Below are 56015 nucleotides of genomic sequence, written 5' to 3'. Positions count from 1 at the left end.
AATAACAGCGGCGTTAGTTTCGCAATCGGCGATAAGGTCGAGCACAAGAAGTTTGGTGAAGGCATCATTTCTGCAATCAAGGGAGAAGGGGACAGCCAGGAACTTGATATCATTTTCAATAAGGTCGGTATTAAACGGCTTCTGGCCAACTTTGCACCAATCGAAAAGAAGGAGTAGTCAACCAATGGAAGAGAAAATCAAATCACTGCAGGATCGGTTGAATCGGTACAACTATGAGTACCATGTACTGGATGCACCGACTATTCCGGATAGTGAGTATGATAAACTACTGCATGAGCTTATTGCTCTTGAAGAGCAGTATCCAGAATATCGGACAGATTCCTCACCGACCGTAAGAGTTGGTGGCGCTGTACTCAGCCGCTTTGAAAAAGTGGCACATGATACGCCGATGCTTAGTCTTGGCAATGCCTTCAACGAAGAAGATCTCCGGGCTTTTGATAAAAGAATTAGGGAGTCTGTTGGGGAAGTGGAGTACATGTGTGAACTGAAGATAGACGGTCTGGCTGTTTCTTTGAAGTATGAAGCAGGGCAGCTTGTACAAGGGGCAACACGCGGGGACGGCACAGTTGGAGAGAATATCACTTCCAACTTGAGGACGATTGGCGCGATTCCACTATCACTCGACCGCTCACTGTCATTTGAAGTCAGAGGAGAGGCATATATGCCGAAGTCGTCATTCGAAAAGCTCAATACCGAGCGAGAGAAGAATGGCGAAGCCCTTTTCCAAAATCCGAGGAACGCTGCAGCCGGGTCCTTACGCCAGCTCGATCCGAAGCTTGCAGCCAAAAGAAACTTGTCCATCTTCCTCTATAGCGTGAACGATCTGACTGAACTTGAGGCGGATACGCAAAGTGGCGCGCTTGATGAGCTCGACCAAGCGGGTTTTAAGACCAATAGGGAAAGAAAACTGGTCACAGATATCGAAGGTGTCCTCGAGTATATCGCATATTGGGAGAAGCACCGAAATGATCTTGAATACGATATCGATGGCATCGTCATCAAGGTGAACGCCTTCAATAGCCAAGAGGATCTCGGCTTCACTGCAAAATCTCCAAGGTGGGCAATTGCTTACAAATTCCCGGCCGAGGAAGTGGTGACGGATCTGCTCGACATCGAACTGACGGTTGGACGTACAGGTGCGATTACACCGACTGCGATTCTCGCACCTGTCAAAGTTGCAGGTACCACTGTCGCACGCGCATCGCTCCATAACCATGAACTGATCGAGGAGAAGGATATCCGCGTCAACGACAAGGTGATCATCCGTAAAGCCGGCGATATTATTCCGGAAGTCGTGCGACCCATCCTTGAGGAGCGGACCAGCCAGGAAGTGTACAAAGCACCGACAAATTGCCCGGGCTGTGGCCATGAAACAGTCAAGCTGGAGGATGAAGTCGCCATACGCTGCATCAACCCAGGGTGTCCGGCACAGCTTGTCGAAGGGATGATCCACTTCGTTTCCAGAGGGGCAATGAATATTGACGGGCTAGGTGAGAAAGTGGTGCGTCAGCTTTTCGATGCGGGCCTTATAAAGGATGTGGGCGATCTCTACGCGCTTACCCACGACGATCTCATTCCACTCGAGCGGATGGGCGAAAAGAAAGTCGAGAACCTGCTCTCAGCCATTGAAGCTTCGAAAAAAAATCCTTTAAGAAAACTCCTTTTCGGACTGGGTATGCGATTTGTCGGTACGAAAGCATCGGAACTGATTGCACTTGAGTTCGGATCGATGGATGAGATCATGCGGCAGCCACGTGAGAGGTTCATTGAAATTCCGGAAATTGGTGAAAAAATTGCAGCTTCAATCGTGACTTACACGGAACATCCCGATTTCATAAAGCTGGTTGAGAAACTGAAGTCATTCGACGTCAATATGACTGAAGCAATCAAGGAAGCGGCGAGTGGACAGTTTGACGGCATGGTGTTTGTGTTGACTGGGAAACTCACAGAACTCACGCGAGGAGAAGCCAAGGAGCAGATTGAAAATGCCGGTGGCAAGGTGACGGGCAGTGTGTCTAGCAAAACCGACGTCGTTGTGGCAGGGGAAGATGCTGGAAGCAAGCTTGAGAAAGCGGAATCCCTTGGCATAACGGTCTGGAATGAAAAAGAATTCATTTTGAATATGGGGCAGTAATCATGAATAAGTATATAATAACCTTTCTGTTTTTGGTGATCTCGCTTGTAGCATGCAGTCCTGAGCAGCCGCCACAGCAAGATGAGGTGACAAATGAAGGGGAAGTAAGCACGCTGCCCGCAGAAGAGCGGGAAGAGACAGCAACTGTAAATAGTGGCGGTGAATACTACCGCACTGTCATCCCTTACGAACTTTCTCCTTCAAGGGGGCTGACAAGCTCCAACATGGTCTCAAGCTATAATATTGAAGCATTCGAAAAGGGTCTATTCGACTTGAGCCGGGACTCCTTCAGTACTGAAGAATACGTGTTCAGAGAAGGACAGGTATTTACTCAGGAGATGATTCGCGGATATCTCGGTCGTGCTTATACGGTCGAAGAGGTCGAGGCGATGTCAGAAGAGGAGATGGCAAGTAACAATGCATTCAGCAACCTTGGGTTGAATCCATCGGTCGAAGGTGAAACCGATCCCGAGGAGATCGCGGTACAATCGCCACTCTATCTCTCGCACATTCTTGAGCAGAACTACATGGTTGAGAATGAGGGTACCTTCGAGTTTTCAGGAATGACCATCGGTCTCGCCATGAACAGTGAATACCAGTATCAAAAGGAGCAGTATGGATCGACATTTACTAGAGAACTTGATGTCGAGACAGTCAGACAGGAAGGCGAGCAGATGGCTCAGGAGATTCTTGAGCGCATACGTGCCAATGAAGACTACGAAGACATCACGATTCGGTTCGGCATCTTCATCCAGTCCACTGACACGGCCATCGTGCCAGGAAACTTCGTGTCCACTGCAGAAGTTGCACCGGGGGTGGATCAGATCGATCGCTTTGAACCTGTCAATGCTGCGTACGTGCTGATGCCTTCTTCTGAAGCTGGAGCAATCAGCGAAGAGGCGAATAACGAATACATCAGTTTCAACAGAAATCTTGAATCATATTTTGATAGTTTCACAACTTCCATTGGACAAGGATATTTTGTCGATGGCACACTTGAGCGACTCACAATAGAAATCCCGCTTGATTACAGCAGCAGGGGGGAAGTGATCGGGCTGACCCAATATGTTAGAGGTCTGGTCGGCGAGCAGTTCAGTGGTACAGAAGTGGAAGTGTCGATAAAGGATAAAAACAAAGCTTATGCGCTCATATCAAAGACGGACGATGATGATATCAGCGTGCATATTTACGAATAGCAGACAGAAAAAGTCCCCATCGATAAATATCGATGGGGACTTAATTATGTTATTTTTTATTCTTTAGAATGTTCGTCGTTTCATCGAATTCTGCTTCCATTTCTTTAGAAATGCCCTTACCTTGTGTCGCCTTACTCACAATGATTGCTGCAAGCGTCGAGACGATGATGCCAGGTATGATTTCGTAAAGTTCTGTACCGAAAGTATCTGCTGCAATCCAGATGATAACTGTTGCAGCACCAGCGATGATCGAAGCGACAGCACCAGAACGTGTAAGGCCTCTCCAATGGAGTGAGAGCACGATAAGCGGGCCGAATGCCGCACCGAAACCTGCCCACGCATTGGCGACAATATCCAAGATGACAGACTCCTCATCCCATGCGATGACGATTGCCACGATGGCGACAAGGACGACAGAGAGGCGACCGAGTAGCACGAAATGTCGATCGAGCGCTTCTTTCGACCTCTGCTCTTTGGCCAATGCTTTACGTCTGATGATCTTGTAGAAGTCCTGCACGAGCGAACTAGATGTAACGAGCAGTTGCGAAGAAATGGTACTCATAATCGCAGCAAGGATTGCCGCAAGGAAGAACCCACCGATTAACGGGTGAAAGAGTACCTGGCTCATGAGTATCAAGATCGTTTCCGGGTCCGATACGTCGTTGGCTGTCGCATCCGTGAACGCAATACCAAGCAGTCCGGTAATACATGCACCAACGAGGGCAATTGCCATCCATAGGATGCCGATGCGGCGTGCACTCGGAATAAGTTTATGTGATTTGATAGACATGAAGCGCACAACGATGTGCGGCTGTCCGAAGTATCCGAGCCCCCAAGCCAAGTTGCTAAGTATGGTAATGATCGAAACGCCACTGATGAAAGATAAGTAGTTGACGTCGGCCATGGAACCGAGCTCTTCAATTCTGACGAAAGGTTCAACACCTTGTCCTGTAAGGTTCAGCCATGCAACGATCGGGATTAGTACAATGGCGATGAACATGATTGTGCCTTGGAAAAAGTCCGTCAGGCTGACGGCAAGATAGCCCCCAAAGAACGTGTAGATGACGACAACGCCCGCAGTGACAAACAGTCCCCAGTGATAAGGCAGATCGAAGGCGCTCTGGAACAGTTTACCGCCGGATACCATTCCGCTGGCCGTGTATACCGCAAAAAATATTACGATCACAAGGCCTGAGACAATTTTAAGAATATGCTTATTATCTTTGAACCGGTTTTCAAAGAAATCCGGCAATGTTATTGAATCGTTGGACACTTCGGAATAGACTCTTAGTCTCGGTGCCACTACCCAGTAGTTTACGTATGCACCGATGGTCAGTCCGATGGCGATCCAAATGCTTGAAAGTCCAACGTTATACATGCTACCTGGCAGGCCCATGAGCATCCAGCCACTCATATCCGAGGCCCCAGCTGAGAGTGCTGTGACCCAAGGACCGATGTTACGGCCACCAAGCATATAACCACTCAAATCAGATGTGGATTGTTTGTAGGCATAAAAGCCGATGCCGATTAGTATGGCAAAGTAGAGTGCCATCATCAAGTACTCCTGCCATCCGGCTGTAAAAGTAAATTGTGCTGAATTCAGTACCATTTTATCTCCTCCCCCTAAACACAATACAAAACCTGTAGTACCAATGCAAATCGATCTCCTGTAATTATATGGTCCAAGACCCCCAACCTTCTTAAGTCTAGGTTGTCGGTGAGGTATAAAATTACACGGTTTAATTATACTATAGGCAACGTAATTTAAAAATAATTATTAGAAAATAAAGAAAATTATTTTACACTATTGGAGCCTTTTTACAGTATTGAAATGGCTGAGATAGATTTTTGGGGGAATGTCTGATAAAATTTATATGTTCTTTATTAGAAATGGAGGGAACAGGATGTCTGAGATCAATCTGGATACAGTAAAACACGTGGCCAATCTTGCACGTATAGAAATACAAGATGAAAAAGCGGCAGAAGCCTTCACAGAGGAACTGGCCAAAATTGTGGACTATGCCCATCTTCTTGATGAAGTGGACTTAAGCTCAACAACACCGATGTTCCATGCGGTGGATTTGAAAAATATTATGCGTGAAGACGACGCAGCAGCGCCTCTCTCCCAAGAAGATGCGCTCAGCAATGCCAAATCTGTGAAAGACGGCCAATTCAAAGTGCCGAAAATGCTATAAGGAGGGCTCGTGTGAACATTCATGAACTGACAGTGGAAGCACTGTATGACAAGATACAATCAAAGGAAATCAAACCTTCTGAAGTAGTGGGTGCGCTGTTCGATAGAATCGAAGCGTCTGATGAGACAATCGGTTCTTTTTTATTTTTGAATAAGGAAGAAGCGCTGAAGCAAGCACAGACCCTGGATCAGCTTCAAGAAGAAGATAAGATGGATGGCCCATTGTTCGGTATCCCGATGGGTATAAAAGACAATATCTGTACAAAAGATATACTGACAACATGCGCAAGCCGGATGCTTGAAGACTTCAAACCGGTCTATGATGCGACCGTCATGGAGAAGCTGAACGACTCAAACGCGATTCTGATGGGCAAACAGAATATGGATGAGTTCGCTATGGGTAGCTCGACTGAGAACTCCTACTTCAAAAATGTCCGCAATCCTTGGGATACTAACGCTGTACCTGGAGGCTCATCGGGTGGTTCAGCTGCAGCTGTAGCGGCTGGGTATGTCCCATTCTCCCTCGGTTCTGACACTGGTGGATCAGTGCGTCAGCCCGCCGCATTTTGTGGTGTGGTAGGAATGAAACCGACATACGGGCGTGTTTCCCGCTATGGTCTGGTTGCGTTCGCCTCCTCACTCGACCAAATTGGACCGATCACACGAAACGTCAGAGACAATGCGAAAATTTTGGAACTGATTTCAGGTACACATAACAAGGATGCAACGAGTGTACCGGATCTTGCTACTGATTTTCTTAAAAATATAGACAAAGATCTTACTGGTATGAAGATTGCGTTGCCGAAGGAATTTATTGGTGAGGGCATCAGCGAGGAAGTAGAAGCATCTGTGAAGAAAGCTGCTGAGACTTTCAGATCACTCGGTGCAACAGTGGAGGAAGTTTCCATTCCGCATACTAAGTATGTGGTTAGTGCTTACTATCTGATTGCTTCTAGTGAAGCAAGTTCCAACCTTGCACGCTTTGATGGCATTCGCTACGGCTATAAGGCTGAAGGTGCAGAAACACTTGAGGAACACTACAAGAAAACACGTGCCGAAGGCTTCGGGCCTGAAGTTAAACGTCGTATTTTGCTTGGTACGTTCGTGCTTAGTGCGGGACACTACGACCAGCACTACATCCGTGCGCAGAAGCTACGGGGCGTAATAGAGAAGGAAATGAAAGAACTGTTTAGCGAATATGATCTCATACTGGGGCCGACAGCCCCGACACCAGCGTTCAATATTGGAGAGAAGTCCGAGGATCAGCTGGAAATGTACAAGGACGATCTCCTGACCATTCCAGCAAACCTAACGGGGATGCCTGCTTTGTCCATTCCAAGTGGACTGAGCGCATCCGGACGTCCAATTGGTCTTCAGCTTATTGGTGATCACTTTGAGGAACAAAAGATATACAATGCGGCATTCAAATTTGAAGAGCAGTTCAATCTGCATGAAGAATTGAAACAGCTGAAACTGGAGGTGCGATAATGCATTTTGAAACCATCATCGGACTGGAAGTCCACGTTGAACTTAAAACAGATACGAAAATGTTTTCGGATGCACCTGCACACTTCGGTGCCGACCCGAATACGAATTTAAGCGTCGTCGATCTCGGTTATCCAGGCACGCTACCTGTACCGAACAAAGAGGCAGTCAACTTCGGTATGAAAGCAGCGATGGCCCTGAACATGGACATCGCAGACGTCACTAAATTCGACAGGAAAAACTACTTCTACCCCGATAACCCGAAAGCTTACCAAATTTCGCAATTTGATCAGCCCATCGGTGAAAATGGCTGGATAGAAATCGAAGTGGGTGGGGAGACGAAACGCATCGGTATCACACGTCTGCACCTAGAAGAAGACGCAGGAAAATCCACCCATAAGTCGGATCACTCACTGGTGGATCTCAACCGCCAGGGAACGCCGCTTGTCGAAATCGTTTCAGAGCCTGATATCAGAACACCAGAAGAGGCATATGCTTACCTTGAGAAGTTAAAAGCAATCATCCAGTATACTGGTGTTTCCGACTGTAAGATGGAAGAAGGGTCACTCAGATGTGATGCTAACATCTCCCTCCGTCCTTATGGCCAGATGCAGTTTGGTACGAAGGCAGAGCTCAAGAACCTCAACTCCTTCACATATGTCAAAAAAGGACTGGAATTCGAAGAAAAACGTCAGGAAAAGGTGCTAATGAAGGGCGGAGAAATCGCTCAGGAGACGCGCCGCTTTGACGAGAAAACTGGAGATACGATTTTGATGCGTGTTAAGGAAGGATCGGACGACTATAGATACTTCCCGGAACCAGACCTCGTAGAGATTCACATCGACCAGGCGTGGAAGGATAGAATCCGTGAGAGTATCCCGCTTTTACCGGATGCGCTAAAAGAGAAGTACATCAACGACTATGAACTCCCGGCCTATGATGCACACGTGCTGACACTAAAGAAGGAGACATCAGACTTCTTCAATGAAATGGTGGAAACACATCAGGCGGATGTCAAACAAGCGTCTAACTGGCTCATGGGTGGGGTGAACGAATACCTCAACAAACAGCAAGTTGAATTGAATGACACAAAACTTACGCCTGAAAATCTTTCTGAAATGATTGCCCTGATTGAAGATGGCACTATTTCAAGTAAACAGGCGAAGAAGGTCTTCACTAAGATTGTGGAGGACGGCGGTAGTGCCAGACAGGTCGTCAAGGACCTTGGCATGGAACAGATTTCCGATCCTGCTGTGCTTACTGAAATGGTGACAGAAGTGCTGGATGCCAATGCACAGTCCATTGAGGACTTTAAAAATGGTAAGGACCGCGCAATTGGTTTCCTAGTCGGTCAAATCATGAAGAAGTCAAAAGGACAGGCTAATCCGAAAATGGTCAACCAGATCTTACTTGAAGAGATCGGCAAAAGATGATTATAATGTCCATATAAAAACGCTTGGGTGATATTTCACCCAAGCGTTTTTATTCTATCATGAACGTGTATATGTTCTGGACAATCTCTATTTCAGATGCAGATGTCATTTCGTCCGTATCGTAGTCATAGGCGTCACCCTCCACGGACACGTTTTGATTATCTATGTAGTAGTAGTCGTTTGAAGTCAGATAATCATTTTCTTCTTCAAGCACATCAGCAAGGAAATCATCGTCATGGACATTCGGGTTACCGAGAATATACACGATTTTATCACTGTTATAAAGATTCATATAGGCGTTCATTAAGCGGTCTGCGTCACGTTCAGGCAGCACTTCCGCATTATAGTCGCTAATCTGTAATGCATCCAGTATGACTGCATCGCTGTTTGCGTTGACGGAAATCGTCTCAAGTCCGGGTGTTGTAGATTCTAAATCTACCCGATTGAAGGTGATCTGATCAGAGTCGAACCGTTCCGATAAAGCACTAATGAAGCTATCACTATAGTACGAAGGGATAACCACATCGATAATCAACGGTTCGTCATCATCGATGGCTGCAGTATAGGCTGTATCCAGTGCTTCCTGATTAAACGAAAGGACTTCCTCCATTTCCGGTTCTGCTGGTTCAGTAGTTGATTCTTCCGTTGTCTCCTCAGTTTCCTCTGGGGTATTGGATTCAGACGGAATGTTCGATTCTGCTGTTTCGCTGGATACAGATCCAGTATCTTCTGTACTTTTATTCATACCGAAATTTACGTAAACTCCGGCGGCAAAGGCCACGATAAGCAGAATGATAAGTATTTTCTTCATGATGCCCTCCTTTAATGTATCACACATACAATTCGTCAAATATGTTATAATGTTGAAAATAAATTTTTTTCAATCTAATTATACACAAAAATTTTAATGAATGACATAACTAGGATGATTAATGATGAACAAGGAGACAAATTACCAAAAGGCATTGCATTGTTATATCCAAGCTTCACTGAACATTTTGAACCACTTCAGAAGCAGTGTAAAGGAAATCCATCACATAGGATCTACAAGTATCGAGCACATGGATTTGCCCGGAGAAGTCGATGTATTGTTGCTGGTGAAGGATGAAGGTGACCTTAGCAAACTGGCGGATCATGTAAGGGGTGTCGGTTATGACGAGGTCGAAGATTTTTCTACCGGTTACATCGAGGAAGTCGTATTGCGTCATCGGTACGATGGATATGACGTGAATTTCATCATGATGCATCACAAATCAAAGCGGAAGGATGAAATTCTTTACTGCAGGAACCGTTTACAAGGGAGCGAGAAATATCTCGAACGGTTCAGGCAACTAAAGGCTGCTTATCAGAATGAGCATATCAATGGGGATGAATACCAAGTTAAAAAATCCGACCTATTCTCTTCTGTGATGAATATGCAGGGAGACGCAGATGTTGTATAGAACCCTCTTCATCCTCAACTGTATTCTAATCGGACTGATGATTTTCATTTCGACGACAAGCAGCATAACATTGCTTCGTATCTTACAGATTATCGTATTTGTACTGAGCGTCTATCTTTTCTATTCATACACTAAACAGAAAAATAGGAGAAGAAAATGAAAACTGCGAGAATTATATATAATCCGACGTCGGGCAGAGAAGTATTCAAAGAATCGCTCGCAGAAGTGCTAGAGCGGTTCGAGGTTAATGGCTATATTACGAGTACTCATGCAACAACGAAAGTAGGGGATGCAAGGGTTGCCGCTGAGAAAGCGTGTGAGGTCGGGTTTGACCTGATTGTGGCTGCCGGAGGGGACGGTACTGTCAATGAGGTCGTCAATGGTATGGCCATCTTTGATAGACGGCCTTCACTTGGGGTCATCCCAATAGGCACTGTCAATGACTTCGCGAAGGCGTTGCAGCTACCGACTGACATACTGGAAGCAACTGAAACCATCCTCCACGGTATGGCGACTCACATTGATATCGGACTGATGAACAGCAAGTATTTCATCAATATTGCTGGGGGTGGCAAGATTACAGAAGTATCTTATGAAGCGCCGAGCAAGCTGAAATCAATCATCGGTCCTTTGGCATACTATGTCAAAGGTATTGAAATGCTGCCGAAAATCAGGAGTACGGACGTAAGGATTGAATATGATAACAACGTCTTTGAAGGCAAAGTCATGCTTTTCCTTCTTGGTCTGACAAATTCCATCGGCGGATTTGACAAGCTGGTGCCGGACGCCAAGTTGAACGATGGGAAGTTCTCACTCATTATAGTCGAAGAAGCGAGCATTGCTGAAATCGGCCATCTGATGACACTGGCCACAAGAGGTGAGCACCTGAAACATCCAAAAGTTCATTTCTTCAAGGCGGAGGAAGTGAATATTTCTTCATTCGAAGAAGTACAACTCAACTTGGATGGGGAATTTGGTGGAGTGCTCCCGGCGCGATTTACAAATTTAAGACAACATCTGGAAATACGCGTACCAGAGACTTTTTACAATCAGCATGTAGCGACCATCGAAGAAGAAATATGATTTCTTTTTATATTCAAGGGTCGAAGAAGATGGATTTAAAGAAATAAGAGTGGGTATAAGTGAAGATCCGTATACATGCTTTACGGAACGAACGGCATATTTCGTGGAAAGAGGGACAGTTGTATGTTTGGTATTCCCGATCTTATATCGCTAATCATTTCTGCATTCATCATACTTCCTATTGTTATCATTCTAAGAGAAGTCGGATATATGATTGCAGGTATAATCTTTGGCGCAAAGAATAGTAGACTTACGCTCGGCTCGGGCCCCAGGCTCTTTAAGTTCGGGATGATCGACATCCGTAAGCACTATCATCTATACAGTTGGTTCTCGTATGATGAACTAAAAAACGATAACCGTTTTGCCTATATCATGATTTACGCCAGCCCAATCCTCATCAATGTGATATCTGGATTGACAATTAATGCCCTGCTCGCAAATGATTTCATGACCGAGCAAGCAACCTTCTGGAATCGATTCATCTTCTATACTTTCTATTATGTTCTATTCGATGTCGTGCCGATGAAGACGGTCAACGGCATGCCGAACAATGGTATGTTGATCTATGAAATGATCAGATATGGCAAACGTACGGATCACAATAAGGAGCCATTCATACCTGGTACGACAGAAGTGGAAAAAGAATATCAGGAAGAGATGAAGCAAATAGAAGACGAAGTGGAAGAAGAGAAGGAGCGTAGAAAAGAAGAAGAACAAAAGAAAGAACGAGCGAAAGAAAAGAAAGAGGCGGCAAAAGAAGAGAAGGAAGAAGCGAAGGAAGAAAAACAAGAAGCAGAAGAAGAAAAAGAAGAGGAAAAACAAAAGCGCAAACAAGAAGAAAAGAAAAACTGAGTGGCACAGCCACTCAGTTTTCTATTTGTAATATTCTATTCGTCATACTCAGGATTTTTATGAGAAGGGTAGAGGCTCAATCCACCATCGGCGACAATCGTCTGTCCAGTAATGTAGACAGATTCTTCGGAAGCCATGAATGCTGCGATACTTGAGATGTGCTCAGGTTCGCCGACATAACCCATAGGAACAAAATCATCTGCACCCGATTTTTCTTCCGGTGTAGAGAAGAAATCCTCGTTGATTGGTGTGTTGATGCTACCTGGTGCGATGTTGTTGATACGAATGCCGAGTCTTGAGTATTCGAGTGCCATTGACTGAGTGAGAAGTTTTACGCCGCCTTTACTTGCTGTATAGTGTGCGTAGTGCGGCCATGGTATGATTTCATGTACACTTGAGATATTGATAATGCTGCCTTTCTTGTCCGTATCCATATAGTGCTTTACAGCTTCTCGTGCACCAATGAATGTCCCACGCAGGTTCGTATCGATGACCTTGTCGAACTCATCTACAGATAGTTCATGACTACGTACATCATTTTGAATACCCGCATTATTGACCATGACGTCGAAGCCGCCGAATTGATCGATCGTCTGCTTAACGAGATCAATGATCTCCTGCTCTTCTGTTACATCACATTTCATCGTGACAACCGATGCATCGTCTTCATTCAGCTGCTCAACAATTTTGTTGGCGTCTTCGTCGCCACTATGGTATGTGAATACAACATTCATACCTTCCTTGTGGAACCTTTCGACGATTGCTTTACCGATACCACTTGATCCACCTGTAACTATTGCTGTTTTACCTTTTAATTCAGAGTACATATATTCACCACTTTCAATTGGATTCTTAGTTTGTATACCCTGAATATTTCAATTCAAGCCTAAAGAATATGCAATTTTGATATAATGAAAATAACTAAATGATCAGAGGTGTATTATGAAATTGACGATTTTCGCAACAACGGATGTTCACGGTGCAATCTATCCTTACGATTATTTCAATGCTTCTGAAAAGTCGACAAGCCTGCTTCATATGCAGTCCTATATCGAAGAATACAAGGCAGCCCACCCAGATGAGCTTGTACTGACTGTAGACAATGGCGATATGCTCCAGGGTGATGTATGGAGTGACTATGACTACAGGCACCAGGATGTGCCGCTGTTTGTGCCGCATGTCATGAATGGTATTTTCGATGTCATCGGTATCGGCAATCATGAATTCAACTTTGGATTGGACTATCTGCATAAGGTTTACAGCCAGCTGGACGGTGAAATCGTCAACTCCAACGTGGATTTTGTGGACCACCCGCTTAAAAGCGAAGTTAAACCGTATACTATCCTGGAAAAGGAGACGCCACAAGGTATTATCAAGATTGGCTTTCTCAGTGTGGTACCCACTCAGATACTAAAATGGGATGCAGCACACCTTGAAGGAAAAGTAATGGTCCACGACATGCGGGCGACGGTCGAAAGAGTAGCCCGGGAGATGAAAGCAGCAGGTGCGGATGTTACGATACTCCTCTCTCATTCGGGTATGAGCAAGAACCCCGACCATATCCAGAGCTATGGAGAGAATCAGACATTGCTCATGACTATGATCAGAGACATTGACGGCATCGTATTCGGCCATACACACGAATTCTTTCCGGATGCTGCTTTTGAAATGGAGATAGATAACATCAATTTCATGAAGGGATTGGTGAACGGCAAGCCGATGGTTCAGCCAGGCGTTTCCGCAAGCCACCTTGGACAGCTGACTTTTGAAATGGAATACGATGGTTCTTGGCATATTGCGGACGCTGCGGCACAACTCATCAAATCTGATAGTATACAAATCGATGAATCGTTAGAAACCAAATATGCAGGCCTTCACGAGCAGGTGAAAAAGTATTTATCCCATCCTATCGGTCGTATAGATGAATCGTGGTACACTTATTTCTCGAGAGTGCTGCCTTCAAAAGCCATCCAGGTAACATCAGAAGCGGGAAAGGCCTATGCGCGAGACTTGATGGAAAGAGGAAAAATTGAATCGTTGCCCATCATTGCATTTAATGCCGTCATCCGTGCCGGTCGAGATGGTCCCAACGACTATACGGTCATCGAAGCAGGGGACCTCACTTTATCTGCAGCCATTGATCTTTATAAGCATACAAATACAATGACCATCATAAAACTGGATGGTAGAACCTTGAAGGAGTGGCTCGAGTGGAGTGCTTCGCAGTTCAACCAGATTACTCCTGAGGTGGACGAACTTCTGGAACCGAACAGATCGAAGGATGGTTTCCCGAGTTACAATTTCGATACCTTCTTTGAACTCGATTATACTTTCGACATCACACAACCACCCAGATACAGCTTCAACGCTAAACAGATCAGTGATTCAGAACGTGTTGTTGAAATGAAGTATGCAGGCAAAACGGTACAGCCGGATGATATGTTCATTGTCCCGGCAAACAACTATCGGGTCTCCTATACGCCATTTTTGCGAGATGTGGAAGTGGTCCATGAATCCTACCGTCATGTCCGTGACATTGTCGTTGAGTACATGATGACGGAGCCTGAATTCGAGCACAGAAATCCGATGACCATTATTCCTGCAAGGAAGTATCGGATGATGTCTGCAACGAAAGCCAAGCACTTTATAGAAAACGACAGCAGAATCCAGTACATCGAACCGATTGATGACAACTTCAGCTGGTACGAGATTGATTTAAGCAAGGAGGAAGAGTATGGCTCAAATAGCCAAGAATGATTTTTATACCGGAAAAGTAGAGGACTATACACATGAAGGTATGGGTGTAGTGAAAATAGATAATTATCCGATCTTCATCGGCAATGTACTAAAAGGGGAAGAGATCGAATTTAAAGTCATCAAGACCAACCAGAAGTTCGGATTCGGCAAAAGTCTGAAAGTACTTGAACCATCCGAACATCGTATAGAGCCACCATGTCCATACTACTATGCATGCGGGGGATGCCAAATCCAGCCACTTAGCTATCACGAACAGCAGGCTTTCAAGAAAAAAGCCGTCGACAACAGCATGAACCGGATGGGCAGACTGGACAGTGAAACACAAGAAGTCATGGCGATGGACAATCCATTCAACTACCGCAACAAATCCCAGATTCCTGTCCAGTTCAAAAACGGCCAAGTGGAAATGGGCTTCTATCAGCCGAGAAGTCACGATATCGTCGATATCGAATTCTGCCTGATTCAAAAGGAGATCCACAACCAGCTGATGGCCTTCATAAAAGAACAGTTCAATAAGGCGCAGATATCCGTATACGACGAAGCCATGCACCACGGGCTAGTCAGGCATGTCATTATCCGATCAAACAACGATGATAGCGAAGTCCAAGTAGCATTTGTCACCAACGGCAAGAAAAACATCTTCAAAAATATCATCGAAGAAATAATTCAAGCTTTCCCAATGGTTACAAGTGTCGTTCAGAACATCAATGACAAGAAGACGAATGTCATCTTTGGTGATGAAACCATTACGCTTTATGGTAACGACTACATCACAGACACACTGCTCGGTAAGCAGTTTCACATCAAAGCGAAATCATTCTATCAGGTCAATCATGCCCAGACAGAAAAGCTCTATCAAAAAGCAATCGATCTTGCCGATCTTAAAGGCGATGAGACCATCATTGATACCTACTGTGGCATTGGCACAATTGGACTGTGTGCTTCCGATAAGGCTAAAAAGATTATCGGCATCGAAGTTGTACGTTCTGCAGTTGAGGATGCAAAGCAAAATGCAAAACTCAATGGCGTTAACAATGCAGAATATCATCTCGGTAAATCCGAGCAAGTCATGAAAAAGCTTGTAAAACAAGGTGTCACCCCTGATGTTGTTTTCGTCGATCCGCCAAGGAAAGGATGTCATCCGGAGTTTTTGGAGTCGCTTGTTGAAGTGGCTCCTGAAAAAATCGTCTACGTATCCTGCAATCCAAGTACCCTGCAGCGTGATTTGAAATACTTAAAGGCACAAGGCTATGACATTAGCCCGGTTACACCGGTCGACATGTTTCCGCAAACGAACCATATCGAGAGCTTGGTGATGTTGCAAAGAGCGATCGATTAATATCGGAAAAGGCTTTTAATATGTCCAATGCTTATCGTGCACATCGGGTATTCATATAAGTAAAACAAGGTGGGCCGCTCATTTAAATGAGCGGCCCACCTTGTTTTGATGATGCGGTGAAAAGTTTAGTGTAGAGCTTAGTGGTGTCCAGGGATATCTATCTCATCGTCATCCACTAGATCTTCTAAGAGCATGCTTTCGAACATGTCAATTTCACCGAGTGTGAAGTAATGCACTGGATGTGCATCGAGATTTGGGTGCGTAACATTTGTCTCAAGCAGATAGAGGCCATCTTCTGCGATATTGACATCGGCTGTGTAACGACCATCTTCGCTGTAAGTCAGATCTGTAGAAGAAGCGGTTTCGTCGGATTCTCGTATATTCCAAATCCTAATAGAAACATCGGCATCGGAAACAGGGACTTCGTCCAGATAGACGTATACATCAACGGGCAGATCGCTTTCTTTTTCCGTCAGACTGGTCATATCTACACTAACCGCGGCATCCGGTAGATTATTGTACATATCATGCGTCTGAACACCTACCAAATTGCAGGCGGAGAGTAGTGACGTTGAAAATATCAAAGCAAGTATTTTTTTCATTTTTACTTTTCCCTCCTACCCGTAGATGAATTTATTCAGTTTAGGTACCCGGCGGATGACGAAGCGATCAAGCAGAAAGACGAAGATCAATGAGAGTCCGACCAATGGGAAGATGATACCAAGTATGACCAGAATGATCAATGGTCCCTTAAAGTGAAAAATACTCTTTGATTTTGGTGCGCCCATATGATCTTTAGGCCGGCGTTTGATCCACATCCAAAATCCTGTAACCACCATACCAATGAGGCCAATGCAGATGATAACACCAAAAATTTGGTTCCAAATGCCAAACTGCAATCCCTTATGGATCGTGATGGCCAGAGCCATGAACTTTCCTAATGGACCGTAATGGTCATAGCGGTAATCTGCCAGGACATTGGTTGAGTATTGATCGATATGGATGGTTGCCTCTTCCTGTGCCTGGTGGGGGAAAGTACTGAGCGTAAAGACGCCTGTATCGCTACCCGGATAGAAAATATCATAGGAAGGATGGATTTTGGTCGATTCAGCGACAGCTACAATATCATTGATGGATGCCTGATTAACACCTGAGAACATTTCGGATTCTGCCACGGGCAGCTGCTCGGCAGCCCATGAAACGTCGGCGATCTCTTTGGTCACCGTATCAGATTCAGGTGCGGGGCCTGTCCATATTGAAGGAGGATATCCAAAACCGGATGCAGTGGTCAGCTGTTGTACACCGTTCCCCCAGAATCCGGTCCAAAGCATGCCGGATAAAATGAAGAATAGTATGCCCCCCGACAACCAGAATCCCGAGACAGTGTGCAGATCGCGCCATTTAACTCTGTTTCCTTTATTAAAGCGGAAGGTGAATACGCCTTTTAATTTTTCTTTGGATTTTGGAAACCATAAGTATAATCCGGATAAAATCATAATGATGGTCCAGGATGCTACCAGCTCAACAAGTCGATCACCAAGTGTGCCTGCCATCAATTCACTGTGCGCGTCGGCCAGAAGTTCCATTGGGCGTGTATCGTCGTTGATGACGCCGAGGACAGTTCTTGTGTAGGGGTTTAAAAAGACGGTCAATGAATCGCCATTATTATCCAGGATGCCAACTTCGACAGAACGGCTGTCATCTTCACCTGGACGGTACCGGGTTGCTTCTCCACCGCCTACGGTGTTGAGGGCCGTATTGACAAGGTCACTCGGGGGTAACCTGGTTTCAGCAGGTTCGACTTGGTAATAGTCTTTATATATGTAGTCTTCAATATCAAATTTAAACAGATATACGGCACCTGTTATGGAAAGGATGATGAGAAATGGTGCGATAATCAGTCCGGCATATAAATGCCATCTCCATATCAATGGAGTACTCAGTTTTTTCATTCTATGCCTCCTTAGTCACATACAATTAAAAGTATAGTATATATTATCCGGTAATAGAAAGTGGATTGTGACCAACGTGTTACAGGTTAAACGAGGTTGTCCTGAATAGACGGGTTCTGAGTCTGAGATTGATAAATGGGAGAAATTAAGACATTGGATTCTTAATTAAAGACTAATTTCTGTAGACAATGATACAAGATTCAATCGATAATGAGAGTTACAAATTTATTGAGAATTATAGACTAAAAAGGTTGATGTAGACGATGGAACATATTAATATAAAGTATTGCTGATGTATAACGTAACGAAAGGATTTGAATTTCGTATGAAAGATAATTTTTGGCGTGACCTGCCACGGCCATTTTTTGTGCTGGCCCCTATGGAGGATGTAACAGATGTGGTCTTCCGACATGTTGTGGCTGAAGCGGCCCGGCCGGATGTCTTCTTTACAGAGTTCACCAATTCGGACAGCTACTGTCACCCGGATGGGGTACAGAGTGTTCGTGGCAGGCTAACTTTTACCGAAGACGAGCAACCAATGGTGGCACACATATGGGGGGATAACCCTGAACATTTTCGCCAGATGAGCATCGGTATGGCAAAAGAGGGTTTCAAGGGCATCGATCTCAATATGGGCTGTCCTGTAGCTAATGTAGCTGGCAAAGGAAAGGGCAGTGGCCTCATCCGACGTCCTGAAGTTGCAGCGGAACTTATTCAAGCAGCCAAAGCAGGCGGGCTGCCTGTAAGTGTAAAAACACGTCTCGGTTACACGGAGCTTGAAGAAAGACACGAATGGCTAACGCACGTATTCCAGCAGAATATCGCCAATCTGTCCATCCATCTCAGGACACGCAAGGAAATGAGCAAGGTCGACGCGCACTGGGAACTGATTGCAGAAATCAAGAAGATGCGGGATGAAATTGCACCGGATACATTGCTGACGATTAACGGGGATATTCCAGATCGAGCAACAGGTATGGAGCTCGTTGAAAAGTACGGTGTGGATGGTGTAATGATCGGTCGGGGCATCTTCAAGAATCCGTTCGCATTTGAAGAAGAATCGAAAACACATAGTAGTAAAGAGTTACTCGACCTATTGAAGATCCATCTCGATCTTCACGACAAATATTCAGAGGTCGAACCGCGTAAATATGCGCCGCTGCATCGCTTCTTCAAGATATATGTCAAAGGATTCAAAGGGGCCGGGGAGCTCAGGAACCAATTGATGAATACCAAATCAACGAACGAAGCCCGTGTACTGATCAATGAAGCGGAAAAGCACATTTCTGAAGAGTTAGAAGTCCCTCACTCCGTATAGAAATAGGCGTGAGGGTCTTAGAGGACATCCATGAGAATGGATGTCTTTTTATTTTGGTACAATAGAGCTAACAGTTTAAGAGAAGTGATGCGCTAGAATAGACGGAACTTGGATTGGGGAACCCTTTGTTTCACTACTTTATATAATCAGTGTGAGCTGAGGTAATAAGGTCAATAAAAACAGTGTTCTTTTTTAAAAACATGAGTATTAGAAACGTTCCAGCTCATATCAAGGCACGCAATATTATTTTCTCGAGGGAGCACTTATCGCAATCTTCGTTTTCCATTACGATATGAACAGACGCTTACAAATTTTACAGTTCCGAATGTAAATATTATGCGTAAGTCTTATAAGCGTATGTAAGGTCACAACGCCAGTTCTTTATAAAAAAACTGCAATAGAGGGAGATGGACAGTATTTATATATACGGTACACAAGTACCTACTCTCGTTCCCAGATTGAAGTCCCTTTTGTTCGATTGGTTTTTCATTCTCATGTGCCTCATAATCGTTTTTGTTCTTAATACCATTTTTATATTGTTCATACTGGGGGAAATGCCACAGTACACTTCTGTTGAATCTCAGCTCATCGCAACATTCTTTTCTGTTGTACCAATTATTATCATATTCTCTGTTATGGAAGGGAGTCCACCCTATGCTTCTTTCGGCAAACGGAGAACTCGTCTTATGGTCGTTTATCGAGGGAACTCGCTCCGCGGAAGCCTGGTTAGAAACACCATGAAATTCCTACCTTGGCAGTTTGGTCATATGAGCACGATTAGTGGGATGTACCATGGTTTTGACACGGCATTCTATTTCTTTTTTTATGCACTATCCATGACACTTATGATCGTATATATACTTATGGTAATCATACGCAAGGATCATAGGCACCTTGGAGATATTTTGGCAGGCAGTACTGTTGTGAAAAGTAGAGAGTAGTTTTGAGTTTCTTTGGAGTATCCAATATACTGAAGGTAAGTCTGTAATATAGGAGATTGATTTATGGAAACTTGGGATATATACGACGCTGCGCGAAATAAAGTGAATCGGACTGTAGTGCGTGGCGATCAGTTGGCACCGGGTGAGTATCACATGGTTGTCCACGTTTGCATTTTCAATTCCGATAGGGAGATGCTTATCCAGCAAAGACAACCTTTCAAGGAAGGGTGGCCGAACATGTGGGATGTAACAGTGGGCGGCAGTGCCGTCAGTGGAGACACAAGTCAAAAAGCCGCCGAACGTGAAACGCTGGAAGAAATCGGACTGACGCTCAATCTTGAAAATGCGCGGCCCACAATGACGATGAACTTTGGCCGAGGGTTTGACGATATTTATCTTATAGAGAAAGATGTGGATATTGGAACGCTGTCCTTACAGTATGAAGAAGTGCAGAATGTAAAGTGGGCGACAAGAGAGGATATTCTAGAAATGATTGAAGAAGGTACATTTATCCCTTATGAAGAGAACTTGATCAGACTTTACTTCGATCTAGTCAACCGACAAGGGGCGATAAAGAAGTGATGAATCTGGGTACCGATCTACATATCAGGCAAATCAAAGAAATCGAAGAAACACCGATGGCACTACTCACCCTAGCGGACCCGTCAGAGCAGCAAGTACAGTCATATCTCGCGAAGTCAGATTGCTACGTTGCGGAAATTGAAGGGGAGACAGTAGGGGTCTATGTGGCTGGAGAGATTTCTAAAGACACAATCGAAATCTATAATATTGCTGTTAAAGAAACCTTTCAAGGGCAGGGTATAGGGAAATATCTACTGATGGACGGAGTGGATAGGTATCGTCGTGCAGGCTATAAGATGATTGAAATTGGGACTGGTAATTCAAGCATCGGCCAGTTAGCACTCTACCAAAAAGTAGGGTTCAGAATGGATCGTGTTATTCCGGATTTTTTTACAGACAACTATGAAACCCACATTTATGAAAATGGAATATGGTGCCGAGACATGATCCGGCTTAAGTGCCAGTTATGATCGATCGTTTTGACCTCTAATCTGAAATGTTATAGTATACTATACAAATAGGAATTAAAGAAATGAGGATGCATCTACATGAATAGGGTCGATAGTATTATAGATCTGATTGGTAATACACCGGTCGTGAAGTTAAATAAGGTAGTTCCTGAAGGGGCGGCGGATGTATACGTTAAACTTGAGATGTTCAATCCAAGTAAAAGTGTTAAAGACCGCGCAGCATACAACATGTTGAAGAAGGCCGAAACGGATGGCGTGATTAAACCAGGCGGTACAATCATTGAACCGACAAGTGGCAATACGGGTATCGGCCTGGCTATGAATGCGGCAGCTAAAGGATATGCAGCGATTTTTGTTCTGCCGGATAGTTCTACAAGCGAACGCATTAGCCTGCTTAAAGCATACGGGGCGAAAGTAGTACTGACACCAGCCGATGAGAAGATGCCAGGCTGTATCAAAAAGGCTAAGGAGCTACAAGCAGAGATTCCAAACAGTTTCATTCCGCAACAGTTTGAGAACTACGCCAACCCAGATATACACCGCACGACGACAGCGGTCGAAATTCTGGATGTTTTCGGTAATGATTTAGATGCATTTGTAGCGACCGCAGGGACAGGCGGCACGATTACAGGGACAGGCGAAGTGCTTAAAGAGCATATCCCAGGGCTCCATATCGCAGTGGTTGAGCCGAAAGGATCACCCGTGCTTTCAGGCGGCCAGCCGGGCAAGCATAAGCTTGTGGGCACAAGTCCTGGGTTTATTCCGAATATCCTAAATACAGACATCTATGATGAAATCATCCAAATTGAGGATGATGATGCAATCAATATGTTCAGACGCCTGGCCAAGGAGGAAGGTATCTTTGTCGGACCTTCAGCCGGAGCTTCGGTCCATGCAGCCATCAATGTAGCAAAGAAACTCGGACCGGGCAAGCGCGTACTCTCCATTTCACCGGATTCGGGAGAACGCTACTTGAGCATGGGACTGATTGAATAGAAGTGATTCAGGCGGTGGATTGGATTCCATCGTCTTTTTTATATATATTTACGCGTAACATATTAAGTACCAGAGGGGTGTCACATGGACAAAATCATCAGTTTGGACAATGTATTATGGAAGCGTGACGGGGAAGAGATTTTAAAAGGTATTAATTGGGAAGTGAATTCCGGGGAGCACTGGGCAATCCTCGGTCTAAATGGTTCTGGCAAGACATCGCTTTTGAATATCGTTACAGGGTACAATTATCCGACTTCTGGCAAGGTGAGTGTTCTGGGAACTGAGTTCGGAAAGGCGAGTTTGCCGGAAATGCGTAGAAAGATCGGTTTCGTCAGCAATGCACTCGGCAAGTTCCAGCAGACCATGAGCAGAGAAACTGCAAAAAATATCGTACTCAGTGGCAAATTCGCTTCTTTCGGCATCTACGAGGAAATTACTTCGGAAGATGAGAGACAGGCAGGAAATATACTGAAAGAACTAAGAATTGAATACATATCGGATAAACGCTATGCTGTGCTCTCACAAGGTGAACAGAGACGGGTGCTGCTTGGGCGGGCGCTGATGAGTACACCTGAGCTTCTGATTTTGGATGAACCCTGTGCTGGGCTGGATGTACTGGCACGAGAAGATGTTCTTTCTGTGACAGAGAGTGTAGCACAGGATAAACTGCCACTACTTTATGTTACGCATCACATCGAGGAAATTACAGACGTCATTACTCACGTCCTTTTGATTCGCGACGGTACAATCGTTGCGAAGGGTCGAAAGCAAACGGTCTTAACGTCCGAGATCCTGTCTAAAGCTTACAAAATCCCAGTGAAGTTGCACTGGGAATCGGGACGTCCGTGGATGTCAGTAGAGCGGACACATAAAGAAAGTAGGTGGATGAAATAATTTCAGGACATCATCATATTTCTATGTTTACAAAAGACCTTAAGGAGAATAATCATTTTTACACTGAGGTGCTCGGTCTGAGAAGAGTGAAGGTCTCCGTAAATCAGGGCGATCCGAAAATGTATCACGTCTTCTATGGTGATACTCTAGGAAGCCCGGGGAACGATCTGACGTTTTTTGAAATCGGTAATATCGGCAGTACGCATCCAGGCACTAATATGATCTCAGCTATCGGGCTGCTTGTACCCAGTGCTGATAGCCTGATCTACTGGCAACAACGTCTTGATGGCCTTGATGTGGCACATGACGGCATCATACATTACGGCAACCGGCAAGGACTCCGTTTCAAGGATCCGGATGGTCTTGTGATTGTGTTGATCAATCATGAACACCAACCTGTCCCTAAAGAGTGGCAACCGTGGGGTGCCACCAACATCAGTTCCTCCCATCACATTCTAGGAATGGGCACGGTGGAAATTACAGTGGAGAACATGGCTAGTCTATCTTCACTGCTCGAGGATACATTCAGTTATACAATTGTAGAACGAACCGACCACGAAATATTAATGGCTTCTGTTGAAAACGAAGTCTTCGGCGAAATTCTGATCAAAGAAAAATCAGGGCAGCGCGCACGTGCAGGTCGGGGGAGTGTCCATCACCTAGCGGTCCAGTCGAAAGCACGTGCGCTTGAAGACTGGGATGCACTCCTGAAGGCTCAGGGGTATGCAACCACCGGAGTCAAAGATCGATACTATTTTGAAAGCTTATACTTCACTGAGGAGAATGATATCACGTTTGAAATCGTCGGTCCCATAGCCCGTGGCTTTACTGCCGACCAGTCTGCCGAATCGCTTGGTAAGACGCTCGATCTGCCGCCATTTCTTGAAGATCGACGACAGGAGATCGAAGCGTATTTGAAGCCGATTGAAGAATGGACATAAATCAAGAGCGGCAGGGGTCCCTGCCGCTCTTGATCAATTGAACACATCTTCGTAGACTGATTTGTCTGCTTCGTCAAATACATTGAAGACGATTCGATCGAAATGGTGATCGTTTTGTTTAAGCCAATTGCCGACAGTTGTTACAGCAATCTCCGCTGCGCGCTTTTTTGGGAAACCGAATACGCCGGTTGATATGGCAGGGAAGACGATGGTTCTGATGTCTTCAAGTTCATGTGCCAGATCAAGGCAGGACTGATAAGTCGAAATTAACTCGGCAACGTGGACATCGTTGAGCGGTGTTTCATTGGTCACTGCGGGTCCGACAGTGTGGATCACATACTTGGCTGGTAAATGATACGCTCGTGTTACCTTTGCACTGCCGATTTCTTCATCCGATTTCTGCCGATGAATGATTTCAGCACAATCATCGCGAAGCATCGGTCCGGCAGCCGAATGGATGGCGTTGTCCACACATTCATGCAACGGCTGCATGCAACCGAGCAACTTTTCATTAGCAGCATTGACGATGACATCCGCTTCTATGTCCGTAATGTTGCCTTGCCATAGTGCCATGTATTCTGCCTCTTGGATTTCATTGGCAGGGAAGGCTGAAGCAGCATTCGGAATATCAGCAGCAGAAGTGGTGTGTTTCTCCTCTCTTTCAAGGTGCAGCAGCGTATCCAGCTTTCGCATCAGTTCTCTTTTCAATGGTAGGGGTTGTCTGATGTTAAGCAAGGCACGGACCAGTCGTCTTTTTGCGACCAGATCATCTGGCACATTAATATCTTGTGTACCTGTTTTTTCGTTGCGGAGCATTTCTAGTACCTCATTTGTCAAAGTTTCTTTGTCGCTCTCATCCGCGCGTACCGGTTCGAATGGTTCATACAGTTTGATGGCGTCCGCATATTTCTGCAATCCGATATTTGCCATTACAATCACCTCTTAACTTCATTTTGTCACGAAAATGTTTTGATTTCCACGCAAATGAATTACATATTCACGTCATTTATTGTTTATATTTCATCGTTAACAAGATTTTTCTGTGGGTATAGTATTTAAGAATGTCTATGGCACGGCAGAAAGAATGGAGTGTTGGGATGGCAGTTTTTCTGAAGCTCGTTCTCACCGGAATAGTCTCTGGGGTGGTCTTCACTGCGATATTGAAGTTCATCCGTCTAGTTACAGGCAATAAGGCAAATATGCTCTTCTATAATATAAACTATATTCCCATTCTCAAGCATTGGAGCCATAGTAGGCTGCTGGGCAGATTGTTCCACTACTCCTGCTGCATGGCGAGCGTAGTTATCATGTACCTTTTACTTGTTCCCTTCGGATATGAAACCGAAATACTAGCGTATGTCATCATATCCACGTTTGGCGGCAGTATACTCTACTTCCTGACACACTTGTCAAAAGCGCCTCCGGCATCCGATGACTACATGGCCTGGTTATACTGGACACTCGGTCACGCCATTTTTGGTGCATGTGTCGGATGCATGGTTCATCTGTTGATTTAGATGTGTGTCCGCTTGCACAATATAACAAATCATCTTAAAATATTTAAAGCAATTAAAACGAAAATGATGGATAATATATATTTAGATTAATAGATAAGGATAGGGGAGACTGTTTTGTCGAATCAGGAATACGAAACACATGTTGTACAAATAGATAAGCTGGATAAGAAGGGTTCGGGCATGGGTCATGTATGGCGCGATGCAGGCGGGAGCAATCCCAGAAAACTGAAACTCAATGTTCCCCAGACACTTATCGGTGAATCCGCCAGAGTCACCGTGCCAAATCCAGACCGGAAAGTTGCCCGGCTGCTACCGGATGAAATTGTTTCGGCCAGTCCAGAACGTGTGGTGCCGCCGTGTCCGCACTTCGAAAAATGTGGGGGCTGCGTATGGCAGCACTGGACCTATCAGGGGCAGCTGGCCTATAAGACGGATAAAGTGCGTGGGTTTCTCAAAAGTAACGGTTTCGATGCAAGCGTCGTAGCGGATACACTCGGCATGGAAACACCTTGGGAATACCGTAACAAGATGGAATTTACTTTTGGGCGTGATGGTTCGCTTGGTCTGCACGAACTGGGTAATTTCCGTAATATTATCGACCTCGATACTTGCCTGATCGCAGGAGATGAGATGGTCGAGGCAATGCTTGAGGTGTCGGAATGGGCGAGTGTCCATCAACTGAGTGGGTATGATAAGGACCGCCACACAGGTCTGCTCCGTAATCTGATGGTACGCCAATCGCAAATTACTGGCGAGCTGATGCTTGCGGTCTTTGCGACAGAAGGACCGTCGGAAATAGAATCAGCTATAGAAGATCTTGTTGCGAGGCTGACAAACAAGTTCAGCAGTCTGAAAAGTTTGATGTGGATGGAAAACACGGATTGGGCAGATATGACACAGTCTGAAAAGACACACATCCTGCACGGGCGTGATTACATCAATGACGAAATGTATGGGTACAAGTATAGAATTTGGTTCGACACATTCTTCCAAACTAACCCGAAGCAGGCGGAGAAACTTGTGGAGCTAGCAATTGAAATGGCAGAAGTCGGAGCAGATGAACGCATGATCGATCTGTTTTGTGGTGTCGGCACGTTCTCTCTGCCATTTGCCAAGCGGGTGAAGGAACTTGCCGGAATCGAAATCGTTGAGACATCCATCGAATCAGCTAAAAGAAATGCAGAAGATAATGGTATTGACAACACGTACTTCCTAGCTAAAGACGCTAGAAGGGGTATGGATGAAATACTCGAATCGTGGGGAAGCCCAGACCTTCTCATGCTTGACCCACCGCGTTCCGGTGCAGGTGGCAAGGTCATGCGCAGAATTGGCCGCCTAGGGACAGATCGTGTCGTCTATGTTTCTTGTAATCCAGAGTCTTTCGCTGAAGATGCGGCTTCTCTCAGTGAATTCGGTTATACGCTTGAGCGGGTGCAACCGGTGGATCTCTTCCCGCACACAGTACACGTCGAGCTCGTAGCACTTTTTAGAAAAACCGGTTCGTCCCTGTAGATGAAATTCTGATGGATGGGGATTACGATGAAGGAGGCAGTTATGAAGCAGTATCAATTCAAACTTTCTGTTGATTCCAATAAGAAAGTTTTGTCTATAGAAGATGATGATAACGAGACAGTTGGCCATGTGGAGAAAACCGTCCTTAAGAACTGTGAAGAACAAAACACCTATTCATATACAGCTACTGTGGGGACCATCGTGACACTCGGCTTGAAGCGGCGTAGATTCAAGGACATGAATATTTCGAAGTATATTACTGTTATAAATGGTACGCAGTACGTATTTAAAGAAAAACCAGGTAGAAATCTACTTAAGTTTAAAGTGGTCGGACAATTGGACGCACATCGTATGAAAGTCGAAGAAAATTCCGATGGTGATATGGAAGCCTATATAGATAAAAAACACATTGCGACAGTTAAAGAGAAAGGGCCAGGTGGGCAAACAATCATGACGACCGACTCCGAGCTGGATGGCATGCCTGGAGAATTTGGGATTATTGTTCTCATGTACTTCATGTATAAGCTGTATAAAAGAGAGACCTGGCATATCGCCAAACTGCTGGAATAAAGAAGTTTCATGAATCGTATTGAAAAATACCAGCCCGTCATCATATTGCTTGCTGTATGCATTGGCTTCTTGGTCGGCGGTGTGGATGTCGTGCAGGGTAACGCGGGTTACTTCATCATCCCATTTCTGATGCTTATGCTGTACGGTCTTTTTCTAATAATGCCGCTAAAACGCATACTCACTTCATTTAAAAATGTAAAGTTCGTCGTGGTCGCGCTCATCATCAATTTTCTATGGACACCTGTCATTGTCTATCTGATTGGGATGTTCTTTCTAGCGGAGCACCCACTTCTATGGGTCGGCTTCGTCATGCTTGCTATCACGCCATGCACCGACTGGTATTTGATTTTTACAAGTATCGCAAAAGGAGATACCATACTCTCCACTTCCATGTTGCCGGTAAATCTACTGCTTCAGCTACTGCTTCTGCCTGTCTACTTTCATTTGTTCTTTGGGGTGGACCAGAGTATCAGTTTACCGCTTTATACAATCACCGAGAGCATACTCCTTATAATTGGCATACCGCTGATTCTCGCGATAGCAACAAGAAGGGTAACAAAGCAAGGGGGAAGAGCGGAGCGATTTTTCGGACAGGCCAATGTCCTGTTCCTTAGCCTGGCAATTGTCGCTATGTTTGCATCAGAAAGATCGGCACTGGTCGAAAACCCGAGTGTCGTCTTGCTGCTTTTGCCTCCTCTTATAATATTCTTCATCATCAACTTCCTAGCTAGTAATGCAGTCGGTAAATTTTGTCGTTTCGGCAGGCAAGAGCGCACTAGTCTCATCATCATGACATTAGCACGCAACTCTCCCATTGCACTTGCGATAGCGATTGCTGCCTTTCCGGACGAGCCATTGATCGCTCTATCTCTCGTGATCGGCCCAATCATTGAACTGCCTGTCCTTGGGTTAGTATCAAGACTACTCATTATATATAAATAAAAAACATCCAGTCTATTGACTGGATGTTTGCGTTTTACTGGTTGATGGTCTGTACTGGGATCGAACCAGTGACCCCTTCGATGTCAACGAAGTGCTCTCCCGCTGAGCTAACAGACCACACTTTAAAAACTACATATTCAAATTTACAATGATATCTTATAATTGTCAACAAAGAAATTTTGCTCGTTACCCTGTTTTTAGCTTTTGCAGTTTCTAAGAATTAGGTTAGCGATCATATTAAATCATTATGTTTGATTGTCTCCACTCTTTTCGTACTCCAATATGTCTCCGGGTTGGCACTCAAGTGCAATACATAAGGCTTCAAGTGTAGAAAACCGAATTGCTTTGGCCTTGCCGTTTTTCAAAATGGACAGATTGGCCATCGTTATGCCTACTTTATTAGATAGTTCAGTGACGCTCATCTTACGCTTTGCCAGCATTACATCAAGATTTATTCTAATTGTCATATTGCCACCTCAGACGGTCAATTCATTTTCAATTTTGATACGAATGGCTTCATCCAGTAGCTTTTCGAGTATGGTCGCAAAGAAAGCAATAACTAGTGCGGCGAATACAGGTACCACGCCGACAATAATCAACCCAGGAGCATCATCAATTTCGGCTGTGATGTAGACGAACGGTAGAATTGCCACATAGAGACCGCTGATGGGTGAAAGATGAAAGTTTGATCTTCCGTAGTGCACGAACTGACAAGTTAGAGAAAGCAGCTTTTCGATCGATATAGCTAAGCAATTTGAAACCTTGGACAAGAGCAAAAATGTAAGGCGGTACAGTCGGCAGTACACCGATTACAATTGGGTATAGAATCATAGCATATTTGGGATTGAACGGATTTCTAAACAAGAAGTATATGAGATATACACAAGCTATAAGCACAGGAATGGCCATGAGTATGACGGCAGTTTTGAGAAATAGGGAAGAGCCATGTTTCATCTTCTACACCTCATGTTGTAATTTTTGTAATCATAATATATTATTTATCGATAATCAATAAATATATATTGATTAAGAGTGAAAATTAGTTTTTGAGAGCATAATGATACTGTAAGATTGTAGCGTATCGAGGGGATAAGGGGAGATACTATGGATTTGATTTTTCTGATTCTATCATTTTTGGCTGCTCTGTCGGCAGTTGTTACTTTCGGGTTAGGTCTTATTGAATACATTATGCGTAGGAATCACGCAAAGTATTGGCAATGGGCCATCATGATGGTAACAAGTGCTGCAGTGCTTGCTTTTATGGCAGCACTGATGGCTTCAGATATGACACTTCGTACAGGTTTCATTGTAGTGGGTATCTATCTCATTCTTGCTGTGATTGGTATCATCACTGTCCATATTATTAAGCAGTCGAGAGGCGAGGAAACAAAAGGATATCTGAAACTGATCGGTATTCTCCTCACGACCGCCTCAGCAACATTTGCGATTGCTTTCCTTGTGGTTGATTCGAGTGAGAGTCCGATCCGTGAAATTAATGAAACTTTCGGGGCTGAGGAAGGTGATTCTCGCTCTGGGGAGCGGATACCGGTTACTATAGCCTCATTCGTAGACGGAGATACAACACGTTTCAACTACAATGGAGAAGATGCCTCATTCAGGTATCTGCTCATCGATACTCCCGAAACAAACCACCCACGACTCGGTATGCAACCTTTTGGCAGCGAAGCTTCCACGAGAACAAAGGCGCTTCTTTCAGAAGCCTCCACAATCGAAGTTGAATTTGATGATGGACCAAAGCAAGACCATTACGGCAGATATCTAGCATACATCTATGCAGACGGAGAAATGATAAATGAAGTACTTGTCAGAGAAGGGCTGGCACAGGTCAGATACATCAATCCACCGAATACAAAGTATCTGAAGCAACTCGAGTCGGCACAGGCGGAAGCTGAAGCAGCTGGGCTCGGCATTTGGTCTCTTGATCATCCTTATAATTCCGATGCATATCAAAGTGGAAGTTCGGATGATCCAGGCGAGGAAGTCGAGGATTTTGCAAACTGCACCGAACTGAGGGCGGTATATCCAAGAGGTGTAGAAGCAGCCCATCCTGCATATCAGCTGAAGATGGATGGTAATAGGAACGGCCACGCATGTGAGTGAGCGGGCAGTTTATTTGATAGTCGTAGCAGAGTTCCATACAATAGAGATATACTAATAAAGGAGTTGAGCTTTTAATGAAACCATTGTACGAAGTCAAGATGATCAATACTGGCGGTAGAGAAGGAGAAGTACACAGCGAAGATAATTCATTTTCAATGAACGTGAAGCAACCGAAACAGATGTCCGGTGAGGACACGAAAGAAACTAACCCGGAACAGCTTTTCGCCGCAGCGTACAGCGCATGCTTCAACAGCGCCCTGGACGGTGTATTGAAGAAAGATAGAGCTGGCGATGTACAACGTGTTGTTATGGCGACAGCAAGACTCTTGAAGGATGAATCTGACGGTGGATTTAAACTCTCTGCAGAAATCGAAGTTGAATTTGAAGGCATCGATCAAGACAAAGCCGAAGAATATGTGGAGAAGGCTCACAAAGTCTGCCCATACTCCAAAATGGCTCATAATGGCATTGATGTAGAAATCAAAGCAACAGCAAAGTAAGAGATAAAAAACGGGAAGCCCTTCTGGGCTTCCCGTTTTTTATATGAGAAGTGCAATCATTGCCATTATGATACCGATCGCTGCCATGCGCAGTGAAAATCCTATGTTCAATTTAGTGATACTGTAGGGATTGATACCCATGCTTTGAGAAGTCATAGTAGCGTTAATCCCATAAGGTGCAGCAGCGGAAATACCCATGCCACAGACAACCATGACGATACCGATACTGAGCGCGTTGTGAGATGTGATGATGGGAGCGAGCACTTCTGCCAGTATGGCAAGCGTAGCGACTGGATGGACACCAAACATCGCCAGGCCATATATGACCAGCATGATCAGCAGAAGAATCAGGATAAGGAAGGAATCGAAATAACCAAAGACCTGCTGCATTACGCCGGGGACTGCACTGCTGTTGAATCCACCTGAGAAAACACCGAGTGAGAGGAACAGTACGGAAAAGTTCTGCATGTGGTTATTATGGTTCTTCCAAGCTTTCCACCCTGTTCTGAGGAAAATCGGGAACCGTTTCATGACAAAAGCGGCAACAAAGCTGAAAGGGATGATAATCAATGCCACTGTCATGATGAAGCCGAGTGTAGAGTAGGCATTCAACATCATCACAAGTGACAGGAAGGACAACAGCAGAATGGCCATCTTCACAATCGACCGTATCATTGCACTGTTGTCAATGTCATAAAGTGGTGCATCAATGGTCAGCCCTCTGAACTGCCGCTTTGAGATCTGTACTTCCGTCAACCCGACAATGATCGAAGCCGCAAACAGCCAGGGCAGTAATGTGAAATAAGAGATACCAGTAGAGTCCACAGTCAACCCAACGATGACTTCGAGCGGGCTCCATATGACAGCCATTGCGAACGCACGCAATGTAGATTTGATGATGAACTCATTTTTAAAAGCAACTTCGGAACGTTTGAAGAGTTCACCGAGTAGCTGCTGAATAATATAGATGGCTGAAATATTCAGGAATATACCGAAAAAATAGGTGGTGAATATGCTCCTGCCATAAATGTTTTCGACCTTATTTTGGCGATCTTGTATCATCTCGGTGATACTGTTATCGAGTCCGCCGACTTTTACGACTGTACCGATCCAAGGCAGTGTACTGAAGAAGAGTAGGAGCGGCATATTGCTCATCGTATTGCTGATGATTGCCCCCGGGCCATCGCCGGCACTTAAGCTTAGTATGATACCTGTGGAGATGAAAACAAATCCGATGATCTTAAATAGCTTGGAACTAAACAGCCAGGATAATAGAAGGACAGCGAATGCCAAGTAGCTTACAAGGGGCTCTAGAAATTCGATATTGCTAAAGAAGTAGATGAGAAAAAGGATGAAAAGCGTGGCATAGATATAGAAAAAGTTCCGCAGTATCTTTTCATTATATAAAATGTTCAATATCGAATCTCCTTTCCAACAGCTATGTAAAGAACGCTGATTTTATGATATTTATTCATTGTATTATATATAGATATGTCTGCGCAAAGCAATGTGTTGGCTTCCATAAAAAAAGACAGTGTAAACTGTCTTTTAAATATAGGAATAATCCTCAATATCAAGTATGGTCTCTTCCGCATTGAGATAGCGTGCGATTTCGCGTCCAACAAGTGGGCTTGCCGTCAATCCGGTCGCGCCCATGCCGTTGATGACAAAAACATTCTCTTCGACATGGCCGAGGAATGGTAAAAAGTCTCTAGTATAAGGCTTAAGTCCGACCATCATTTTGACGTCTTCTATTTCAGAATCCGGGAAATAACGATGGGCCAGTCCACGAAGGTATTCATAGTTTTCCTCAGAAGGCACTGCCGAGAAGCTCGCGGTCTCTTCATGGGTGGTACCGATGGCAAACTGATTCATTCCCATTTCGACGATATAGATGGGACCGAGTGCCATGACGACTGGAGTATGCGCGCGATGGTTGCTATCCGCTAGCCTGAAATGAAGTACCTCTGACCTTTGGTGTCTCACTTCCGGTGTATTCTGTTCGATTCCCCAAGCACCAGTGGCATAGATGAGTGTGCCTTTAGTACTCTGTCCACTAAAGTCTTCGTTGATCCATTGCCCCCCGTGCTTTAGAAATCCTGCTTTTAATGCTTTGAGTAAAACGGCCCCCTTCACCTGACCGCCCCCCTCCACATACACACCTGGATAAAGGTCCGTGAGCTCTGGATGCATTCGCTTCACTTCTTCTCTTGAAACTTTACGTACTTCGCCCATTTCAGGCGCATCTGCCTGTTTCGACTGGATACGTTCGAAAGCAAGGTCCTGGATATGGTCGTCTTTGACTAGACTGATGGACCCTTCTCTTCTGTATCCTGTATCAAGACCCGTCTCTGCCTGGAGCTCGGCAATGAACCCAGGATAGTATTTGGCGCTCTCTTTGACCAATCGGTACCACTTTTTGTTTCTTCTCTGGCTGATCCAAGGGCAGATAATGCCAGCAGAAGCATCGGTTGCCTGTCCTGTATCTGCTCGGTCATATACTGTGACCTTATGGCCTAACTTGGCCAGATGATAGGCGGTTGAAGCACCGGCAATGCCGCCACCCACTACTGTAAAATATGCCATGTGATTTCCTCCTGTCCGTATTCATTCGATATGCGTTTATAGGATAGTCTAACATTATTTATACAGCTTGTGTTACAGTGCTCTTAAAAGGGGGCGTATTGATGGGTGGAAAATATGTATTCAATATATTCGAGGATGAGGTGGCAATGCGGAGGCTGAATATACTGGCAAGCATCATTACCCTCCCTGCATTTTTTCTATTTTTAATGATCGATGTGCTGTCTACTCAAAATATAAATTCTGTCCTTGTCGGTATGGAACAACTTGGGATCATAGGAGCAATATTGATGATCATGGCAATTATGTTTGCGGTTATTACGGTGCACGAAGCCATACACGGCATATTCTTCAAAATATTCGCGCCAAACGGACAAGTCAAGTTTGGGTATAAGGCCGGTCTCTTCTACGCTACAGCACCAGGGAGTATATTTACGAAAAAACAGTTTTCAGTCATCATATTGATGCCTTTTGTCCTCATTACAGTAATGCTTATTGTTCTAGTATTCACTGTACCGCATGGCATCTACAAGTATCTGCTCGCACTACATACCGGAGCATGCGCTGGGGATTTTTACTTTGTCTATCTTTTATATAAGTACAGAAATATGGAATACGTCGAAGACACTGATGTTGGCATGACACTCTACGAGAAATATCCAGAGTCAAGATAGGAACGCACGTTCGTAATATGATATAATCAGGTAAATCATTTCTAACAGGTGGATGCTATGGAAAGAAGAATCATTCATATAGACATGGATGCCTTTTATGCCCAAGTGGAGCAACGTGATAACCCTGGGTACAGGGGGAAGCCAATCATTGTAGGTGGCAAATCGGAAAGTCGCGGTGTGGTCGCAACAGCGAGTTATGAGGCCAGAAAGTTTGGGGTGCACTCTGCCATGCCAACTAAGCAGGCATATAAACTGTGTCCGGATGGGGTATATGTTAGACCTAGGTTCGAGGCCTACAAGGCCGAATCGAAAAAGATAATGGATATATTTCTCAATTACACTGAAATTGTGGAGCCTCTATCACTAGATGAAGCCTATTTAGACATCACACATCTAGTATCAAGGGAACGGTCTGCACAATCGATTGCGTTGGATATACAACGAGATATATTCGATAAGACGAAACTGACATCCTCGAGTGGAATTTCTTACAATAGATACCTTGCCAAAATTGCTTCCGGAATGAACAAGCCCGCTGGGACGACTGTAATCCATTATCAGAACGTCCAGGACATCCTATTTACCTTAGACATCGGTGATTTTCCAGGTGTTGGTCGTGTGACGGAAGAGAAAATGAAGTCACTCGAGATTTATACTGGGAAAGATCTCTATGAATGGGATGAAAAAACACTTGCTCAGCACTTTGGCAAAAAGGGGTTGAGTCTCTATCAAAAGGCGCGCGGCATCGGTACTTCCGAACTCAAAGTGGAACGTATTCGCAAATCGATTGGTAAAGAAACGACTTTCAATTACGATATCAATGACGACGATGAGATACTAAAAGTTATTGAAGGGTTGAGCGCCAAGGTAGGAGAAAGGCTTGAGCTTCAACAGTTTGCTGCAAAAGTCGTCACCGTTAAGATGAAAACGACTGACTACGTGACGCACTCAAGACAAATGATGGCAAATAATCCTATATTTACAGAAGATGAAATCTATCATTATGCCTATAGTCTCTACCATGAACTCAAAGACCCCGATGTGCCAATCAGGCTCATCGGGGTCACAGTGTCACAGCTTTCAGACCGGACGTATCGCAATTTGACAATTTATGATTTCATGTAGAGTCACTATCGGTTGTGTTACCAGGTGGCAGTTTCTGTGGTTTGGATCCCGACTGATGATGTTGTACAATCATCTGATAGATGATGATGATTTCGTAGAGGATATGAATCTTGAAAGCATCTTTTTCTTCATCGAGGTCCCTGATATGGCGCCTGATGAAACGGATTGCAGAGTTGGTCATCGTAAGCGTATCGGGATCTGAATCGAGACGGCTGATGACTTCTTCTATCGCTGCCTTTTCTTGGCTACTGAATTTCATAGAGATGTTTTCAGGCAAATAGATTAGGTTGCCAAGATGCGTAAAATAGAGTTTCTTAAACTGCAGTTCTCGCTCAAGGCGGTTCATCAGTCGCATCTCTTCACGGTTCGACCGGTGATACCGATATTCGTCCTGCTGATATTTCAAGAGTTGTTCCGCGTTTGCGATGGATGACTGAACTTTTGCGTATGCTTTCTCGCTTTTTTCAGATTCGTACTTTCCGGTCATCATTTCACGGAGTCGTTCTATCAGTAACTGGTGGGTCTGCTTTGTCGTAGTCTTGGTAATTGCTTCAATTTGGCCGGCATACTTCGGTGGCAGGATTAGGAAATTAATGAGTGTACTTGTACCAAGACCGATGGTGGTGGTGGCCAGTCTAGATAAGAAATTAAAAAGATAGGCATCATGTACAGAGGGTACCATAGCGACTGCGGTGATGGCTGCGACAAGGACACCATCGTGTAGTTTCAGCCGATATGTAACGAGTATGGTCAATGTGGCTGCAAGAGAATAGGTAAAAGCATTTTCGCCAAAAATATATAGGGATGCTACCGCAATGAACGCACCAATGATTGAAGCTGGAAAACGTACATAGGCTTTCTTCAAAGAAGCATAGGCTGTGGGTTCAATTGTTACAATGGCAGTGATGACTGCAAAGATTGGAGAGAGATCAAGCGCAATGCAGATGAGGGCCGTCAGAAATGTGGACAGGCCGGTTTTTATTATTCTTGGACCAACTATTTTACGGATATCATATTTCATAGTCATGCTTCTTTCAATAATTTAATGAGTACCATCCTAGTATAGCACGAAGAGTTTGTTATAATAATTACAGTAAAAAATTTTTTAAGGTAAGTAGGGTTGAATAATGATTATTAAAACTGAAGAAGAAATGCAGCACCTTGAGGAAATAGGTCAAATATGCGGTAAGGTTCTGAAGTCACTTGTTGAAGCCACCAAAGTAGGGATGACAACTAAAGAGATCGATGAGATTGCTGGTACACTCCTTAAAGATATGGGCGCTGAAAGTGCACCGACCAGTGAATACGACTTCCCGGGATATACATGCATTAGTATTAACGAAGAAGTCGCCCATGGCATTCCTGGATCCCGGACAATCAATGAAGGTGATATCGTTAACATCGATGTGTCCGCCAAGAAGAACGGCTACTTCGCAGACACTGGCATTTCCTTTATCGCAGGAACATCTGAAGATCCAAAGAAGCAAAAAGTGATCGACGTCTGCGAGATGGCTTTTGAAGCAGCGCTTGAGAAAATCAAACCAGGAACAAAAGTGAGTCAGATTGGTCGTGCGGTGCACAAGGTGGCAAGACAGAATGGTATGACTGTCATTAAAAACTTGACTGGGCACGGTGTTGGTAAAAGCCTGCATGATGCGCCAAAGCATATCATGAACCATTATGAACCGGGCAATAGCGAACTGCTGAAAGAAGGCATGGTTATCGCAGTTGAGCCGTTCGTTTCAACCAATGCCTCGTTCGTTACTGATGGTAAGGATGAATGGGCATTTGAAACGAAGGATGGCAGTTATGTTGCCCAAAAAGAACATACAATTGTTGTGACAAAAGAGGGACCGAAATTACTGACCCTGGTTGAAGACTAGAGATTGGTTTCTTAGCAAAACAGCCTCTACCCAATTTGGGTAGAGGCTGTTCTTCTATGATTCGTATCCATTGACGACAAGGTCTACCTTGCCGTTTTCAGGGTTTATAACAGTACCGTGAATTGGGACACCATCGACCATCAATGGATGGTATTTGATTTTACCGACGGTTTCAGTAATGCTCTCCTCAACACTATCAAACCCTTTGAGCCAGTCCTTGACATTAATACCAGAATGCTCAAGTGTGTCGAATGTTTCTTGCTTGATACCGCGCGCCATCATGTTATCCATCATCGGTTCCGGTTTTAGTGCGCCGAAACCGCAGTCATGGTGACCCATGACCATTACTTCGTCTGCGCCAAGCATATATACAGCAACTAGAATGCTCCTCATTGTGCTCCCGTATGGGTGAGAGATGACAGCGCCTGCATTCTGTATATGCTTGATATCTCCATTTTTAAGGCCGAGTGCCTTAGTGGATAGTTCTGTTAGTCTCGTATCCATACAGGAGATGAGCACCAATTTCTTATCCGGTGACTTCGTAGTTACATACTGTTCGTAATCCTTGTTTTCAACAAATTGCTCGTTATAATCCAGTAGATCATGCAGTAGACTCATTAGTTGTTCTTTCCTCTCCTTCTTTTTCCATCGCACGCTTGTGCATTATTGCATTGATTTGGGCTCCAAGTATAATGATAATCCCGGTGATATACAACCATAATATCAGAATTATGACTCCGGCGATACTGCCATAAGTTGCATTGTAGTTACTGAAGTTGGCAGTGTAGAAACTAAAGCCCCATGAAGCAAGCAGAAAAGCGATCGTAGTGAACAGTGCCCCAGGAATAACTGCCTTGATCTGCAGTTTGATATTCGGTGCTGTCGTATAGATGACGAGGAACACGATGAATACAAGCAGTACAGGCAGCAGGCTTCTCACAAGATTCCAGACGAATTGGAACTGCTCGTCCAAGCCAATCGCCCCAAACATAAGGTTTCCTAGTTGCTCACCAAAAACGATAAGTACAAACGTCAAAAGCACAGAAAGTGCAAGTATGACCGTAAATACGATAGAGAGTAGTTTCGCAACTACAAAATTGCGGTTATCCTCAACATCATAAGCAACATTAAATGCATTCATGAGCGCTGTCATACCATTGGATGCAGACCACAATGTGGCAATCAGACCTATTGAGAGCAGGCCACCACTAGATCCGCCCATGACATCTTGGATTATGCCCTCAAGCATGCCAGAAATCTGGGACGGGGCATAGTCTTGAATAAATTGTGTAATCGTCTGCTGGTCAATCTGGAATAATGGAACCAATGTCAGCAGGAATATTAGCAGCGGGAATATAGCAAGTAGGAAGTAATACGCAAGTTGTGCTGCCATGCCTGAAGTATTGTCCTTACCAAATTGGAACATTAGCCTTTGGAAAAAATTAGAGTTTTCTTTGTGTTTAGCTGGCTTGTTGATTTTGGAAACATAGAGTGTTTCATTCGGTTTCTTTGAAGTTTTCGATTTGAACTTGACGTCCTCAACAAAAGTTTCTCCATTATCGCCCTGAGAGTTATTGGCTTTTACTTCTTTGCCTTCTTGTTTTGCTTGGTTGAGATAGTCGGAATTTGTCGGTTTATCTGCCATAATAGATCTCCTTTCTATAAAAGAAAGAGCCAACTGATGTCAGCCCTTTCCTTTGGAATTAATTCAACTGCTTCTGTTCGCGCTTTTTCATGAATGTATCTTTCGCATCTTTGATGGATTCTTCCAGTTCAGGGTTGTTCTGTCTAATTTCCTGAATCGTATCTTTCCAGAACATTACTTCGTCTCTCAATGACTGTATCTTGGAAGATTCACCGGCGTCGGAAGCCAATTTGTCCTTCGCTTCATTCGGGTTCTGCGCGTAGTATTTGAGGTCTTTAGTGCTGTTTAGTACAGTGTTTCTCGTATTTCTGTCTATCAGGCTGAGTGCTGCGCCAATGGCAGCACCAATGAGGACAGCTGGCAACAATTTGCTTTTCATGTGAATTCTCCTTTGTATGTGTATGATAGTTGCTTATATCCATTTTATACGAAGAGTAAACTTTATTCACTGATTAATATTGAATATAAATTTTAATCTCATATATAATTTGGTAGTATTAAAATGACAGTAAGTCAGGATGGAGGAATGGGTATGCAGAAATCGGAGATGCTTAAAGAGCTCGAAGAAGCCTTGAATGTAGTCAATAAAGGGGTGTTCAATCCCGAGGATTTCGATGATGACAACACCGAAGAAATCAGGGAAATCCACAAAATGGTGACTTCAAGAAGAGAGGTGACTGCGATTGAGCAGTCAGCAATCATCGAAGAACTATCAAAACTGAGGAAATAAAGGAGAATATAAAATGGCGCAACTTGAAACAAAGCTCGAAAGATATGCAGATTTGCTCGTTGATATTGGACTAAATGTTCAAAAGGACGGCCGTGTTTTCATCAGAGGTGCGAGTGATGCCTTGCCATTGATGAGAAAAGTTACAGAAAAGGCATACAAAAAAGGGGCAAAGGAAGTCAAAGTTGCCATATCGGATGATGCATTATCGAAACTGCATGCTGATCATCAGTCCAAAGAGGAAGTCAGCACCATCCACCAGTGGACGATTGATGAAAGAATGTTCTATTCTGATGAGAAGGCTGGATTCCTGAGCATCACATCTTCTTCGCCTGAACTGATGAAGGGGGTAGATCCGGAGAAGCTCCAGGCAATGCAAGTTGCCTCAGGTAAAGCATTCAAGGATTTCTCAAACCGTATCCAGTCGGACTACCATAGCTGGTGTGTCGCAGGCTATCCATCAGTGGAGTGGGCACGGCTTGTTTACCCGGATCTTGACGATGAAGCGGCTGTTGACGCGCTCATGGATCTTATTCTTTACACTGTGCGTGCCGATCAGGATAATCCTGTTGAAGCATGGGAGCAGCATGACGCAACGCTTCACGAGAAAGTCGACTATCTTAACGCGAAGAAATATAAATCACTTAGATATGCTGCACCGGGAACAGACTTGGTTATTGGACTGCCGAAAGGACATCTTTGGGCTGGTGCGTCCAGTCTAAACGAGGACGGGCAGAAATTCATGGCAAACATGCCGACAGAGGAAGTATTCAGTGTGCCCGAGAAGACACGGGTCGACGGCTATGTATCCAATACATTGCCACTCAGCTATGGCGGTAACCTGATCGATGATTTCAAATTGACATTCGAAGCCGGCAAAGTTGTAGATTTTGAAGCCGGGCAAGGATACGATGTACTGAAGAATCTGCTTGATACGGACGAAGGTGCAAGGTATCTAGGAGAAGTCGCACTTGTGCCAGATGATTCACCAATTTCAAATAAGGGTAAACTCTTCTATAATACTCTATTTGATGAAAATGCATCTTGTCATATTGCACTTGGTAGTGCCTACTCGTTTTGCCTTGAAAACGGGAAGAATATGTCAAGAGCGGAACTTGAGAAAGCCGGCCTCAACGATTCCATCACCCATGTGGACTTCATGATCGGTTCTGCTGAACTGGATATATACGGCATAACTGATGATGGAACGGAAGAAAAAGTGTTCGAAAAAGGGAATTGGGCTTTCTGATTTATATAGTACAAATCGGGCCTTTATGGTAAAATGAAGTCAATAGGATAAGTTTCAGAAGGAGGATTTCAATGAGTTATCTAGTGATGCTGCTCATAACATTGGCATTTCTATTCGTCATATTCACCTTTGCCTTCGTTCTTCACCACTTCCTGTCAAGATCACTCCCAGGCAAGGATGCCCTTGTGATTGATACACCGGAAGAGGCGCTCGAACGCAAGTTGTAGCAAATTTCAATAGAAATGGTCAAGAAGGGATTAATCATATCCCTTCTTTTTTAGTATTTTTAATATACTGTTATAATAATGTTTGGAATGGGGGAGATACGATGCAAAAAAGGATGTCCGAATCCTATACTGTGAAAACGTCTAATGTAATGCCTCCGGATACCAATAGTCACCATACGCTCTATGGCGGTAGACTGATGGAATATATAGATGATGTTGCTTCTATAGCAGCGCGCCGGCACTCCCGCGCGAAGGTAGTGACAGCTTCGATTGATTCAGTGGACTTTCTCGAACCGATCAATCTTGGTGATGTCGTTATCCTCGAATCTATGGTGACTCATACCGGCAATTCATCCATGGAGATCTTGGTTAAAATATCGAAGGAGACGCTCGATAACGACTGCGAACGTAAATTGGCAGCTTTCAGCTTCCTGACTTTTGTGGCACTGGATGATGATTATAAACCGTTACAGGTGCCGACGCTTATTGCGGACAACGAACGGTTAAAATGGCTAGGTGAAACTGGTAAAGAGCGTTCAGAACATCGTCGTCATAGAAGAGAACGCTCCAAAGCCCTGCGGGAATTTTTCGCAACGGATCTGCTCGATTAGGAGGGGTGAGATGCAGATAAAGAGAGTTGTACTCGATAAAAACAGCATGTATGAGATACATATGGATGATGGGACATCATTTAAAGCTCATGAAGAATCTGTCGTAAAGTACCGGTTGATTTCCGACAGGGTACTTGAACCGGAAGAATACCAGCAGATCATCCGCGCTATTCAGTACGATCAAGCTTATGTCAAAGCGCTCGGTTATATCAGTTTCAAGCTGCGGAGTGAGCAGGAGATGCGCGACTATATGGCAGAAGACTATCATCCTGAAATGATCGACCAGACTGTGACTAGACTGAAAGAGGAAGGCTATATCAATGACGGACACTATGCCAAAGCATTAAGGAATACGATGCTGCTGACGACCGATAAGGGGCCTTTTGCACTGCAGCGTGAATTAAAGAAGCACCGAATCGACGAAAACATCGTAAAGAAGAATGTGGATGTATTTAGTGCAGAAGTCGATGCCGAGCGAATGAATAAGCTTAAGGACAAGCAACTGAAACGGCATAAAGGGGCATACAGACAGTTCCGGATGAAACTGACCGAAAAGTTGCACCAAAGGGGATATGGCAAGGAGCATATTGAATTGATCGATTTCGATGATGACTTTGACGAATCGAGTCATTTCGATCGCGATTTCGAAAAATACTACAATAAATACAAAAGAAAAGAAACAAGCTTTGCCCTGAAACAGAAGCTGACACAGGCATTGATGAGAAAAGGGTATAGTTACGACTTAATTCAGGAAAAGTTAGGCGGTATGGATGATGAGACCTTTGAATACCATGACGAGACGTGAACTTGAAGCATACATCGGTGAGAAGCGGGAAGGGATGAGAAAAGCTGAAATGATGGGCGTCGAAAACGAATATAGAGTACTTGAAAGACAGGTGCTCATCGCGGAAAGCTATTTCGTCGACCTTTCCCTGATAGAACCGGGAAAGATTTATAAGATAATCAGCAATGAAGACCACTATTTCAAGGTCGAATATATAAAGGGAATCTTTGCCTGGGGATTTTTTGTCGGTGGAGAAGAGAAAGAGACAGGTATTCCTGTAAGTATGCTGCAGCTCACTAAGAGAGGATGATTATATGCAAAACATCATTCTACTCAGAGCGCTGAACCTAACTTACGCCAAGGAACCGAAAAAACTCGGCGATCGTATGCTTGGACGTGAAGAAGGGCTACTTTTGAAGGATGTGTCCTTCCATCTTTATAAAGGGGAAGTACTCGGCATTCTATCAGATTACAAGACTTTACACTTTTTGAAGGAAATCGTGATTGGCAGTTTGGATACGAAAGCGGGAAAGGTGAAGACGGAAAGTCCGGTACTGAGCCTTGATGTACTGGATCATGTTCATCACCCTCATGCACTTGGTATGTTCGTTTCGGAGATACTCGATGAGTATATGAAAACTGAAGATGTGGCAAAAGCTGTAGAGCAATTACAACAACAATCACTTTTCAACACATACTGGGCAACACCAGTTAAGGATCTGACAAGGCGCGATCTTACGCTGATACTGCTTGAGCTCTCGAAGTACACGGATGCTGACATCATTATCTATTGCAACATGTACCGTCATCTGGCTAAAGAAGATGCAGCGACTTTCAAAGCGACGATTAACGAGCAGGAAAGAAGAGAGCGCGGAGTACTGCTGCTTGAGAGCAGTATCGAACCGATTGAAACACTTGCCAACTACTTCCTCTGGCTGAGCTATGGTCAGACACGCTACGATGGCAGTGTTAAACAAGGTGTCGCTGAGTATGCATCCTATATGAAACAGAAAAGCCAGATTAAGAATGTCGATGAAGAAGAAACATTTGATTTGGAATGGAAGAGTAATGTAAACGAGTACGGCAGATATGCGCATGGCTTGAAGCGGTTGAGTAGAAACCAGGCGAGCCCCATTGACCAGCTCAACATTAGAAAAATCATTATTTCTCTTCTGGTTCTCTTTACAATGCTGATGGCGAGTGTCGCCATTTTTATGGATGTTTCATTCACAGGGGTGCCGAGCACCGCACAGAACCAGACTGTATCCACTTCAGAGGAAGAGTCAGCTAACCGGATTGCTTACGGTATTAGTACTGAGGAGAGCGCTGATATAGGGGGAGAAATCTACCCTTACATGTCCCTGGTTCGTGTTAGTGATAGGGGGGAGACAAGTTATACAGTCTTAGAGAACGGTGAAACGACAGAAGTGGATGCAGATTCATTCATCTACTTCAATCCGGCAAGCCTCTATCCAGAAGCAACGCTCGAGGATCTGCTGCCTTATACAGATGAAGTTTTCGAGAACAACTATCTTTACTATTCCAGGTTCATCAATAGGGACAGCAGTGAAGTATTGGGTGAATTGGACCTGTCCGCTTCCAGTGACAAGCATGCAGCGCTTTCTGGTATACCGATTACTTACCATTTCATGGATGACATCATATTCTCGATGTCTTTCCCAGCCAAAAACCCTGAGGACATCTACCAAGCATTTGGGGTCTCGACAGAAGATGTCATATTCAGATTGCCGAGCGGATATATGATCCTCGATGCTTCAAATCAGACATGGCTGTATATCAACCGCTAGGAGAGCTATTATGAATTATAAATTGAAATATCTGTTCCGCCACTTCTTCAAACAAACAGGCTATTTTTCGAGACATAATCTGACTCCATTGCTGATCTACACAATTGGACTTATATTCCTGGTGCTCTCAATGTCTACAATGGAAGAGTCGGGAGTCATTGGATACCTCTATACATTGACAGGGGTGATGGCAACAGTGTGGCTGTTCAGCATGGTGGTACTAAATCGTAATTCAACATTCTACAAAGATTCGGTACTTAAGGTGAACTATATCCCGCTCTACGTGAGGATATTGCCGACAACGATTTTCCAGACATTCATCTTCCTAGTGTTCACTGTATTGTACAGCGCCTTTACTACTTTGATCGTACAAGATTGGCTGATTAATATATTTATACTACTGTACTACGTACTGCTGGGTGTTGTTTTAATCATCCCGTTTACACTGCTGTATCTATCAGTGGAAGTAAGGAGGATTCACACAGTCAACACTCTTGTATTTGTTGTACTGGTAATCACTGTACCGATTATATATCTGCCTGAAAATATCGAACCTTGGCTGCAGAACCTGCTGAGTTTGAATCCATTCTACTACGTTATCAATGGCCTGCAGTCGAATGCAGTGCATATAGGATGGAACATCAATCGGCTGCCATACGATATTCTTTTCTTTTCTCAAGTCATACTGCTGTATCTTTGGATGTTCGAATACTACAGCAAGATCAAATTTACTTTATACCGGTATTTAAAAAAGCGACCAGGTGAATGACCCGGTCGCTTTATTCGTTATATCAGCTCGCAAGCAGCTTCTGCTGGAGTTTACTTTCCGTAAAAACCCAGCCCGTATAGCTGTGGAGTACTTCACTGCTCTGTTTATCAAGGTGCATGATACACACAAACGGGTAATGGCCGTCTCTAAGGTATCTAAGATCGATATACCTGATTTCGACCGTGTCCTCGGAAACATCTGTCACTTCGTAACGATAAATGGAAGAAAAGAACGTGAATGCTTTGAAATTTGCATCCTTACGTATGCTTTCAAAACGTTCTGTTTCAATTGGTTGACTTTTATTGAAGCGGTCGTAGAATATAATATTTCCACGGAAACTGCGTCCGACGTAATAGGCATTCCCGGTCACTACGACGATACGCCATTCAAAGTATCGGATGGTAGGCATGACGAATACCTGATCTAAATCTTCATCAGGCAACTGCTTTACCACTCTTTTTACAAGCGAGCGCTGCATCGCATAGCGTAGTATATAGTATATTAAAAGTATCACATAAAGACCGAGGAACAACATAACAGGCGCACCTGTGAAATACCATAGAATGAAGTATAGTGCATGCAGCACCAGAATAGGAACATCTATTGTGTTGATGATGCCGATTTGTATCCATTTATGCCGAATGGGCCGTAGTGCCTGGGTCCCGTAGGAATTGAAAATGTCTACGAATACGTGCATAAAGACTGCAAATTGTATCCACAGATACATATTCAGTGCGGGCAAATCAAACATCAGTACACTGAGTACTGTAAGCAAAACCGGCCAGATGAAAAAGGTAAATGGCAAGGAATGGGTAATTCCACGATGGTGAGTAATATATATAGCATTGTTTTTAAGTTTCAATATGGTATCAACATCCGGTACGAGAGAAGCACCGACGACAGTCGTGATGAATCCCACGGAGACCGGGTCTATGGATGGGTCGATGGCAGCCAGGCCAACGATTGTACCGCCCATCATTGTATGTGTTAGAGTGTCCATGTTCATTCTCCCCATTCAATTAACATAATTAACAGAGAAAGGTGTCAACCATGCTGAAAATTTCAGAGTTTAATCATAACCTGTTGGGCTGGTACCAGTCCAACAAAAGAGCGTTGCCTTGGCGCGAAACAAAGGACCCTTACCGTATATGGTTGAGCGAGGTCATGCTGCAACAGACTCAGGTCGTTACTGTTATACCCTATTATGAGAAATTCATAACTCGCTATCCAGATATCGACAGTCTTGCAGATGCAGACGAAGAAGCACTACTCAAGGACTGGGAAGGGCTCGGCTACTACAACCGTATCCGCAATTTCCAAGCTGCTGTAAGAGAAGTGAAGGAAAAATACGGCTCAGTGGTGCCGGATCAACCAGAAACATTCTTTAAACTTAAGGGAGTCGGGCCTTATATCGGTGGTGCCGTGCAGAGTATCGCCTTCAACCATCTGCTGGCTGCGGTGGATGGCAATGTACTTCGTGTTATATCCAGACTGGATTCAGATAGCAGAGATATGACTAAGGCGTCCGTCCAAAAGGACATCAAGCATCGGATAGAGGAAATCATCCCGCTTGAAGCGGGCGATTTCAACCAGGCACTGATGGAACTCGGCGCAACCATCTGTACACCACGTGCACCAAAGTGCATCATGTGTCCTGTGCAGGAGAACTGCGAGGCCTATAAAGAGAATATCGTGACAGAACTGCCTATAAAGAAAAAAGCGAAACGTAAGAATGAATTGTATTACAACGTATATTTCATATTGAATGACCAGAATGAAATACTTCTAAAGAAACAAGAAGGCTCACTGCTCCAGGGTATGTACGAATTACCAAAGTACGATGTAGATACCTCAATTGAGTCCGTGGGGGAGGAGCTAGGGGTTGATATCGAGGTGTCAGGAGAGCACATCGGCAGTAGCAAGCATGTCTTCACCCACCAAGTATGGTACATGGAAGGCTATGTGCTTCATACGAGGAGCCGACATCGTGATTTTATAAAACTTAACGAAGTTCAGAAGCTGCCGATGAGCAGAGCTATGCAGAAGCTGTACAGCCTGTTCCAAGCTGAAAACGCATGAATGTGAATGTCCATCCTGCTGTGCTATAATATAGTAGTATTATTTTAAAGGTGGTGTGGAATATGGGTCTGGAATCCATACCGAAAGAGGGTAGCAAGGTCAAGATACAGAGCTATAAACATGATGGCAACATTCACCGCGTGTGGTCTGAAACTACGATTTTAAAAGGCACGGATCATGTCGTGATCGGAGGTAACAACCGAACACTTGTCACTGAGAGTGATGGGCGCACGTGGGTGACCCGGGAGCCGGCAATCGTCTATTTCCACGTCGAACACTGGTTCAATGTCATCTGTATGTTCAGGGAAGACGGCGTATACTACTACTGCAATCTGTCCTCTCCATTCATCTACGACGAAGAAGCGTTGAAATATATCGACTACGACCTCGATATTAAAGTGTATCCAGATGGAAAATATCATCTCCTTGATGAAGATGAGTATCGGTTACACAAGAGTCGCATGAAATATCCGGAGGATATCGACAAGATACTCAAACACAACGTCGATGTGCTCCAGCAGTGGATTGAAAGGAAAAAAGGACCCTTCGCGCCGGATTTCATCAAAGTATGGCAGGAACGTTTCAATAATGATTTCAAATCATATTAAAGATCAATCAACTCTCCAGTTGATTGTTTTTTATGTTAGTAAAGGAAGTATTTCTAGTGATAAGACGCTATTTGCAATTTGTTAAACCATATAAGTGGCTGATTGCTCTGACAATTGTCATCGGCGTACTGAAGTTCGGGATTCCGCTTCTTCTTCCGTTGCTGATCAAATATACAATTGATAGTATCATCATGCCGGAAGGTCTGACTACTGAAGACAGAGTGAATATGCTGATTCAAGTACTATTGCTTTTCTCCTTCATCTTTGTCGTCATCAGACCGCCAGTAGAATATTTCAGACAATACCTTGCCCAGTGGACAAGTAACAAAATCCTCTATGATATACGTAAAAAGTTGTACAACCATCTACAGATGCTGAGTGCCAAGTTTTATTCTAACAACAAAGTGGGGGAAGTAATCTCACGAGTCATCAATGATGTTGAACAGACAAAGGACTTCATCATGACCGGTCTAATGAATGTTTGGTTGGATTTAGTGACCATACTGATTGCACTGGCTATCATGTTCTTCTTGAATGGTGAGCTGACACTCGTTTCGATTATTATATTCCCGCTCTACATGTTTGGTGTATGGTTCTTCTTCGGCAGATTAAGAAAACTTACAAGAAGAAGGTCACAGGCGCTCGCGGAGGTGCAAGGGTTTCTGCATGAACGCATACAGGGCATTAATGTCATCAAGAGCTTTGCGGTAGAGAAGAATGAGTCCGATCGTTTCAATAACAAAAATGGGAACTTCTTGAATAAGGCGACGGATCATGCGAAATGGACGGCGAAAAGTTTTGCAGTCGTCAACACTATCACCGATATCGGTCCATTGCTCGTCGTCGGTTATGGTGCGTACCAGGTCATCCAAGGCAATCTTACAGTCGGTACCCTTGCGGCATTCATCGCCTATCTAGACCGACTATATGGACCGCTCCGCAGGCTAGTTTCATCATCTACGACTCTGACTCAAAGTATTGCTTCAATGGACAGGGTATTCCAATTGTTCGATGAAAAGTACGACGTAAAGGATCGAGCGGGGGCCCGCAAGCTCGAACGCACCGATGGTAATATCGAGTTCCAGGATGTCGGATTCGGCTACAACGGAGAAGATGCTGATACATTGAAGCATATCAACTTCAATGTTCAAAGTGGCGAAACAGTAGCATTCGTCGGAATGAGCGGTGGCGGCAAGTCGACACTCGTGACACTGATTCCACGATTTTATGATGTAACATCGGGGAAAGTAAAGCTTGATGGTACAGACATCAGAGACTATACGATCGAATCTCTGAGGAATCAGGTTGGAATCGTCATGCAAGATAATGTTCTGTTTTCCGACAGCATCAAAGAGAATATCCTTCTTGCACGTCCGGACGCCACTGAGGAAGAGATGCTTGAAGCTGCCAAAAGAGCGAATGCACACGACTTCATCATGGACCTGCCTGACGGTTATGAAACAGAAGTGGGCGAACGCGGTGTCAAACTCTCCGGTGGGCAGAAACAACGGATCGCCATTGCTAGAGTGTTCCTAAAAAACCCACCAATCCTTATTCTTGATGAGGCAACCAGCGCATTGGACTTGGAAAGTGAAAGTATTATCCAGGAAACGCTCCTTGAACTCTCTCAGAACAGAACCACTATTGTTGTGGCCCACAGATTGTCAACCATCACTCATGCAGACCGTATCTTTGTAATGGTCAATGGTCAGATTAAAGAGTCGGGTCCGCACGCTGAACTTATGAACAAACAAGGAGACTACTACAATCTCTACAGTATCCAGAATCTATAGGTAAAGGATGTCGCTATGGAAACACTAGATATTAACTCTCTGGCTGACGATACGCTAGAATCAGCACGTGGTCTGCTCGGTCTTGAACTGGTGACGTGCATCGATGGTATAGTGACAAGTGGATTTATTACAGAAGTCGAAGCCTACCTTGGTATAGATGACCGGGCGGCCCATACGTTTGGTGGTAAAAGGAACAAGAAGAATGAAATGATGTTCAACGACTATGGTCACATTTATGTCTACACGATGCATGGTCATCATTGCATGAATATACTGACGCGCGAAAAAGAGCATCCTGAAGGAATACTCATCAGGGGAATCGAACCGCATATCGGCAAGGATATCATGATAGAAAGGCGTGGCCGGGAAACGGGTCTTACTGACGGTCCTGGTAAACTTACCAAATCAATAGGGATACGCCGTGAATTGCATAACGGTATGGAATTGAACAATGGTATCCTCACGATTCGGGCCGGTCGTACCCCTGCGGAAATTGAAGCTACACCGAGGATCGGTATAGACAATAAGAAAGAAGCAGTGGCTTATCCATACCGTTTCATCGTCAAAGGTAATCCAAATGTCAGCAAGTTTAAAGGCAGACCAGCAGAGAATAATGGATGGCAATAAAAACAGGCGCAGGGTCGTATCCCTGCGCCTGTTTTCTGTTTATATATCGAGTGTTTCATCTTGTATATTGATTTTATTCTTATCTGCATGGAACCGGAAGAAGCTTGTCGTCAATCGATCCAGTCGGTCCAGCGAGTTTGAATATTCATGTATCGAAGAGATGACTTCAAGTATATTTTCATACTGGATCTTCTCTTCTTGTGTCTGCGACTGTTGGTAGAGTTTGACGAAATCATCCATCATGGAATGTTCGAACTGTATATTGCTGTCGTATATTCCCCATGGTGTTTCAGGGCGGATCTTCTCTGTAATTTTCATGAAGATTTGTTCATGGTATACCATCAGCTGATCCATCTCGTAACGAATTCGGTACTTAAAGTCCTCATCTAGATGATTATAATCATTTTCGTATCGGTTCAGTTTTCTGAGCAGTTCAAACGTTCGTCTTGTAGATGCAATCAAGTGTCTAAACAGGATTTTACGACGGGCATCAGCAAAGCTGGTTCGTTTGAAATAATTCTTTTCTTCGCGATACCACAGATACATGGTTTCAAGCGTAACGACTCGCGTCCGCAATGATTCGATATCTTTTTTGACAACCTGGTATTCACTAACTGCATTCAGTTCAAGGCGGATCCATTTAAAAATGTCACTCGTTATGTTGAAACAGTTGTGATACATTTTCGTTTCATATTTTGGTGGGATAAAGAGAAGATTTACGACAAGCGACGACAGTACACCGATCATGACAAGTGAGAATCGTATGCCTGCTGCTTCAAGGAAGTCTGTTGTAGTAGAACTTTCTATTACAGTAGGTGCATCCATTATGGCAATCATTGTTACGACGGCCAGAGTGGAAACGCTCTGTAGATTAAAGAATAACAGAACCGCGAGTACAAGTATGACAGTCAGGCCAATGACGATCATGTTATGTCCGAACAGCAACACCATAACAATTGCCGCAATTGCACCGAGCGTATTGCCTTGAAACTGGTTCCACGTATTCATAACCGAGCGGTGGACGTTTGGCTGCAAGGCAAATACTGCAGCAATTGCCGCAATAAGTGAAGGACCGAGTCCAAGTAACTCTGTAATGAACAGTGTGAGGACAACGGTAACACCTGTTTTAAAAACTCTAGCACCAAAGCGCATGATTCCCTCTCCTATAGATCATTTTTGAAAACTTCTTCAACAATGGCAAGTGTTTCCTTGATATCGTCCTCAGTATGTTCTGTTGTCAGGAACCAAGCCTCGTATTTTGAAGGCGCGATATTGATTCCTCTTTTGATTAACCCATTGAAAAATCTTGAGAACATTTCGCCGTCACTTGCTTCGGCCATGGTGTAGTTGGACACAGTTTCATCAGTGAAATAGATAGTCAAAGCACCAACCAGGCGGTTGATTGTCGCCCTGACTTCATATTTTTGTATTAGTTCCAGTAATCCATCTTCAAGCATTTTGCCGAGGTGATCTAGATTTTCATATACCCCCGGCTTACCGAGTACTTCCATGCACGCTAGTCCAGCAGCCATGCTGAGTGGGTTCCCTGCCATGGTTCCTGCTTGGTAAGCGGGACCAAGTGGTGCTACGCTTTCCATAATATCTTTTCTGCCACCGTAAGCTCCGATTGGTGTACCACCGCCAATGATTTTTCCGAGGGCTGTAAGATCCGGCTCGATATTGAGTAATTTTTGAGCTGCTCCATATGTGAAGCGGAAAGCGGTAATCACCTCGTCATAGATGACGAGTGAGCCATTTTCATGGGCAACCGCGTTTATTTCCTCGAGGAATCCATCCATCGGTTCAACGATGCCAAAGTTTCCGACAATCGGTTCGACGAGTACAGCAGCAATTTCATCTCCAAAATGGGCCATTGCCGTCCTAAAGTCTTCTAGGTTGTTGAAAGGGACCGTGACGACATCTTCTGCCACGCCTTTAGGCACACCGGCTGAATCGGGGGTACCGAGTTGTGAGGGGCCGCTCCCTGCTGCTACAAGGACAAGATCCGAGTGCCCATGATAGCATCCTTCAAATTTGATAATCTTATTTCTTGATGTGTAGGCTCTTGCAACTCTGATTGTTGTCATTACCGCTTCGGTTCCGGAATTGACGAATCTGATCCGTTCAAGTGAAGGGATAGCCGCCTGCATCTTTTGACCAAACTCGATCTCAAGCTCTGTTGGCGTGCCGTATAGTATGCCTTTGCTACTTTGTTCTGTAATGGCTTCATGAATTCGCGGGTGCGCATGGCCTGTGATGATGGGACCGTAGGCGGCCAGATAATCGATGTAGCGGTTGCCATCAACATCGTAGAAGTAGGCACCTTCACCTCTGTCCATCACAATGGGTGCACCGTTGCCTACTGCTTTGTAGGACCTAGAGGGCGAGTTAACACCTCCGAGTATTACATCCTCCGCCTGTTTTTGGAGTGCTTCCGATTTTTTGTGAACGTACATATTTTTCATCCTTTGATCTGTATTTTACACAATGTGTATTCTACCACATTCCAAGTCTTTAATTAAGAAGATACTTCTGTTGAGGACAGGGCAGAACTTGGGTATCATCAATACATGAAGATATATTCAGGGAGGTAGACAAATGAAGAAGTTTCCGGAATTTGAACTTGAAAATCAGAATGGGGAAAGGGTAGGCAATAAGGACCTAGAAGGTGTCACGGTCATCTATTTTTATCCGAAGGACAACACCCCAGGATGCACTACACAAGCATGTGATTTGCGCGACAATCTAGATTTTCTGAATGCAGTCGATGTCAAAGTGTATGGTGTAAGCGGAGATACAAAGAAGAAGCATCAAAATTTCATAGAAAAGCATAATTTGAATTTCGATCTGCTTGTTGATGAGGAATTCAAGCTATCCGAGGCACTAGGTGTATATAGGATGAAAAAATCTTTTGGCAAAGAGTCCAAAGGCATCGTCAGAACGACTTTCGTTGTTGACGAAAACAGCAACATTCTTAAAAGATGGGATAACGTCAAAGCAAAGTCACATATTGATGAACTCAAAAACTATTTGAAAGAGGAAGTCTAGATGAAGCGTATATTATCCACCGTCAACTTGAGATCCCATATGATAGAAGAGATGCATCAAAAACACCCGGAGTTAGAGTATCAGTTTAAAAAGAGTTCAGAGGTGACTGATGATGATCGGGAATGGAGTGAGATCTTCATCACGTATGGCGGTAACGTAACTAAAAAAGACGTTGAGGCTTTTAGAAATTTGAAATGGATAATGGTCATGAGTGCGGGGCTGGATGACTTACCGCTTGCAGATCTTACCCATGTTCATATTACAAACGCAAAAGGTATCCATAAAATACAGATGGCAGAATACACTGTAGGACTTTTGCTATCATACTATAAAAACTTCAACCAGCTGAGAATAGATCAGAATGAAGCGTATTGGCGTAAGAATGCGAAGACAGAAGAAATGCACGGAAAGTCCGTTCATCTGCTCGGTACAGGAAGTATCGGTTCGCATCTTGCAGAAGTGATGCGCATATTCGGAACAGAGGTGGTCGGCTACAATACGACTGGACACAAAGTCGAAGGTTTCGACCGGACATATGCAATCGGTGAGCTCAAACAGCATATCAGTGATGCAGACATTGTCATAAACATTTTGCCAAGTACAGCAGAGACAAGAGGGATGCTTGAAGTAGATATATTTGAAGAAATGAAGAAAAGCGCCGTATTCGTCAATATTGGACGTGGGGATATCATGAATGATGAAACAATTTCTAAAGTGCTCGAAAAAAGTCTGATCCGTCATATGATTCTTGACGTATTCAATCAGGAGCCGCTCCCTGCTGATCATGTGTTCTATACTTACGACAACCTTACTATCACACCCCATGCATCTTCCAAAACTGAAGGCTATTTAGAGCGCGGGTTTGATATTTTTGCATACAACCTGCAACACATTGAGGATTTCCAATCTATGAAGAATATTATTGATAACGACAGAGGGTATTGAATAAAGTGATTTGACAATCAATTTCAGTACAAAGTACAATAAGTATATTACAGTAGTCAGTTAGAGAAGGAAGGTATCAATATGAAAATGATGGATGCCAATGACCAGTTCACTGAGTCGATCAATGCACTGAAGGAAACGGGTGTGCGTATTACACCGCAGAGGAAAGCAGTGCTCATGTATATGATAGAAACAGAGGAACATCCGACTGCTGATGATATATTCAGAGCGCTTTCGAGTGAATATCCAAATATGAGTGTAGCGACTATATACAACAACCTGAAGCTTTTTAAAGAGACGGGGCTCGTCAAGGAGCTTACGTACGGGGACGCTTCAAGCCGATTTGATTTCATTACTGACACGCACTATCATATCATCTGCAGTAAATGTGGTAAGATGACGGACTTCCATTATCCTGGACTTGAGGAAGTGGAACAGCTTGCGGGTTCTGTTACAGCGTACGATGTGAGCCACCATAGACTGGAAATCTATGGTGTATGCCCTGAGTGTAGAGGCTAGATCAATCTTCATCCAAAGAAAAATGAGCAGGGGACCTCGGTCCCTGCTCATTTTTCTTTTTTCGTATTTAGTTCTTCAATTGCTTTTTCTCTGCGATGATCGACATTGTAGTCGAGAGAAAAATCTTCGCCTTCAAGTTCCTTGTCAATTGTTAAGGGTTCCTTGCAGTGCTGGCAGAAGTCGACGTGTCCAAGTATCTTGGTATGTCTTTCGCAGTTTGGACACTGGACGGTAATTGCACGAGTACTAATCATACCAACCCAAAAATAGATGACAAAGCTCAATATGATGGGAAGCATTCCTATAAGAAGGAATATGCTGAACACAATAGGGTATTCTCTGAAGAACACGCCAAGATACATGGTGCCCATTCCTATAAATATCATTGCCAGCGCATAACCACGGATGCGCAGGATCTTGTTTCCTGGTTTTTTCATAAAGCTATTCACCTCTGAAATTCATTATATACAAGTTGAACCATTTATGATAATCTAATATTTAGCATTTAGTGAACAACGTGTGAAAACGAAAGACGAACAAAGAAGTTAAAAAAAGTTTTTCAAAAGCGTTGACATTGAATGAATCGCTTGGTATGATATAAAAGTCGTCAAAACAGGGACGACAACAAGCGGAAATGAAATTACCGAAAATTTTATTTCAAAAAATTATTTGAAAGTGTAAAATTAACGCTTGAATAATTTCAACCGCTGATGTAACATAGTAAGAGTGTTTCAACCAGAACATTGAAAACTGAATGACAATATGTCAACGTTTAATTCCGATAAACGAATGGGTANGTTTGATCCTGGCTCAGGATGAACGCTGGCGGCGTGCCTAATACATGCAAGTCGAACGCGCGAATCAGGAGCTTGCTCCTGGTTGGCGAGTGGCGGACGGGTGAGTAACACGTAGGCAACCTGCCCATCAGACTGGGATAACCACGGGAAACCGTGACTAATACCGGATAATCCTTTTCCACATAGGTGGATAAGTTGAAAGGCGGCCTTTGGCTGTCACTGATGGATGGGCCTGCGGCGCATTAGCTAGTTGGTGGGGTAAGGGCCTACCAAGGCGACGATGCGTAGCCGACCTGAGAGGGTGATCGGCCACACTGGGACT

At 44.2% G+C, this 56015-nt stretch carries 60 protein-coding genes, 1 tRNA gene, 1 rRNA gene and 1 pseudogene (1 of these 63 running past the window's edge); 44 read left to right on the top strand and 19 right to left on the bottom strand.

The window, feature by feature from the left end:
* The 3 genes in view from pcrA to ACFOJ8_RS04750 are tightly spaced (at most 7 nt apart) and all read left to right on the top strand, a layout consistent with a single transcriptional unit that may run on beyond the window.
* Positions 1-177 carry the end of a DNA helicase PcrA gene (gene pcrA / locus ACFOJ8_RS04760; protein WP_380652756.1) on the top strand. The gene continues 1989 nt to the left of window position 1, outside the view, so the window shows 177 of its 2166 coding nt (coding positions 1990-2166); its start codon lies off the left edge, out of view; the stop codon is at positions 175-177.
* A gap of 7 nt (positions 178-184) precedes the next feature.
* Positions 185-2155 (top strand): NAD-dependent DNA ligase LigA, encoded by a 1971-nt coding sequence (gene ligA / locus ACFOJ8_RS04755; RefSeq protein ID WP_380652758.1) that lies wholly within the window; start codon positions 185-187, stop codon positions 2153-2155.
* 2 nt (positions 2156-2157) lie between these two features.
* Positions 2158-3351, top strand: coding sequence for a CamS family sex pheromone protein (locus ACFOJ8_RS04750; protein ID WP_380652761.1), 1194 nt, complete (start codon positions 2158-2160; stop codon positions 3349-3351).
* Between the two features lie 49 nt (positions 3352-3400).
* Here ACFOJ8_RS04750 and putP read toward each other — a convergent pair whose 3' ends face one another.
* Positions 3401-4960, bottom strand: coding sequence for a sodium/proline symporter PutP (putP, locus tag ACFOJ8_RS04745; RefSeq protein ID WP_380652764.1), 1560 nt, complete (start codon positions 4958-4960; stop codon positions 3401-3403).
* Positions 4961-5255: 295 nt separating this feature from the next.
* On the opposite strand from putP, the gene gatC reads away from it, so the two are divergent.
* From gatC to gatB, 3 genes are read left to right on the top strand one after another with little or no spacing between them, the layout of a single operon-like run.
* Entirely contained in the window at positions 5256-5546 is a 291-nt protein-coding gene (gene gatC / locus ACFOJ8_RS04740) for an Asp-tRNA(Asn)/Glu-tRNA(Gln) amidotransferase subunit GatC (protein WP_380652767.1), read from the top strand.
* A gap of 11 nt (positions 5547-5557) precedes the next feature.
* On the top strand, positions 5558-7033 hold the full coding sequence (gene gatA, locus ACFOJ8_RS04735) for an Asp-tRNA(Asn)/Glu-tRNA(Gln) amidotransferase subunit GatA (protein ID WP_380652770.1): 1476 nt from the start codon (positions 5558-5560) through the stop codon (positions 7031-7033).
* Positions 7033-8463, top strand: a complete 1431-nt coding sequence (gene gatB, locus ACFOJ8_RS04730; RefSeq protein WP_380652773.1) for an Asp-tRNA(Asn)/Glu-tRNA(Gln) amidotransferase subunit GatB — start codon at positions 7033-7035, stop codon at positions 8461-8463. Before gatA ends, gatB begins: the two co-directional genes overlap by 1 nt.
* 49 nt (positions 8464-8512) lie before the next feature.
* Here gatB and ACFOJ8_RS04725 read toward each other — a convergent pair whose 3' ends face one another.
* On the bottom strand, positions 8513-9274 hold the full coding sequence (locus tag ACFOJ8_RS04725) for a hypothetical protein (RefSeq protein WP_380652776.1): 762 nt from the start codon (positions 9272-9274) through the stop codon (positions 8513-8515).
* A gap of 124 nt (positions 9275-9398) precedes the next feature.
* Here ACFOJ8_RS04725 and ACFOJ8_RS04720 point away from each other — a divergent pair, with 124 nt between their 5' ends.
* The 4 genes from ACFOJ8_RS04720 to ACFOJ8_RS04705 all read left to right on the top strand — a co-directional run bounded on the left by ACFOJ8_RS04720 (position 9399) and on the right by ACFOJ8_RS04705 (position 11840).
* Complete coding sequence (locus tag ACFOJ8_RS04720; RefSeq protein WP_380652779.1) at positions 9399-9905, top strand: GrpB family protein; 507 nt, start codon at positions 9399-9401, stop codon at positions 9903-9905.
* Complete coding sequence (locus tag ACFOJ8_RS04715; protein WP_380652782.1) at positions 9895-10065, top strand: hypothetical protein; 171 nt, start codon at positions 9895-9897, stop codon at positions 10063-10065. Before ACFOJ8_RS04720 ends, ACFOJ8_RS04715 begins: the two co-directional genes overlap by 11 nt.
* Positions 10062-10988 (top strand): diacylglycerol kinase, encoded by a 927-nt coding sequence (locus ACFOJ8_RS04710; RefSeq protein WP_380652785.1) that lies wholly within the window; start codon positions 10062-10064, stop codon positions 10986-10988. The genes ACFOJ8_RS04715 and ACFOJ8_RS04710 overlap by 4 nt, the downstream gene beginning before the upstream one ends.
* Positions 10989-11111: 123 nt before the next feature.
* Positions 11112-11840 (top strand): hypothetical protein, encoded by a 729-nt coding sequence (locus tag ACFOJ8_RS04705; protein WP_380652787.1) that lies wholly within the window; start codon positions 11112-11114, stop codon positions 11838-11840.
* Positions 11841-11875: 35 nt separating this feature from the next.
* On the opposite strand, the gene ACFOJ8_RS04700 is transcribed toward ACFOJ8_RS04705, so the two are convergent.
* A complete protein-coding gene (locus tag ACFOJ8_RS04700) occupies positions 11876-12667 on the bottom strand; it encodes a glucose 1-dehydrogenase (protein WP_380652790.1) in 792 nt (263 codons plus the stop codon).
* 115 nt (positions 12668-12782) lie between these two features.
* Between ACFOJ8_RS04700 and ACFOJ8_RS04695 the strand changes: the two genes are divergently transcribed.
* Together ACFOJ8_RS04695 and rlmD (ACFOJ8_RS04690) are read left to right on the top strand one after the other, a co-directional pair.
* Positions 12783-14597 (top strand): 5'-nucleotidase C-terminal domain-containing protein, encoded by a 1815-nt coding sequence (locus tag ACFOJ8_RS04695; RefSeq protein WP_380652793.1) that lies wholly within the window; start codon positions 12783-12785, stop codon positions 14595-14597.
* The gene (gene rlmD, locus ACFOJ8_RS04690) at positions 14575-15936 is read left to right on the top strand and encodes a 23S rRNA (uracil(1939)-C(5))-methyltransferase RlmD (RefSeq protein ID WP_380652796.1); all 1362 of its coding nucleotides are present in this window, start codon (positions 14575-14577) and stop codon (positions 15934-15936) included. The genes ACFOJ8_RS04695 and rlmD (ACFOJ8_RS04690) overlap by 23 nt, the downstream gene beginning before the upstream one ends.
* Positions 15937-16073: 137 nt before the next feature.
* Here rlmD (ACFOJ8_RS04690) and ACFOJ8_RS04685 read toward each other — a convergent pair whose 3' ends face one another.
* Together ACFOJ8_RS04685 and ACFOJ8_RS04680 are read right to left on the bottom strand one after the other, a co-directional pair.
* The gene (locus ACFOJ8_RS04685; RefSeq protein WP_380652799.1) at positions 16074-16538 is read right to left on the bottom strand and encodes a FixH family protein; all 465 of its coding nucleotides are present in this window, start codon (positions 16536-16538) and stop codon (positions 16074-16076) included.
* A 15-nt stretch (positions 16539-16553) separates the two neighbouring features.
* Positions 16554-17888, bottom strand: a complete 1335-nt coding sequence (locus ACFOJ8_RS04680) for a PepSY-associated TM helix domain-containing protein (protein WP_380652802.1) — start codon at positions 17886-17888, stop codon at positions 16554-16556.
* A 325-nt stretch (positions 17889-18213) separates the two neighbouring features.
* On the opposite strand from ACFOJ8_RS04680, the gene ACFOJ8_RS04675 reads away from it, so the two are divergent.
* The 7 genes from ACFOJ8_RS04675 (at position 18214) to ACFOJ8_RS04645 (ending at position 24030) form a co-directional block, all read left to right on the top strand.
* On the top strand, positions 18214-19206 hold the full coding sequence (locus tag ACFOJ8_RS04675; protein WP_380652804.1) for a tRNA dihydrouridine synthase: 993 nt from the start codon (positions 18214-18216) through the stop codon (positions 19204-19206).
* 407 nt (positions 19207-19613) lie between these two features.
* Entirely contained in the window at positions 19614-20147 is a 534-nt protein-coding gene (locus ACFOJ8_RS04670) for an RDD family protein (protein ID WP_380652807.1), read from the top strand.
* A 63-nt stretch (positions 20148-20210) separates the two neighbouring features.
* The gene (locus ACFOJ8_RS04665) at positions 20211-20729 is read left to right on the top strand and encodes an NUDIX hydrolase (RefSeq protein ID WP_380652809.1); all 519 of its coding nucleotides are present in this window, start codon (positions 20211-20213) and stop codon (positions 20727-20729) included.
* On the top strand, positions 20729-21199 hold the full coding sequence (locus ACFOJ8_RS04660) for a GNAT family N-acetyltransferase (RefSeq protein WP_380656999.1): 471 nt from the start codon (positions 20729-20731) through the stop codon (positions 21197-21199). Before ACFOJ8_RS04665 ends, ACFOJ8_RS04660 begins: the two co-directional genes overlap by 1 nt.
* 78 nt (positions 21200-21277) lie before the next feature.
* On the top strand, positions 21278-22195 hold the full coding sequence (gene cysK, locus ACFOJ8_RS04655; RefSeq protein WP_380652811.1) for a cysteine synthase A: 918 nt from the start codon (positions 21278-21280) through the stop codon (positions 22193-22195).
* A gap of 84 nt (positions 22196-22279) precedes the next feature.
* Complete coding sequence (locus tag ACFOJ8_RS04650; RefSeq protein ID WP_380652814.1) at positions 22280-23089, top strand: ABC transporter ATP-binding protein; 810 nt, start codon at positions 22280-22282, stop codon at positions 23087-23089.
* A 23-nt stretch (positions 23090-23112) separates the two neighbouring features.
* Positions 23113-24030, top strand: coding sequence for a VOC family protein (locus ACFOJ8_RS04645; RefSeq protein WP_380657002.1), 918 nt, complete (start codon positions 23113-23115; stop codon positions 24028-24030).
* Between the two features lie 33 nt (positions 24031-24063).
* Here the strand turns inward: ACFOJ8_RS04645 and ACFOJ8_RS04640 are convergent, their stop codons facing one another.
* Entirely contained in the window at positions 24064-24960 is an 897-nt protein-coding gene (locus tag ACFOJ8_RS04640; RefSeq protein ID WP_380652817.1) for a protein-ADP-ribose hydrolase, read from the bottom strand.
* Between the two features lie 167 nt (positions 24961-25127).
* On the opposite strand from ACFOJ8_RS04640, the gene ACFOJ8_RS04635 reads away from it, so the two are divergent.
* The 4 genes from ACFOJ8_RS04635 to ACFOJ8_RS04620 all read left to right on the top strand — a co-directional run bounded on the left by ACFOJ8_RS04635 (position 25128) and on the right by ACFOJ8_RS04620 (position 28571).
* Entirely contained in the window at positions 25128-25547 is a 420-nt protein-coding gene (locus ACFOJ8_RS04635) for a hypothetical protein (protein ID WP_380652819.1), read from the top strand.
* 114 nt (positions 25548-25661) lie between these two features.
* Positions 25662-27059: a 23S rRNA (uracil(1939)-C(5))-methyltransferase RlmD gene (rlmD, locus tag ACFOJ8_RS04630; protein WP_380652821.1), complete on the top strand. Its 1398-nt coding sequence runs from the start codon at positions 25662-25664 to the stop codon at positions 27057-27059.
* Between the two features lie 42 nt (positions 27060-27101).
* Complete coding sequence (locus ACFOJ8_RS04625) at positions 27102-27629, top strand: hypothetical protein (protein WP_380652823.1); 528 nt, start codon at positions 27102-27104, stop codon at positions 27627-27629.
* Positions 27630-27638: 9 nt separating this feature from the next.
* Entirely contained in the window at positions 27639-28571 is a 933-nt protein-coding gene (locus ACFOJ8_RS04620) for an arsenic resistance protein (RefSeq protein ID WP_380652826.1), read from the top strand.
* A 45-nt stretch (positions 28572-28616) separates the two neighbouring features.
* Here the strand turns inward: ACFOJ8_RS04620 and ACFOJ8_RS04615 are convergent.
* The 3 genes and pseudogenes from ACFOJ8_RS04615 to ACFOJ8_RS04605 all read right to left on the bottom strand — a co-directional run bounded on the left by ACFOJ8_RS04615 (position 28617) and on the right by ACFOJ8_RS04605 (position 29525).
* Positions 28617-28688: transfer RNA gene (locus tag ACFOJ8_RS04615), tRNA-Val, on the bottom strand.
* Between the two features lie 128 nt (positions 28689-28816).
* Entirely contained in the window at positions 28817-29038 is a 222-nt protein-coding gene (locus ACFOJ8_RS04610; protein WP_380652829.1) for a helix-turn-helix domain-containing protein, read from the bottom strand.
* Between the two features lie 9 nt (positions 29039-29047).
* Positions 29048-29525, bottom strand: a pseudogene (locus ACFOJ8_RS04605) (DUF2975 domain-containing protein).
* Between the two features lie 150 nt (positions 29526-29675).
* Between ACFOJ8_RS04605 and ACFOJ8_RS04600 the strand changes: the two are divergent.
* Together ACFOJ8_RS04600 and ACFOJ8_RS04595 are read left to right on the top strand one after the other, a co-directional pair.
* On the top strand, positions 29676-30692 hold the full coding sequence (locus tag ACFOJ8_RS04600) for a thermonuclease family protein (RefSeq protein WP_380652831.1): 1017 nt from the start codon (positions 29676-29678) through the stop codon (positions 30690-30692).
* Positions 30693-30766: 74 nt separating this feature from the next.
* Complete coding sequence (locus ACFOJ8_RS04595) at positions 30767-31192, top strand: Ohr family peroxiredoxin (RefSeq protein WP_380652833.1); 426 nt, start codon at positions 30767-30769, stop codon at positions 31190-31192.
* 39 nt (positions 31193-31231) lie between these two features.
* On the opposite strand, the gene ACFOJ8_RS04590 is transcribed toward ACFOJ8_RS04595, so the two are convergent.
* Positions 31232-32608, bottom strand: a complete 1377-nt coding sequence (locus tag ACFOJ8_RS04590; RefSeq protein ID WP_380652836.1) for a hypothetical protein — start codon at positions 32606-32608, stop codon at positions 31232-31234.
* A 132-nt stretch (positions 32609-32740) separates the two neighbouring features.
* On the bottom strand, positions 32741-33778 hold the full coding sequence (locus ACFOJ8_RS04585; RefSeq protein WP_380652839.1) for an NAD(P)/FAD-dependent oxidoreductase: 1038 nt from the start codon (positions 33776-33778) through the stop codon (positions 32741-32743).
* A 101-nt stretch (positions 33779-33879) separates the two neighbouring features.
* Between ACFOJ8_RS04585 and ACFOJ8_RS04580 the strand changes: the two genes are divergently transcribed.
* Together ACFOJ8_RS04580 and dinB are read left to right on the top strand one after the other, a co-directional pair.
* A complete protein-coding gene (locus ACFOJ8_RS04580) occupies positions 33880-34449 on the top strand; it encodes a DUF3267 domain-containing protein (RefSeq protein ID WP_380652841.1) in 570 nt (189 codons plus the stop codon).
* Between the two features lie 57 nt (positions 34450-34506).
* Entirely contained in the window at positions 34507-35574 is a 1068-nt protein-coding gene (gene dinB, locus ACFOJ8_RS04575) for a DNA polymerase IV (RefSeq protein ID WP_380652843.1), read from the top strand.
* On the opposite strand, the gene ACFOJ8_RS04570 is transcribed toward dinB, so the two are convergent.
* Positions 35567-36595, bottom strand: a complete 1029-nt coding sequence (locus ACFOJ8_RS04570; protein WP_380659885.1) for an FUSC family protein — start codon at positions 36593-36595, stop codon at positions 35567-35569. The genes dinB and ACFOJ8_RS04570 overlap by 8 nt on opposite strands.
* A 106-nt stretch (positions 36596-36701) precedes the next feature.
* Between ACFOJ8_RS04570 and map the strand changes: the two genes are divergently transcribed.
* Positions 36702-37457, top strand: a complete 756-nt coding sequence (map, locus tag ACFOJ8_RS04565; RefSeq protein ID WP_380652848.1) for a type I methionyl aminopeptidase — start codon at positions 36702-36704, stop codon at positions 37455-37457.
* A gap of 54 nt (positions 37458-37511) precedes the next feature.
* Here map and ACFOJ8_RS04560 read toward each other — a convergent pair whose 3' ends face one another.
* The 3 genes from ACFOJ8_RS04560 to ACFOJ8_RS04550 are packed head-to-tail and all read right to left on the bottom strand — an operon-like array spanning position 37512 to position 39481.
* Complete coding sequence (locus ACFOJ8_RS04560; RefSeq protein ID WP_380652851.1) at positions 37512-38075, bottom strand: beta-class carbonic anhydrase; 564 nt, start codon at positions 38073-38075, stop codon at positions 37512-37514.
* Positions 38059-39102, bottom strand: a complete 1044-nt coding sequence (locus tag ACFOJ8_RS04555) for a YihY/virulence factor BrkB family protein (protein ID WP_380652853.1) — start codon at positions 39100-39102, stop codon at positions 38059-38061. Before ACFOJ8_RS04555 ends, ACFOJ8_RS04560 begins: the two co-directional genes overlap by 17 nt.
* Positions 39103-39160: 58 nt before the next feature.
* The gene (locus ACFOJ8_RS04550; protein ID WP_380652856.1) at positions 39161-39481 is read right to left on the bottom strand and encodes a YtxH domain-containing protein; all 321 of its coding nucleotides are present in this window, start codon (positions 39479-39481) and stop codon (positions 39161-39163) included.
* 153 nt (positions 39482-39634) lie between these two features.
* On the opposite strand from ACFOJ8_RS04550, the gene ACFOJ8_RS04545 reads away from it, so the two are divergent.
* From ACFOJ8_RS04545 to ACFOJ8_RS04510, 8 genes are all read left to right on the top strand, one after another.
* Positions 39635-39832: a DUF1128 family protein gene (locus tag ACFOJ8_RS04545; RefSeq protein ID WP_380652858.1), complete on the top strand. Its 198-nt coding sequence runs from the start codon at positions 39635-39637 to the stop codon at positions 39830-39832.
* Between the two features lie 13 nt (positions 39833-39845).
* Positions 39846-41078, top strand: coding sequence for an aminopeptidase (locus tag ACFOJ8_RS04540; RefSeq protein ID WP_380652860.1), 1233 nt, complete (start codon positions 39846-39848; stop codon positions 41076-41078).
* Positions 41079-41149: 71 nt separating this feature from the next.
* On the top strand, positions 41150-41305 hold the full coding sequence (locus tag ACFOJ8_RS04535; RefSeq protein WP_380652863.1) for a hypothetical protein: 156 nt from the start codon (positions 41150-41152) through the stop codon (positions 41303-41305).
* Between the two features lie 101 nt (positions 41306-41406).
* The gene (locus ACFOJ8_RS04530; protein WP_380652866.1) at positions 41407-41916 is read left to right on the top strand and encodes an acyl-CoA thioesterase; all 510 of its coding nucleotides are present in this window, start codon (positions 41407-41409) and stop codon (positions 41914-41916) included.
* A gap of 10 nt (positions 41917-41926) precedes the next feature.
* Positions 41927-42721, top strand: coding sequence for a hypothetical protein (locus ACFOJ8_RS04525; RefSeq protein ID WP_380652868.1), 795 nt, complete (start codon positions 41927-41929; stop codon positions 42719-42721).
* Entirely contained in the window at positions 42690-43010 is a 321-nt protein-coding gene (locus tag ACFOJ8_RS04520) for a YfhH family protein (protein WP_380652871.1), read from the top strand. The genes ACFOJ8_RS04525 and ACFOJ8_RS04520 overlap by 32 nt, the downstream gene beginning before the upstream one ends.
* 4 nt (positions 43011-43014) lie before the next feature.
* On the top strand, positions 43015-44508 hold the full coding sequence (locus tag ACFOJ8_RS04515; RefSeq protein WP_380652874.1) for a hypothetical protein: 1494 nt from the start codon (positions 43015-43017) through the stop codon (positions 44506-44508).
* 10 nt (positions 44509-44518) lie between these two features.
* On the top strand, positions 44519-45277 hold the full coding sequence (locus ACFOJ8_RS04510) for an ABC transporter permease (protein ID WP_380652877.1): 759 nt from the start codon (positions 44519-44521) through the stop codon (positions 45275-45277).
* Positions 45278-45299: 22 nt separating this feature from the next.
* Here ACFOJ8_RS04510 and ACFOJ8_RS04505 read toward each other — a convergent pair whose 3' ends face one another.
* Positions 45300-46277: a metal-dependent hydrolase gene (locus ACFOJ8_RS04505; RefSeq protein WP_380652879.1), complete on the bottom strand. Its 978-nt coding sequence runs from the start codon at positions 46275-46277 to the stop codon at positions 45300-45302.
* A gap of 50 nt (positions 46278-46327) precedes the next feature.
* Between ACFOJ8_RS04505 and mutY the strand changes: the two genes are divergently transcribed.
* The 4 genes from mutY to ACFOJ8_RS04485 all read left to right on the top strand — a co-directional run bounded on the left by mutY (position 46328) and on the right by ACFOJ8_RS04485 (position 50384).
* Positions 46328-47356, top strand: coding sequence for an A/G-specific adenine glycosylase (gene mutY, locus ACFOJ8_RS04500; RefSeq protein WP_380652882.1), 1029 nt, complete (start codon positions 46328-46330; stop codon positions 47354-47356).
* A gap of 62 nt (positions 47357-47418) precedes the next feature.
* Entirely contained in the window at positions 47419-47964 is a 546-nt protein-coding gene (ntdP, locus tag ACFOJ8_RS04495) for a nucleoside tri-diphosphate phosphatase (RefSeq protein ID WP_380652884.1), read from the top strand.
* 56 nt (positions 47965-48020) lie between these two features.
* Positions 48021-49757 carry an ABC transporter ATP-binding protein gene (locus tag ACFOJ8_RS04490; protein ID WP_380657005.1) on the top strand — a complete coding sequence of 579 codons (1737 nt, stop codon included), beginning with the start codon at positions 48021-48023 and terminating at the stop codon, positions 49755-49757.
* 15 nt (positions 49758-49772) lie between these two features.
* Complete coding sequence (locus ACFOJ8_RS04485; protein ID WP_380652887.1) at positions 49773-50384, top strand: DNA-3-methyladenine glycosylase; 612 nt, start codon at positions 49773-49775, stop codon at positions 50382-50384.
* A 39-nt stretch (positions 50385-50423) separates the two neighbouring features.
* Here the strand turns inward: ACFOJ8_RS04485 and ACFOJ8_RS04480 are convergent, their stop codons facing one another.
* On the bottom strand, positions 50424-51536 hold the full coding sequence (locus ACFOJ8_RS04480) for an FUSC family protein (RefSeq protein ID WP_380652890.1): 1113 nt from the start codon (positions 51534-51536) through the stop codon (positions 50424-50426).
* A gap of 11 nt (positions 51537-51547) precedes the next feature.
* Entirely contained in the window at positions 51548-52840 is a 1293-nt protein-coding gene (locus ACFOJ8_RS04475) for a glutamate-1-semialdehyde 2,1-aminomutase (protein ID WP_380652893.1), read from the bottom strand.
* Positions 52841-52982: 142 nt separating this feature from the next.
* Between ACFOJ8_RS04475 and bcp the strand changes: the two genes are divergently transcribed.
* The 3 genes from bcp to perR all read left to right on the top strand — a co-directional run bounded on the left by bcp (position 52983) and on the right by perR (position 54896).
* Entirely contained in the window at positions 52983-53432 is a 450-nt protein-coding gene (gene bcp, locus ACFOJ8_RS04470) for a thioredoxin-dependent thiol peroxidase (RefSeq protein ID WP_380652895.1), read from the top strand.
* A complete protein-coding gene (locus tag ACFOJ8_RS04465; RefSeq protein WP_380652897.1) occupies positions 53433-54377 on the top strand; it encodes a D-2-hydroxyacid dehydrogenase in 945 nt (314 codons plus the stop codon).
* A gap of 90 nt (positions 54378-54467) precedes the next feature.
* Entirely contained in the window at positions 54468-54896 is a 429-nt protein-coding gene (perR, locus tag ACFOJ8_RS04460; RefSeq protein WP_380657008.1) for a peroxide-responsive transcriptional repressor PerR, read from the top strand.
* Positions 54897-54943: 47 nt separating this feature from the next.
* On the opposite strand, the gene ACFOJ8_RS04455 is transcribed toward perR, so the two are convergent.
* Complete coding sequence (locus ACFOJ8_RS04455) at positions 54944-55333, bottom strand: DUF2614 family zinc ribbon-containing protein (protein ID WP_380652900.1); 390 nt, start codon at positions 55331-55333, stop codon at positions 54944-54946.
* Between the two features lie 350 nt (positions 55334-55683).
* Here ACFOJ8_RS04455 and ACFOJ8_RS04450 point away from each other — a divergent pair.
* A 16S ribosomal RNA gene (locus tag ACFOJ8_RS04450) occupies positions 55684-56015 on the top strand; the annotation flags it as partial.

It is taken from the genome of Salinicoccus sesuvii, assembly GCF_042648145.1.
Classification (GTDB): domain Bacteria; phylum Bacillota; class Bacilli; order Staphylococcales; family Salinicoccaceae; genus Salinicoccus; species Salinicoccus sesuvii.
The sequence above is the reverse complement of the archived record's forward strand: the minus strand, read 5'-3'. Positions and strand labels throughout refer to the sequence as shown.

What these genes read in the sequence shown, in the direction of transcription:
- ligA (WP_380652758.1), top strand. Translation starts at nt 185, where the DNA reads ATGGAAGAGAAAATCAAATCACTGCAGGATCGGTTGAATCGGTACAAC.
- ACFOJ8_RS04670 (WP_380652807.1), top strand. Translation starts at nt 19,614, where the DNA reads ATGGACAGTATTTATATATACGGTACACAAGTACCTACTCTCGTTCCC.
- ACFOJ8_RS04475 (WP_380652893.1), bottom strand. Translation starts at nt 52,840, where the DNA reads ATGTACGTTCACAAAAAATCGGAAGCACTCCAAAAACAGGCGGAGGAT.
- map (WP_380652848.1), top strand. Translation starts at nt 36,702, where the DNA reads ATGATTATTAAAACTGAAGAAGAAATGCAGCACCTTGAGGAAATAGGT.
- ACFOJ8_RS04570 (WP_380659885.1), bottom strand. Translation starts at nt 36,595, where the DNA reads ATGAAATATGATATCCGTAAAATAGTTGGTCCAAGAATAATAAAAACC.
- ACFOJ8_RS04520 (WP_380652871.1), top strand. Translation starts at nt 42,690, where the DNA reads ATGAGACCTTTGAATACCATGACGAGACGTGAACTTGAAGCATACATC.
- putP (WP_380652764.1), bottom strand. Translation starts at nt 4,960, where the DNA reads ATGGTACTGAATTCAGCACAATTTACTTTTACAGCCGGATGGCAGGAG.
- ACFOJ8_RS04585 (WP_380652839.1), bottom strand. Translation starts at nt 33,778, where the DNA reads ATGGCATATTTTACAGTAGTGGGTGGCGGCATTGCCGGTGCTTCAACC.
- ACFOJ8_RS04635 (WP_380652819.1), top strand. Translation starts at nt 25,128, where the DNA reads ATGGCAGTTTTTCTGAAGCTCGTTCTCACCGGAATAGTCTCTGGGGTG.
- ACFOJ8_RS04515 (WP_380652874.1), top strand. Translation starts at nt 43,015, where the DNA reads ATGCAAAACATCATTCTACTCAGAGCGCTGAACCTAACTTACGCCAAG.
- ACFOJ8_RS04660 (WP_380656999.1), top strand. Translation starts at nt 20,729, where the DNA reads ATGAATCTGGGTACCGATCTACATATCAGGCAAATCAAAGAAATCGAA.
- ACFOJ8_RS04700 (WP_380652790.1), bottom strand. Translation starts at nt 12,667, where the DNA reads ATGTACTCTGAATTAAAAGGTAAAACAGCAATAGTTACAGGTGGATCA.
- ACFOJ8_RS04720 (WP_380652779.1), top strand. Translation starts at nt 9,399, where the DNA reads ATGAACAAGGAGACAAATTACCAAAAGGCATTGCATTGTTATATCCAA.
- ACFOJ8_RS04705 (WP_380652787.1), top strand. Translation starts at nt 11,112, where the DNA reads ATGTTTGGTATTCCCGATCTTATATCGCTAATCATTTCTGCATTCATC.
- ACFOJ8_RS04680 (WP_380652802.1), bottom strand. Translation starts at nt 17,888, where the DNA reads ATGAAAAAACTGAGTACTCCATTGATATGGAGATGGCATTTATATGCC.
- dinB (WP_380652843.1), top strand. Translation starts at nt 34,507, where the DNA reads ATGGAAAGAAGAATCATTCATATAGACATGGATGCCTTTTATGCCCAA.
- ACFOJ8_RS04685 (WP_380652799.1), bottom strand. Translation starts at nt 16,538, where the DNA reads ATGAAAAAAATACTTGCTTTGATATTTTCAACGTCACTACTCTCCGCC.
- ACFOJ8_RS04535 (WP_380652863.1), top strand. Translation starts at nt 41,150, where the DNA reads ATGAGTTATCTAGTGATGCTGCTCATAACATTGGCATTTCTATTCGTC.
- ACFOJ8_RS04485 (WP_380652887.1), top strand. Translation starts at nt 49,773, where the DNA reads ATGGAAACACTAGATATTAACTCTCTGGCTGACGATACGCTAGAATCA.
- ACFOJ8_RS04645 (WP_380657002.1), top strand. Translation starts at nt 23,113, where the DNA reads ATGTTTACAAAAGACCTTAAGGAGAATAATCATTTTTACACTGAGGTG.
- ACFOJ8_RS04695 (WP_380652793.1), top strand. Translation starts at nt 12,783, where the DNA reads ATGAAATTGACGATTTTCGCAACAACGGATGTTCACGGTGCAATCTAT.
- ACFOJ8_RS04665 (WP_380652809.1), top strand. Translation starts at nt 20,211, where the DNA reads ATGGAAACTTGGGATATATACGACGCTGCGCGAAATAAAGTGAATCGG.
- ACFOJ8_RS04620 (WP_380652826.1), top strand. Translation starts at nt 27,639, where the DNA reads ATGAATCGTATTGAAAAATACCAGCCCGTCATCATATTGCTTGCTGTA.
- mutY (WP_380652882.1), top strand. Translation starts at nt 46,328, where the DNA reads ATGCTGAAAATTTCAGAGTTTAATCATAACCTGTTGGGCTGGTACCAG.
- ACFOJ8_RS04650 (WP_380652814.1), top strand. Translation starts at nt 22,280, where the DNA reads ATGGACAAAATCATCAGTTTGGACAATGTATTATGGAAGCGTGACGGG.
- ACFOJ8_RS04595 (WP_380652833.1), top strand. Translation starts at nt 30,767, where the DNA reads ATGAAACCATTGTACGAAGTCAAGATGATCAATACTGGCGGTAGAGAA.
- ACFOJ8_RS04725 (WP_380652776.1), bottom strand. Translation starts at nt 9,274, where the DNA reads ATGAAGAAAATACTTATCATTCTGCTTATCGTGGCCTTTGCCGCCGGA.
- bcp (WP_380652895.1), top strand. Translation starts at nt 52,983, where the DNA reads ATGAAGAAGTTTCCGGAATTTGAACTTGAAAATCAGAATGGGGAAAGG.
- gatB (WP_380652773.1), top strand. Translation starts at nt 7,033, where the DNA reads ATGCATTTTGAAACCATCATCGGACTGGAAGTCCACGTTGAACTTAAA.
- gatC (WP_380652767.1), top strand. Translation starts at nt 5,256, where the DNA reads ATGTCTGAGATCAATCTGGATACAGTAAAACACGTGGCCAATCTTGCA.
- ACFOJ8_RS04750 (WP_380652761.1), top strand. Translation starts at nt 2,158, where the DNA reads ATGAATAAGTATATAATAACCTTTCTGTTTTTGGTGATCTCGCTTGTA.
- rlmD (WP_380652796.1), top strand. Translation starts at nt 14,575, where the DNA reads ATGGCTCAAATAGCCAAGAATGATTTTTATACCGGAAAAGTAGAGGAC.
- ACFOJ8_RS04555 (WP_380652853.1), bottom strand. Translation starts at nt 39,102, where the DNA reads ATGGCAGATAAACCGACAAATTCCGACTATCTCAACCAAGCAAAACAA.
- ACFOJ8_RS04710 (WP_380652785.1), top strand. Translation starts at nt 10,062, where the DNA reads ATGAAAACTGCGAGAATTATATATAATCCGACGTCGGGCAGAGAAGTA.
- ACFOJ8_RS04610 (WP_380652829.1), bottom strand. Translation starts at nt 29,038, where the DNA reads ATGACAATTAGAATAAATCTTGATGTAATGCTGGCAAAGCGTAAGATG.
- ACFOJ8_RS04560 (WP_380652851.1), bottom strand. Translation starts at nt 38,075, where the DNA reads ATGAGTCTACTGCATGATCTACTGGATTATAACGAGCAATTTGTTGAA.
- ACFOJ8_RS04625 (WP_380652823.1), top strand. Translation starts at nt 27,102, where the DNA reads ATGAAGCAGTATCAATTCAAACTTTCTGTTGATTCCAATAAGAAAGTT.
- ACFOJ8_RS04530 (WP_380652866.1), top strand. Translation starts at nt 41,407, where the DNA reads ATGCAAAAAAGGATGTCCGAATCCTATACTGTGAAAACGTCTAATGTA.
- cysK (WP_380652811.1), top strand. Translation starts at nt 21,278, where the DNA reads ATGAATAGGGTCGATAGTATTATAGATCTGATTGGTAATACACCGGTC.
- ACFOJ8_RS04465 (WP_380652897.1), top strand. Translation starts at nt 53,433, where the DNA reads ATGAAGCGTATATTATCCACCGTCAACTTGAGATCCCATATGATAGAA.
- ACFOJ8_RS04505 (WP_380652879.1), bottom strand. Translation starts at nt 46,277, where the DNA reads ATGGACACTCTAACACATACAATGATGGGCGGTACAATCGTTGGCCTG.
- perR (WP_380657008.1), top strand. Translation starts at nt 54,468, where the DNA reads ATGGATGCCAATGACCAGTTCACTGAGTCGATCAATGCACTGAAGGAA.
- ACFOJ8_RS04580 (WP_380652841.1), top strand. Translation starts at nt 33,880, where the DNA reads ATGGGTGGAAAATATGTATTCAATATATTCGAGGATGAGGTGGCAATG.
- ntdP (WP_380652884.1), top strand. Translation starts at nt 47,419, where the DNA reads ATGGGTCTGGAATCCATACCGAAAGAGGGTAGCAAGGTCAAGATACAG.
- ACFOJ8_RS04715 (WP_380652782.1), top strand. Translation starts at nt 9,895, where the DNA reads ATGTTGTATAGAACCCTCTTCATCCTCAACTGTATTCTAATCGGACTG.
- ACFOJ8_RS04675 (WP_380652804.1), top strand. Translation starts at nt 18,214, where the DNA reads ATGAAAGATAATTTTTGGCGTGACCTGCCACGGCCATTTTTTGTGCTG.
- ACFOJ8_RS04640 (WP_380652817.1), bottom strand. Translation starts at nt 24,960, where the DNA reads ATGGCAAATATCGGATTGCAGAAATATGCGGACGCCATCAAACTGTAT.
- ACFOJ8_RS04480 (WP_380652890.1), bottom strand. Translation starts at nt 51,536, where the DNA reads ATGCGCTTTGGTGCTAGAGTTTTTAAAACAGGTGTTACCGTTGTCCTC.
- ACFOJ8_RS04600 (WP_380652831.1), top strand. Translation starts at nt 29,676, where the DNA reads ATGGATTTGATTTTTCTGATTCTATCATTTTTGGCTGCTCTGTCGGCA.
- ACFOJ8_RS04525 (WP_380652868.1), top strand. Translation starts at nt 41,927, where the DNA reads ATGCAGATAAAGAGAGTTGTACTCGATAAAAACAGCATGTATGAGATA.
- ACFOJ8_RS04510 (WP_380652877.1), top strand. Translation starts at nt 44,519, where the DNA reads ATGAATTATAAATTGAAATATCTGTTCCGCCACTTCTTCAAACAAACA.
- ACFOJ8_RS04540 (WP_380652860.1), top strand. Translation starts at nt 39,846, where the DNA reads ATGGCGCAACTTGAAACAAAGCTCGAAAGATATGCAGATTTGCTCGTT.
- ACFOJ8_RS04545 (WP_380652858.1), top strand. Translation starts at nt 39,635, where the DNA reads ATGCAGAAATCGGAGATGCTTAAAGAGCTCGAAGAAGCCTTGAATGTA.
- ACFOJ8_RS04455 (WP_380652900.1), bottom strand. Translation starts at nt 55,333, where the DNA reads ATGAAAAAACCAGGAAACAAGATCCTGCGCATCCGTGGTTATGCGCTG.
- ACFOJ8_RS04550 (WP_380652856.1), bottom strand. Translation starts at nt 39,481, where the DNA reads ATGAAAAGCAAATTGTTGCCAGCTGTCCTCATTGGTGCTGCCATTGGC.